A 57,671-nucleotide genomic window follows, 5' to 3' on the forward strand; every position below is an offset into this window, starting at 1 on the left:
CATCAGCCTGACGCAAAAAGCCAATATCGTTTAATTCCAATTCGGGAGATCTCCAAATAAATGACGCATGATATCGCCAGCTTCCAACGCTTGCTTTTCCAATTTCGAATTTACCTCCTGTTCCCGTTAATGATGTTCTTTCAGGATCAACTGAAACATTTTCCGCATCGACTCTTTGAAACAAATGTGTTATACTTCGTTGAGTAATTGTTATTGCTTCTTTACTACCGTTGACTTGGCTCATTACAGCATTTCCTTTAAAATAGTATTTTCTATTCTTCCAATTGTGCATAAAATCAATCCCCGATGTATAGGCTGATTTATGAATAAAATTGAGATTATTTTCATCAACATTTCGATTTGTAGCAGTAAAAATTCCTCCTATATAACTATTCCGATTATTAAAATCCTTTTGTACTCTGGTAACTAAATAATTGGTAAAAGGTTCTACTAATTCCTCCTTTTTATTACCATCTTCTAAAATTTCTGCAAATTCATTTTTAGTTACACTTTCAAGTACACCTATAGACCAGCCACTTTTAGTTTTACCACTAAATTTCGCTGCTCCCAAAATAGTTGTATTATCAGGCATTGAAACAAAAGCTTGATCTGAAACAGTTGGAATACTGTGAGGATTACCCCCAATTCTGCGGGAATAAAATAAATTATCCTGATTATCAGCAAAGATATAGTCGAATATATTTTTGTTCTCTACGAAAAACGGCCGACGTTCCTCATAAAAAATCTGAAAACCATCCAGTGCAATTGCAGCAGGATCGGCTTCTACCTGACCAAAATCAGGATTAATAGTCATATTTAAAGTTAAATCATTGGTTATACCAATCTTTGCATCCAAACCTCCATTTATTTTAAAATCGTTTCCGTCTTTATACGGATTTCCTTCTTGAGGCGGATAGGTTTCTAATTTAGAAAGTAAAAACGGCTGTATTTCAATTTGTCGTTTTGGAGACAAACCAATCAAACCGTGTAATTCTCCAAACTCACTCACCCATCCAGGAGCATCAAGAGGAATACGTTGCCAAACCGAGCGTTCTTCAGTTCTAAAATATCTTCTGGTGGATTCCAATCCCCAAACTTGTTCTGGAGCATCACTAAACTTTAGCTGACTTAACGGAATTTTGATTTCCGCGGTCCAGCCTTCCTCATCTACATTGGTTTTTAAATACCAAATTGGATTCCAGTTTCCTTCCCAAGTTTTTCCGTTATCTGAAATAAAACCATCGCTTTTTACTCCTGCAACAGATCCCGCAAAAGAAAAGGCTGTGAGCTGATCGTTATGACTGCTAATGTTTATTTCAATCCAATCGCCTTCAAAACCGTCTCTTCTCGATAATCTTTTTACAATTCCTTTCGGGTCTTTGTCATAACATCGAAATCCAAAATAAATGAATTCAGAATCATACACCACTTTAAACTTAGTTTGTTCAAGAGGTTCTGTATTCTCATCTGGAAGATTTTCTATAAAATCCCCAGTCCAATCTACAATATCCCAACTCGTATCCGTTAGAAGTCCATCTATAACTGGAGGCGCAAGAGTTCCTAATGCTTTTGTGGTGTAAACTTTTCTGGCAACTTTAGGAGCTTGTTGCCCAAAACTCATTTGAAAGACGAGCGACAATAACAACAGACACTTTTTAGAATGAATTATATTTCTGTCTTTAAGTAAATTAAATTGCATCACAGAAATCCTGAATTATTTATTCAATTCCAATACCCACATTTTCATCGCAGGAATAATTCTCTTATCCAATGATGGTAAAACTTCATCTGTAACTACATTTTTTGCAGATTTGAATCCAGTAGTTCTTTCATCGTATTTCTGAAAATCAATCTCTTTTTCGGAATTACTGGCATTCATAACACACATAATAGTTTGATTTTCGTCATATCTAAAATAAACATACAAACCATCAACAGGAATATACTGCATCATTTTACCTGTTTTAAGAGCCGATGCATTTTTTCTAAAATTTGCCAGTTTACGAACTAATTCCTGAGTTGATTTTTCATCATCAGTCATTCCTTTTCCTGTAAAGGCATTTTTTGTATCTTCTTTCCATCCGCCAGGAAAATCGGCACGAACCAAACCATCGGGTGCTTTAAATCCTTTTACTAAAACTTCAGACCCGTAATACAATTGCGGAACTCCTCTACAAGTCAATAACCATTGAAATCCTATCTTTTGCTTTTCGACATTCTCACCTACCACTGAAAAGAAACGAGGCTCATCATGATTGTCCAACAATAATACTTTCTGCATTGAATTTTTACTTAAAAAATCACTGCTCAAAGTATAATACAATCTGTTGACACCTGTTGTCCAACCAAAAGGTTCTGTCAAAGCAGGAATTATTCCGTAATACAAACTTTGGAAATCTACCACCGATGGCAAATTACTTTTAAAAGTTGCGTCTATATTATTTTGTTCAAAATACGCCTGATTGGCCACACCATGAACCATAACTTCTCCATAAATAGTCATTTTCGGAAACTCATCCATAATCGCTTTATTGCAACGATTTGCAAAATCTAAATCATTATAAGTATACGTATCAAGACGAACACCATCAATTCCAAATTTTTCAATATGCCAAATACAATTCTGAATAATGAAATTGGCCATAAAAAGATTATCCTGATTGATATCTGGCATTATAGTATCAAACCAACCATCACTCATTCTTTTTTTATCCGATTTGGAACCATACGGATCAAACAATGTAATTTCTCTATAATTAGTTTGTGTATAAGCAGGCCAACGATGAACCCAATCATTTGCTGGCGGGTCCAATTCTAAAAAATTATACGAACCCATATGATTGTAAACGGCATCGAAAATAAGCTTCATTCCTCTTGCATGTAATTGATCACTCAACTTTTCGTACAGAGCATCGCCACCATATCGGGCATCAATTTTATAATGATTGGTAATAGCGTATCCGTGTTCGGTTCTCTTAGCCATATCATTTTCCATAACCGGAGTAAGCCACAATGTAGTTAAGCCAAGCCCTTGAATATAATCGAGATTATTAATCACACCTTGTAAGTCTCCTCCATGACGATCGTACATTTCGTTTCGGTTAAGAGATTGATCCCTCATTCCTTTAACTCTGTCATTGGATGGATCTCCGTTGCTGAAACGATCCGGCATAGCTAAATAGATAAAGTCGCTAGAGGTAACACCTTGCGCATATTGTGTTCCATTGCCTACTCTCCTATTATAGATTGGCCATTTTATTTTTTGCTTTCCGCTTTTTTGATTCAATTCTATAATCACATCACCAGCTACTGTTTCGGGCGCAATGACAATATCAACTGCAATGTATTTTTTGTTGGAAAATGAATAGGTTTTAATAATGCTAACCCCTGGATAATTAATTTTGACATTATCTGTAGTAAAAGAATCATCAGTACTTCGAATGAGTAATTGGACTGAATTGGTCTTCATACCCGTCCACCAATTCGTTGGATAAATTTCGGTGTTTTTTGCTTGAATCGTCAAAGAAAAACCAAACAATAGTATTGAAATTAAAATCGTTTTTTTCATAATGGTTACATAAATGGTTAAATAGTCTGCGAAAGATATTTCACTTTTTATCTATCAAAAAGCCACTTATTTAAACAACCTATTTTGTATTGTAAACAACCATTTTAAGTACTTTATGTCATTTGAATACAAAAACATGCTTTCTATACTGATTGATTTTGATTCTAAAACAAAACCATTAGCTTTACAATTCAGAAAACAAATTGAACAACGAATAAACTGTTATGTATTCCAGAAAAACATCTCAAAAAACAAAAATGTATGTATTCTATTGGTTAGGATATATCTTGTTGTTCAGCTTAATTCAAGGTTTACCAACTGCCGATTTTTGGAGAGCATTATCCAATGAATGTTATAGTGTACTACCTAGAATATTATTTGTTTTACTGATTGTCGAAATAGCAATGCCTTTTATATTCTTTAAAAAGAAAAAGACACTCTTCCTTTTCATTTACATTTTTTCAATCCTGTTCTTTGCCTTCATTCAGCGATTAATTGACAATTATATTATCATTGCTTTCAATTTAACCGAATGGAAAGCCGAATCATTATTATATGCACCCGCCTACTTATATAATGTGATCAAATTGCAATTTGTTGTTACTATTCCATTGTCTATAAAATTGGTTTATTATCTTGCTGAAGAGAAAAACAGAGTTCAGTCAATACTGACCGAAAAACTGCAATCCGAATTATTTTCATTACGAAACCAATTTCATCCACATTTTTTGTTCAATGTTCTTAATAGTTTATATTCCAAAATTCTGAGTAAATCAGATGATTCTGCCGACATTGTACTTAAAATCTCAGACTTTCTTAGGTATTCTGTTTATGATGTAAATACTAAATACATTCCTTTAGCAAAAGAAATAGAGTATTTAAAAAACTACATTTCACTACAACAATTGCGATTTGACAACCGACTTGAACTAAGTTTCAGCATTAATGGAAGTATCGAGAATCAGTTTATAGAGCCTTTTTTAATTCTTCCTTTTATTGAAAACAGTTTCAAATACTGCCTAGATGACATCAATTATCAAGCCTGGATTACGATCTCTATTAGTACATCTGATGAATGGTTGGTCTTTAAAATTGAAAATAGTTTACCCCCAGATTTTATCAAAAATAAAAATAGTAACAATCCTTATAGTGGAGTTGGGATAATCAATGTAAAAAGAAGATTGGAATTACTTTACCCCGATCAACATCTTTTAACCATTAAAAACGAAGAAGATTCTTTTTTTGTTTCTTTAAAAATAAAAACAAATGACGCCAACTAGAATCAATTGCATTATTATAGAAGACGAACTCCCCGCATCAATTGTACTTGAAATGCATATTTCTAAATTTGATTTTTTGGATTTAAAAGGAAAATTCATGAGTACAAACACAGCATTGAATGTTTTGAAAACTCAAAAAATAGATTTACTTTTTTTAGATATTAATTTACCTGGAAAATCAGGAATTGAATTTGCAAAATCTTTACCAAAAGATATTGGAATTATTTTCACAACAGCCAATCCACAATACGCAGTAGAAGGATTTGAATTAGAAGCAATTGATTATTTATTGAAACCTATTTCGTTCGAAAGGTTTTCAAAAGCGATTGACAAATATTGTAAAATCCAGAAAACAAATCAGAAAATAGATCAATTAGAACAAACTGAAACTGAACGTCATTTTGTTTTTGTAAAATGCGAAAGAAAAATGCTCAAACTTTATTTGGACGAGATTGTCTATTTTGAATCACAAGGCAACTATTTACTAATCCATACCGAAAAGGATTGTTTCAAAACCCACCAATCAATTACAGAGATGATTGAAAAATTACCCGAAGGATTATTTTGCAGAATTCATCGCTCTTTCTTGATTACTCTGAAAAAAGTAACAAAATTCAATAGCCGTTCTGTAACTATCAAAAATAAAATTTTACCGATTGGTCGATTGTACAGTACCGAAACGATTACTTTATTACAATCGTTTGTAAAAAACTAGACGCTTTTCTTTAATCACTGAAAAACATAAAAAAAGCCATTCCTTAATTTTGAATGGCTTTTCGACTATTATTTAGTAGACTCTCTTTCTTTTAATTTTGTTTTGATAACTACCGTTTCATAAGGTTTGTGTTCGTCTTTTGATTCTAATCTATCGATTAGTAATCTTACCGCTTCTTCACCAATCTCAATTCCATGCTGACTAACTGTTGTTAAACTTGGTGACAATCTTCTGGAAGCGAGAATTCCATCAGCAAAACCTATAATTTTTAAATCTTTAGGGATTTTATATCCTTTCTTTACCCCAACTTTTAAAGCTGCTACCGAATCGTTTTCTTCCAATGCAAAAACTCCATCAATCAAATTATTAGAATATAACTCATTAATCTTCTCTGCTAAATCATGATCTGATTCTGATTCAGTTCGAATAATAATATTTTCATTGATTTCGATATTATTTAGTTCCAAGGCTTTTAAATACCCTTCAGCCCTTAATTTACCAACACTTAAATTATTTGAAGAAGAAATTAAGGCAATGTTTTTACACCCTAAATCAATCAAGTGCTGTGTCGCATTTTGACCTGAATCAAAATCATCAACAATCACTTTATCACATTCAACTTCATCTGTTGTTCTATCAAACATTACTATAGGTGTCCCATCATTTATAATAGAATTAAAATGACTGTAATCATGCAATTTTTGTGCTTCTTCAGAAATAGACAAAACAAAACCATCAATAGTCCCATTACTCAACATCTCCATAGTATGAGCCTCTTTATCTAAAGACTCATTAGATATACACATAATCACATTATAACCCCTTTCGTCTGCCACTTTCTCTATACCACTAAAAACCTTTGCAAAAAAAGAGTTCAATATATTAGGTATAATAACTCCAATCGTCTTAGTTTTTCGGTTTTTAAGATTTAAACCAATAACATTGGGTTTGTAGTTTTTTAATTTGGCGTATTCTTTAATTCTAATTTTAGTTTGTTCACTAATTTCGGGACTATCATTAAGCGCTTTAGAAACAGTAGATACCGAAACATTAAGTTCTTTTGCAATTTGTTTTAATGTTGCTTTTGCTTTCATTTGGAGGGTGGTATTTGAGCTAAATTAATAGTCTTAAAATAAAAAATTATTCGAATTTTGACGATACTTACCCATATTTCTAATAAAAACATAAAAAAAAGTAGGCATTTAATTCGATAAAACGGAAAAGTACAAAAAAATTGCAACATCAAAAAAAAATTATCCTAAATTATTGCAAAAGAATGAAACGCAAACCAAAACAAAATTCCCTTTCAATAAATATATATTTGATAATCAGCGTAAACTCAATAAAAAAATAATCAATTAAGCTATTTGGATTTAAAATAATTAATTGTACTTTTGCAACCCCTTTATTGGGGATGGAATGTTTAATTAAAATATATTATTGTGAACGCATTAAGCTACAAGACAATTTCAGCAACAAAAGCCAATTCTACAAAAGAATGGATTGTTGTAGACGCTGATGGTCATAACTTAGGACGTCTTGCTTCAAAAGTCGCTATGATTTTAAGAGGTAAGTACAAACCAAGTTACACACCACACGTAGACTGTGGAGATAACGTAATTGTTATCAACTCAGAAAAAATCAACCTTACAGGTAACAAACTAGACGAGAAAACTTACATCCGTCACACTGGTTACCCTGGAGGACAAAGAACTTTAACTGCTAAAGTATTGCAAGCAAAAAACCCTGCATTATTAGTAGAAAAAGCGGTAAAAGGTATGTTACCTAAAAATAAATTAGGAGCAGAACTTTTTAGAAATTTAAATGTTGTTGTAGGATCTGAGCACAAACAAGGAGCTCAAAAACCTAGAACTGTTAACCTAAACGATCTTAAGTAATGGGAGTTATTCACAAAATCGGTAGAAGAAAAACCGCTGTTGCACGTGTTTATGTTTCTGAAGGAACAGGAGTTATCGTTGTAAACAAAAAACCATTCGCAACTTATTTCCCAACTGCAACTTTACAATACAAAGTTTTGCAACCTTTGTCTATGACAGAAAATGCATCAAACTTTGACGTAAAAGTAAACGTTTATGGAGGTGGTTCAACTGGTCAAGCAGAAGCTGTAAGAATGGCATTAGCACGTGTTATGTGTGAAGTAAATGCTGAAAACAGAGGTATCTTGAAACCAGAAGGTTTATTAACTAGAGATCCAAGAATGGTTGAACGTAAGAAATTCGGTCAGAAGAAAGCTCGTAAGAGATTCCAATTCTCTAAACGTTAATATTGCCTGTCTTGTTCAAATAGGACAAGACATTCTAGAATGTATTAAAAAATTTAAAACAATGTTGTTGTTGTCTCATCGAGGTGGGGAATTAGTTTAGCATCTAAATGTATATAGCCGATTTATCGCCATTTATACATTGCTAATCAACAGAACGTAAACTAGTACAAAAAATGTCAAACAAAGTAGAAGTAAAAGAATTACTAGAAGCAGGTGTTCATTTTGGACACATGACTAGAAAATGGGATCCAAATATGGCTCCTTACATTTATATGGAGCGTAATGGTATACACATTATCAACCTATATAAAACTGCAGCAAAAATCGAAGAAGCTAATGACGCTTTGAAAAAAATCGCTGCATCAGGTAGAAAAATATTATTTGTTGCTACCAAAAAACAAGCAAAAGACATCGTTGCTGATAAAGCAAAAGCTGCAAACATGCCTTACATCACTGAAAGATGGCCTGGTGGAATGCTAACTAACTTCGTAACTATCCGTAAAGCTGTTAAAAAAATGGCTACTATTGATAAAATGAAGAAAGATGGTACATTCATGACACTTTCTAAAAAAGAGCGTTTACAAGTTGATCGTCTTCGTGCTAAACTAGAGAAAAACTTAGGTTCAATCGCAGATATGTCTAGACTTCCTGCAGCATTGTTCGTAGTAGATATCAAAGCTGAACACATCGCAATAAAAGAAGCTCAAAAATTAAACATTCCAGTTTTTGCAATGGTTGATACTAACTCTGATCCACGTGAAGTAGATTATGTTATCCCTGCAAATGATGATGCTTCTAAATCAATTGATAAAATTTTATCTTTAGTAACTGCTTCAATTATTGATGGTCTTGCAAACAGAACATCTGATAAAGAAACTGATACTACTGAAGTTGTTGCTGACACTGAAGCTCCTGTAGCTGAAGTAGCAGCAGTTGAAGCTCCTGCAGCTCCAGCAACTGAAGAATAAATCAAAACAATTACGAATTATGAATTTAGAATTATGTAAGTTTTGCGTAATTCATAATTTGTAATTCGTAATTTCTTTTAAAAGAATTTTCAATCTTTAAAATAAAAAAATTATGGCAACAATTACTGCTGCAGACGTAAATAAATTAAGACAAACTACAGGTGCCGGAATGATGGACTGTAAAAAAGCTTTAGTTGAAGCTGATGGAGATTTCGATAAAGCTATACAAAACCTTAGAGAAAAAGGACAAAAAGTTGCTGCTAACCGTTCTGACCGTGATTCTTCTGAAGGAGCTGCTGTTTCTTTTATTAATGCTGACAAAACTAAAGGAGCTATCATCACTTTAAACTGCGAAACAGATTTCGTAGGTAAAAATGAGGCTTTCGTAACTTTGGCTAAAGAATTAGTAGAAAAAGCTATCAACTTCTCTTCTAAAGAAGAATTTTTAGCTTCAGATTTCAACGGAATTACTGTTGCTGAAAAATTAATCGAACAAACTGGTGTTATCGGTGAGAAAATCGAAATCGGTGGTTTTGAAATTTTAGAAGGTGCTTTCGTTGGATCTTATGTTCACGTTAACAAAATTGCTGCATTAACTGCAATTTCTGCACCAATTGCTAATGGTGACGTTTTAACTAAAGACATCTCTATGCAAGTTGCTTCTATGGGAGCTGACACCTTATCTTACAAAGATTTTGACCCAGCTTTCGTTGCTTCTGAACTTGCTGCTCGTATTGCTATAATCGAAAAAGAAAATGAAGAAGCAAAACGTTTAGGAAAAACTTTAAAAAATGTTCCTAAATATATTTCTTTCTCTCAATTAACTGAAGAAGTATTAAAACAAGCTGAAGAAGATGCTAAAGCTGAATTAAAAGCTGAAGGTAAACCAGAACAAATTTGGGATAAAATTATTCCAGGAAAAGTTTTACGTTTCATCTCTGACAATACTACTTTAGACCAAGAGAAAGCATTATTAGATCAAAACTTTATCAAAGATGATAGCAAAAAAGTTAGCGATCACGTTAAAGGATTCAACGTTGAAATTACAGGTTTCAAAAGAGTTTCTTTAGGATAATCATCTATTGATTATAACTAAACGAGATCTATTTTAGATTTCGCATACTATATAAATCCCATCTCGTTTTATTATGAGATGGGATTTTTTTTAACCAAAATTCCATTCCAATTAGCAGATAAATACAAAGAAGAAAACAATATTCCCTCTAACCCATATAGGGGCCGAAATCCTCTATTTTCCTTTAAAACAAAAGAAATACTTGACTACACTCATTTTTACAGGTGTCCGATGAATTTTATTTACAAGAACACAGTACTCATTCTTCCAAAAACACACAATTATATTGCTCCTAAACAAACAAATCGAAATACAATATAAACATTATCCTCACAAGTAAAACCTTTATTCTAGAAAAAAATGACCAACAAAAAAGCAGTAAACTTTCGCTTACTGCTTTTTTATTTATTTTAAAATTCTATAGAATTAGAAACTCTTGTGTAAATTAAAAAGAAAATTAAACTTAATCATTAACTTCTACAGTAACCATTGCAGCATTCTTCAATTCTTCTTTTTCAACCATTTTAGAGAGTCTAAAAACAAGTAATGTACCTACCACGCCTAGACCTGTCATAAACAACCAATTGGACTCATAGCCTGAATTCTGAATGATCTCCATACCTGTTTTAGCACTTAAAATATGTGCAAAACTATAACTCATCGTAAAAGCTGCCATATACTTACCTTCCTGCATATGTGATCTATCCATTGCAAACGAATTAGCAAAAGGAAAAGTCAACATTACTCCGCAAGTCATAAAGAACATCATTGGAATCAAAACGGCTTCAAAAGGAAGCAACAACAACAAGAAACTAGTTGCCATTAATAACAGACCTAATGAAATAACTTTATGATTATTGATTTTATTTCTACTTACATAATTCACTATAGGAAGTTCAAAAAGCAAGATAAGCAATCCATTTAAACTCAAAAGCAAACCGCTATCAAATTCAGTCATATTAAATCGCTCTTTGTGATACAAAGGTAATGTAGTAAAAATCTGAAAGAAAAGAATACCGGTAATCAAACAAATAACCAAATGCAACATAAATGGCCTATCTTTCATTACTGAAACTTTTACTTTAGGTTTATTTTCTTTATGCACTTTAACTGGAATTTTTTTCTCTTTAACAAAAAGCACAAAAACAATTATTGCCAATATACAAGTAGCTCCATCAACATAAAATATATACTCATATCCTAATTGCATAATTATCAATCCTCCTAATACAGGACCGAATAGGAATCCTAAATTTATAGCAGCTCGTGTCAATGAATAAGCTCGAGCTCTATCCTCTTTTGCAGTAAATGTTTTTAGACATACTAACATTGCAGGTCTAAACATGTCGGCAACACTAGTCAAAACTAGAATACCCACACATAGTTCTTCAAAACTAGTAGCATATTGCAACAAGATAAATACTATACCACTAGCAAATAAACTAAACACCATGACTTTATAAAAGCCAATTTTGTCAGATAGTTTACCACTCAACCAAGTTCCAATTATAGAACCAATTCCAAAGAAAACCATTACCCAACCAATTTGGCTATAAGTAAATTGTAAATTTTCTTTCATGTACTTCGACAGAAAGGGAATAACCATAGTCCCAGCTCTGTTAATAAATGTAATTAAAGTAAGGATCCAAATCTCTTTTGGAAAATCTTTAAAATTGTCAAGGTATTTTTTTATCATAATTAATTTTTTTTTTGGGGCAAAAAATTTGTTCTTCAAGGCAAAAATAGATTTTTTTTTGAATCAACCAACAATCAAATAGTTAAAAAACAAAACAATTTCCAAACATTTACCAAACATTTTAAAAACATTTAGAAAAATTTTACAAAAACATTTTTTTTTAAAAAAAAACACAAAACAAGTGAATTATTCAATTTTTAATATAGATTTGCAATTATAAGAAACCCCAAAACAATTAAAATATGAAAGAAAAAATCTACTATTTAATAGCTTGCCTTGTTCTTTCCATTTCTACACAAGCACAACTCTACGGAGGAATAGAAATAGGAAGTAAAGGAATCAAGATGACCGTTCTACAGGTGGAAAGCATAAAAAGGAACACCTATGATGTAAAAGAATTTTGGACTGAAAATGTTGGAATTGCAGCTGGAATTGGAATTGAAGGAGCTTTATTAACTGAAGATATCGAAAAAGCTGGTACCGTTGTTTACAACAATTACAAAAAAATGCTTAATGAATACAAAATAGAAGACAAAAACATCTTCATTGTGGCTTCATCTGGGGTAGGTTTAGCGAATAATACAAATGATTTAGTTGTAAAAATCAAAGAACTTACCAATAAAAAAATAGAAATTATCTCATCATCACTTGAGGCAAAATTACTTTTAAGAGGCTGTATCCCTCCTAAAAATTATTTAAATTCTGTGATTATTGACATCGGTGGTGGAAATACCAAAGGTGGTTATGCAAAAGACATCAACGATGCTTCAGTATTTTTTCCAATATCATGCGATTTAGGAACAGTAACTTTAACAGAAATTATCAATAAAAAGTGTAAGCAAAAAACAGTTTTTGAATTCAATGAAAATCTTTTTGACTACTTACCTACAATTAGAGAGAGTTTCAAAAAAATGTATACAAGTAGAGCTGAATCACAAGACAAAAGTAATGTTTACATCTCTGGTGGAGCTGCTTGGGCGTTTTATACTTTATTAACAGGAACTAAAGCTGAAGAAAATTTCACACAAATACAATATGATGACATTTTAGCAATTAGAACTATTGCCGAAAATAACTATCAAAGATTTGTTACAAATGCAGAAAGCAATGCTGACATGAAAAAAGTACTAAATACATACCAACAAAAATACTTGATTGCGGCATTTAATCTTTTGGAAACTTCACTTGAAGTTATACCTAACATCCAAAACAAAAAGATTTATTTTGCGAAACAAGGTCAAATTGCTTGGTTAGTAAGTTATGTATTTGATAATGCTAAAGGAGTTAAACAAATATATTAAAACAGGATTATTCTAGTATTTTTTTACAAAATTTTAGAAAAAACAAATACAAGGCTGTCCTAATAAGGCAGCCTTATTTTATTTAAATTAAGTCTAAAACACATTTTTTAATAAAGCCTTTATTAGATTCAAAAAATAGATTATTTTTGAACAATTGTTCCAGAATCTACAAAAAATTAATCATGAAGAATTTCAAAATAACATTCTCTTTTCTTTTACTTGTTACACTTATTAGCTGCGGTAAAAACGAAAAAATTGAAGAAAGTCCAACTATAAAAAATACGGAACAAAAAAAGGAACAACAGCATACTGTTGCTACTGAAGATAACATCTCCCTACAAAAAGAAGACACTCTACAAACTCCTACCGATAGCATTGATGCAATAAAAGAATCAGTTTTAGGAAATCAAAACTACAAAAAGAAAGAAGAGCCTCTAGTTGTTGACCACACAACCGAAACAAACACAACCGAAACAAATACTATTCCAACTAAAATAACTCCAAAAAAAACGGGGAAACGTTCTTTTGTATACATCAAAAAAATACTAAACGAATGTGAAACCGGAGTAACAATGACGCAGGAAGATTTAGAAAGCAAATTTAAAATACCGAAAGAGGCTATGAAATTAGTCAAAAGCATTACCAAAGTAGCTCCAAACGAACTTGAGATTAAATGGAAGTCCACCTGGCTCGTAGAAAAAGTATCCGATGCTAAATTCAAAGACGGAAGGCTTAAAGTAAGATTTGAAGACAATAAAATGTACACATCAGGTGGTGCAATATCTATAAAATATGAAAAGAAGATGTACTCTGATTTAATTTTAATAGGACGTTCTGCTTATATTCCTACAGTAAAAGGGTATTATTGGCAAATTGGAAAAGACAACAAATAGCTAAAAATACTTAAGAAGATGTTGTTGGCTTTTGTACAACTATTTTATAAAAAATACCACAACAAAAAATTAGAGATTTAGTTAATATTAAAGTAAAAACTATTTAACTTATAAATTACTAATCTTTTAAAATTAACAAAAAAACAGAATTTACAGCCCAACAACCAGAAACAAAACACCTAGAGACCTAAATATCAATTCATTATGTATTAACAAAAAAAAAGGAAGAAAATAAATCTAAAATTCATTTGTAAAGTTTTTATAATTAAAAAAAAATGTTAATTTTGACAGGAAATTTTAACAAAAAACTTAAAACCAATGAAAAAATTAACCGTATTATTTTTGTCTTTAGTAGCATTAGTATCAGTTGTATCTTGTAATAAAGACGATGACAACAATTCTTCAACAGATGCATCAATTGAAGGAAAATGGCAATTAACTCAACAAGGCGATTCAGACAAAACCCTTGCACCGGCAGTAAACGAAGGCGGTTGTGCAACAGAAAGTCTTGAAATTAAAACAGGTGGAACATTTACCGTAACATGGTTTGAGTATTTTGAACAAAAATGTACTCAAGATAATGGAGCAGGAACTTGGGAAAAGAAGGACAACGTTCTTACTATAAAAGAAGATGGTGAAACTACTGTGCTTCAAATTCTAGAAATAAGCAATACTAGCTTAAAATTAAAAGGAAGTGATGAAGATGGAGAATACGTTAATGTTTACACTAGAAAATAATTTTCTTACATAAAAACAACAAAACCTCAAACTAATAGTTTGAGGTTTTTTTATACCTTTAAAACAAAAACATGGAACTCAAAAGATGCGGATGGTGTTTATCCAGCGATTTATACAAAGAATACCACGACAAAGAATGGGGTGTTCCTGTTTATGATGACCAAACATTATTTGAATTCTTGTTACTCGAAACCTTTCAAGCGGGTTTGAGCTGGATTACAATCCTCAACAAAAGAGAAAATTTTCGCAATGCTTTTGACAATTTCGACTATAAAAAAATAGCCAATTATTCCGAAGATAAAATCCAGAAAATACTTTTAGACGCTGGTATTATCAGAAACAAACTCAAAGTTTATTCTGCTGTTTCCAATGCACAAGCTTTTATAAAAATCCAAGAAGAATTTGGTAGTTTTTCCAAATACATCTGGGATTTTGTAGATGGGAAACCAATTGACAACAATCGTAAATCATTAAAAGAAGTTGTTGCCACTACTCCACTTTCAGATACTATCAGCAAAGATTTAAAAAAACGTGGATTCAAATTCGTAGGATCTACAGTAGTTTACGCCCATATGCAAGCCACTGGAATGGTCAATGATCATGTAGAAGATTGCTGGAAAAAACAGTAACTTTTTATAAATCAATCACAAAAAATATCATAAAGTTTTATTTTTTTTCAAAATAAACGAATCTCATATAAAATAATATTCTACATTTGCTCCACACTTTAGGGGTGTCTACAAAATTGTAGGCTGAGATTTTACCCTCGAACCTGATCTAGTTCATACTAGCGTAGGAAAAAGTAAGATGACTTCTTGTCGCACATTTGTGCGTAATTGCAGCCATTCCTAAAGTATAATTACATACTAAATTCTAAAGGAATGGAGCTAAAAATCAACAATCAAACAAAACAATTTGCCACCGACAGCTTAACTGTTCAGACACTTCTTGACTTGGAAATTCCCGATAAACAAAACGGAATCGCCTTAGCTATCAACAATACCGTAATTCCAAAATCTGATTGGAATTCTCATTTCATCAAAGAAACCGACGACATTTTAATTATTTCAGCCACACAAGGAGGATAATTAGGCTGCTCGAGCGGGCTATCCATTTCAAGTCCGCAGTCAAAACCTCAAAAACATAGTCATAGAAAGAGCTTCCTATGGTCGCTTTTCTATTCCATGTTTTTTCACGGTTTTGCCTTTACGGGCTTTCCATTACTATCCCTAGCAGAAAAAGACAAACACTCATCAAAATACAAACTACAGAACTATGAACAACGAAGAAAAAATTTCAAGAACCCCGTTTCCAAACTCTAAGAAAGTATATATCGAAGGTGAAATCCATCCGATAAAAGTAGCAATGCGTGAAATTTCACTCGCAGATACTAAAATGTCAAATGGAAGAATTGAAAAAAACCCATCAATAACTGTTTACGACACTTCAGGTCCATTCACAGATCCAAATATAGAAATCGACATCCGAAAAGGATTGCCTCGTATCCGTGAACAATGGATTTTAGACCGTAATGATGTAGAAGAATTAACCGAAATCTCTTCCGAATACGGAAAAACCCGTTTGAATGACGGTAAACTCGATCACCTACGTTTTGAATATTTACACAAACCAATGCGCGCCAAAAAAGGAGCTAACGTTTCTCAATTGTATTATGCAAAGCAAGGAATTATTACGCCCGAAATGGAATACATTGCGATTCGTGAAAACCAACGTATCGAACAATTAAACGAGCAAACCAATGCAATGCAATGCCAACATAACGGACATAGTTTTGGAGCCAACACACCAAAATCTAAAATCACTCCCGAATTTGTTCGTAGCGAAGTAGCTAGAGGCCGTGCTATTATTCCAAATAACATCAACCATCCTGAAAGCGAACCGATGATTGTTGGTCGTAACTTTTTGGTAAAAATCAACGCTAATATCGGAAATAGCGCCGTGACTTCAAGTATCGAAGAAGAAGTAGAAAAAGCCGTTTGGGCTTGTCGTTGGGGAGCTGACACTATTATGGATTTATCAACAGGTAAAAACATTCACGAAACAAGAGAATGGATTATCCGTAACTCTCCTGTACCAATTGGAACAGTGCCTATATATCAAGCTTTAGAAAAAGTAAATGGTATTGCAGAAGACTTAACTTGGGAAGTTTTCCGTGACACCTTAATCGAACAAGCAGAACAAGGAGTTTCTTATTTTACTATTCACGCTGGAGTATTATTGCGTTACATCCATTTGACAGCTAATCGTGTAACAGGAATTGTATCCCGTGGTGGTTCAATTATGGCAAAATGGTGTTTGTTTCATCACAAAGAAAACTTCTTATACACCCATTTCGAAGATATTTGCGAGATTATGAAGCAGTACGATGTTGCTTTTTCATTAGGAGATGGATTACGTCCGGGTTCTATTGCCGATGCCAATGATGCTGCACAATTTGCCGAATTAGAAACTTTAGGTGAATTAACAAAGATTGCTTGGAGGCACGATGTACAAGTATTCATCGAAGGACCAGGTCACGTGCCAATGCATATGATTAAAGAAAATATGGATAAACAATTGGAACATTGTGATGAAGCTCCATTTTACACTTTAGGACCATTAACTACAGATATTGCTCCAGGTTACGATCACATTACTTCTGCTATTGGCGCAGCAATGATTGGCTGGTACGGTTGCGCAATGTTGTGTTATGTAACACCAAAAGAACACCTTGGATTACCGAATAAAAAAGATGTAAAAGATGGTGTTATCACTTATAAGATTGCCGCACACGCAGCTGATTTAGCCAAAGGTCATCCAGGATCACAATACCGCGACAATGCTTTGAGTAAAGCACGTTTCGAATTCCGTTGGGAAGACCAATTCAACTTGTCGTTAGATCCAGATACTGCAAGAGAATTTCACGATGAAACCTTACCAGCTGATGGTGCTAAAGTTGCACATTTCTGCTCGATGTGTGGGCCTAAATTCTGTTCAATGAAAATCTCTCAGGAAATTCGTGACGTTGCCGAAGCCGAAAGAGGAATGCAGGAGAAATCAGAAGAGTTTATTGAACAAGGAAAAGAGATTTACATATAAATCCAAAGAACATGATAGTAATTACAAGCCCTACTTTAGTTACAAACGAAATTGAAATTATTCATGCTCTTTTTGAAGAGGGCTTGCAATTACTACATATCCGAAAACCTGATTATTCGGAGGAAGAAATGAAAATTTTCTTATCCGAAATAAAGAAAGATTTTAGACAACAATTGGTTTTACATAGTCATCATCAACAAGCTTCTGCATTTGGAATTAATCGTATACATTTTACGGAAAAAGAGAGATACGAAGCAACGGAAGAAAGTTTAAAAAATTGGAAGAAAAATGGATTTAAACTCTCTACTTCTATCCATCAAATGATTGATTTTGAAGAACTATCTAATGAATTTGATTATGCTTTTTTTGGCCCAGTTTTCGAAAGTATTTCAAAACTAAATTACATTTCAAATCTTGACTTTAAAACAGAATTAAAACATAAAAAAAATAGTGTTAAGCTAGTTGCAATTGGAGGAATTACATCTAAAAACATCAAAACTGCATTAGGATATGGCTTTGATAATGTAGCACTTTTAGGCACCATTTGGAACAGTAATCATGCAATAGAAAATTTTAAATTATGTCAGCAAATCGTCCTTACGTATTAACCATTGCAGGCTTTGATCCTTCGGCTGGAGCTGGGGTTTTAGCAGATATTAAAACATTTGAACAGCATGGAGTGTATGGTTTTGCAATCAACACTGCTAATACAATTCAAACCGAAAATGAGTTTTTAGAAATACAATGGACTGACTTATCTTTTGTTTTGGAATCGATAAAAAAATTGTTTGATAATTATACTATCAAAGTGGTAAAAATAGGAATTATACCATCGCTAGAGTATTTGAAAGAAATTGTTTTTATGATAAAAAAACTTTCATCAAAAACAAAAATTGTCTGGGATACGGTTTTAAAATCTTCAACTAATTTCAATTTTACAACTATTGAGAATCGCCTGCAATTGACTGAAATCCTAAACCAGATTGATTTAATTACTCCAAATTATAATGAAATTAAAATCATTTTTCCAAACTTCTCCCCTCTCTCTTGCTTCATCGATTTTTTATCTCCCCTGCAAAAAGAGGTTAGTTGTTCAGTTTTACTAAAAGGTGGTCACAATCCTAATGAAATGGGCGTTGATTATTTATATACTGAAAATGCAGTACATCAACTTTTACCTAAAAAAGTAGAATGCTTTGAAAAACATGGATCTGGTTGCGTATTATCATCAGCGATTACTGCCAACATAGCATTGGAACTAAACTTAAAAACAGCTTGTGAAAAAGCAAAAATATATACCGAAAACTATTTATTATCTAACTCAACTAAACTAGGATTCCATTATGTATAACAAACTACAATATATCTCTCAAGGAGAAAGCGTCGAAGAACAATTGTACAATATTCATCATGCGCTAGATAGCGGTTGCGATTGGATTCAAATGCGATTCAAACATCAAAAACCAAAAAAAACCTTTGCTTTGGCGGAAGCCGTAAAATTTCTATGCGAAGAATATCTCGCTAATTTCATTGTTAATGACGATGTGCATTTAGCCAACGAATTTGCTGCAGATGGAGTTCATTTAGGACTTTCGGATATGGAAATTGTAGAAGCCAGAACTATTCTAGGCAAAACTAAAATCATTGGTGGCACTGCAAATACCTTCGAAGATATTCAAAATCACATTAAAAACGGTTGCGATTATGTTGGTTTGGGGCCTTTTCGATTCACAACAACCAAAAAAAAATTGAGCCCAATTTTAGGAATAGATGGCTATCAATCAATTATCGAAGAATTGAAAAACCAAAATCTTGAGATTCCGATTTATGCGATTGGCGGTGTTACTCTAAACGATATTGAAGATCTAATGCAAACTGGAATTCACGGAATTGCGGTTTCAGGATTGATTACAGAAAGCCCATCCAAAACGGAACTAATTACACAACTTAACGAAAAATTATATGGCAATGTCATTGTTTAATATAGGAGATAAAACACTTCAATCCAGACTGTTTTTGGGAACTGGGAAATTCGGTTCTAACCAGCAGATGGAAGAAGCCATTTTGGCTTCAGGGAGCGAATTAGTTACAGTTGCTTTGAAACGTATTGATTTAGAAACCGAAACCGATGCTATTTTAGCACATCTCAAACATCCACAAATTAATTTGCTTCCGAACACTTCCGGCGCTCGAAATGCTAAAGAAGCCATTTTCGCAGCTCAACTAGCGAGAGAAGCATTAGAAACCAATTGGCTAAAACTGGAAATTCATCCCGATCCAAAATATCTATTACCAGATCCTATCGAAACGTTGAAAGCTACAGAAGAGTTAGCCAAACTAGGCTTTATTGTTTTGCCTTATATTCACGCTGATCCTGTTTTATGCAAACGATTAGAAGATGCTGGAACATCGGCTGTAATGCCTTTGGGTTCGCCTATTGGAACTAACAAAGGATTAAAAACCATTGATTTTTTAGAAATTATTATTGAACAAAGCAAAGTTCCTGTAATAATAGACGCTGGAATTGGCGCTCCATCTGATGCTGCCAAAGCAATGGAATTGGGTGCTGATGCTGTTTTGGTAAACACTGCTATTGCTGTAGCAGGAAATCCAAAATTGATGGCAGAAGCTTTCAAAGAAGCTGTAATTGCGGGTCGAAAAGCTTATGAAGCTAAACTAGGGCAACAATTTGAGCATGCTGTCGCTTCAAGTCCTTTGACAGCTTTTTTATATGACTAAACTTAAATAGCACGCAGATTTTCACAGATTTTAGCAGATAAAATTTCAAATATCCTTAAAGATAATTATTGAAAAGAAATTTACATTTTTATATTGAAAGAAATTAATTACTTTTAATTAACACTAAAATTTCAAAATGACAGAAAACGACATATCCTTCAAAATAAGAGGAGCAATTTTCAAAGTGCACAATACTCTCGGGCCAGGTTTATTTGAATCTGTTTATGAAAGTGCTTTATTTTATGAATTAACAAAACTTGACTTAAAAGTAGAAAGACAACTCACAATTAATATTCCTTATAACGAAATCATTTTAGATGTTGCTTTTAAAATTGATTTATTAGTAGAAGATAAAGTAATTATTGAATTGAAATCTGTAGAAGATTTAGCTCCCATTCATTATAAACAAATTACAAATTATTTAAAGCTTACTAATAAAAAACTAGGAATACTTGTCAACTTCAATACTTTAACCATTTTAAATGATATTAAGCGAATTGCAAATAAAATATAGAAATCTGCACAAATCTGCAAAATCTGCGTGAAAAACAAAACTATGAATACATTCAAATCCGTTTTTGAACAATACGATTGGAATACTATACAATCCAAAATATATGCCAGCAGTGCACAACAAGTGGAGCAGGCATTAGCAAAAAGCAAGCGTAGCCTTGACGATTTTCTGGCTTTGATATCACCAGCTGCGCAACCCTATTTGGAACAAATGGCTCAAATAAGTCATGAATTGACCAAAAAACGTTTTGGAAAAACCATCCAAATGTATGCGCCTTTATATCTAAGTAATGAATGTCAAAACATTTGTACCTACTGCGGTTTTAGTTTAGACAACAAAATCAAACGAAAAACGCTGACTGATAGTGAAATTAAATTAGAAGTCGAAGCCTTAAAAAAAACAGGATTTGATCATGTTTTATTAGTTACTGGCGAAGCAAATTATACAGTAAATATTAATTACTTTTTGAATGCTATTGAGCAGATCAAAAATGATTTTTCGATAATTTCAGTCGAAGTACAGCCTCTTTCACAGGAAGAATATGAAAGCTTACATGATGCTGGCGTATATTCCGTTTTGGTATATCAGGAAACCTATCATCAAGAGGTTTATAAAAAGTATCATACCAAAGGCAAAAAATCAAATTTTGATTTTAGACTGGAAACGCCTGACAGAATTGGTAAAGCAGGTATTCATAAAATAGGTTTGGGAGTTTTATTGGGTCTGGAAGATTGGCGTACTGATAGTTTTTTTAATGCCTTGCATTTAGATTATTTGCAAAAGACCTATTGGCAAACCAAATATTCTGTGTCTTTTCCGAGGTTGCGTCCTGCGGAAGGAATTATTGAGCCTAATTTTATAATGGACGACAAGGATTTAGCACAGCTTATATGTGCTTATCGATTATGGAATGAAGATTTGGAAATCTCCATTTCGACTCGGGAGAATGAAAAATTTAGAAATAACATTATTCCGCTTGGTACCACAAGTATGAGTGCAGGATCGAAAACCAATCCTGGCGGCTATGTAGTTGATCTACAATCACTGGAACAATTTGAAATAAGTGACGAACGTTCATCTGCTGAAATTGCTGAAATGATTACCCAAAAAGGATATGAACCCGTTTGGAAAGATTGGGACAGGACATTTAGTCAAAGGTCGAAGGTCGAAAGTCTTAAAGAAAACACAGTTTTCAATTAAGCAATTTTCTGACTTTAAGACATTTGACTTTACAACTTTAAGAATACAACAATGAGCGTAATACAAGATTTTTTACGATACAACCGCCAAATGATATTACCCGAAATTGGTGATTCGGGACAAGATAAACTAAAGAAATCCAAAGTTCTAGTCATTGGCGCTGGTGGTTTGGGCTGCCCAATTTTACAATATATTGCTACGGCTGGAGTAGGAACAATTGGGATAATTGATTTTGATAAAATCGAAATTCATAATCTGCACCGTCAGATTTTATATACTGAAGACCAAGTTGGATTATCAAAAGCCAATACAGCCAAAGCAACTGTTGAAAAACTAAATCCTCTAATTACTGTTTTAGCTTTTGAAGAAAAATTAACTATTGATAATGCTTCGAAAATTATAGCTGATTTTGATATTGTAGTAGATGGCTCAGATAATTTTACAACTCGCTATTTAGTAAATGACACTTGTGTGGCTTTAGACAAAATTTTGGTTTATGGTAGCATATTAGGTTTTGAAGGTCAGTTGGCTGTTTTTAATCATCAGGGAAGTAAAAATTTACGTGATTTATTTCCAGAACCACCTAATCCTGATGATGTCCCTAATTGTAGTTTTAATGGCGTTTTAGGTACTTTACCAGGTATGATTGGCACAATGATGGCACATGAAACTTTGAAGTTAATTATTGGGCTACCGAGTTTGAGGAATGAATTAATCCTATTTAAAACAACTGAATGGGGGTTTCTTAAGTTAGCTTTTTAATATTTCCATAAAAGTTGCTCTTTCAATTTCGACACAGCCCAAACTTTCGAGATGTTCATTGTATACTTGACAATCTAACAATTGATAATTCTCTATTTTTAATTGATTAACTAAACTAATAAAGGCAACTTTTGAAGCATTTGAAACCAGTGAAAACATACTTTCTCCACAAAAAACATGTCCCAAATCTATACCATACAATCCGCCAACTAATTGGCCATTTTGCCAAACTTCAACAGATTTTGCAATTCCTAATTCATTGAGTTTGCAATAGGCTTCGATCATTTCATTGGTAATCCAAGTTCCAGTCTGTCCGTCGCGTTTTACTTGTTGGCAATTGGAGATAACATCCCTGAAATTTTGATTGAAAGTCACTTTGAAGATATTCCGATTAAGAATATTTCGCATGCTTTTGGAAACAATCAAACCGTCAAGAAACAATACCATTCTGGGATTTGGAGACCACCAAATAATGGGTTCTCCTTCGTTGAACCAAGGAAAAATTCCGCTATTGTACGCGAGCTGCAAGCGCTCTGGAGATAAATCACCGCCAATTGCCAAAATCCCATCGCGATTGGCGTGGGTAACTGGAGGAAAAAATAAATCTGATGATAAGTAATACATTTTCAATGGAAATTTCAAAAAACAAAAAAGTCAGAAATTCAAGTAAACTCAAACTTCTGACTTCTAACTTTTAATTTCTTTATGTCTTAGAATGGCAAATCGTCTGCTTCTTCTTCGTTTAAGTTAGTTGCTGGTGCAAAAGTTGCTGCAGCTGGCATTGGAGGTGCTTGTTGAGTTGGTGCATCAGCAGCTACTCTTTCGATTCTCCAACCTTGAATACTATTAAAATATCTTGTTTCACCTTGTGGGTTAATCCATTCTCTTCCTCTTAAATTGATAGAAACTTTTACCGCTTCACCAATATTATAATTGCTTAACAAATCACATTTATCTTGAGTGAATTCAATTAAAATATGTTGTGGATATTGCTCATCAGTAGTAACAACTAATTCTCTTTTTTTGAATGCCGCACTTACTTGTTGCTCTGGATTAACAACTTTAATTTTTCCTAATACTTCCATCTTCTTTTTGTTTTATTATTGTTACTTTGATTTTATTTTTTTAGCCAAAAGCACTTTCCACGCCGAAACTACATCATTATCTAAAAGATACTTTTTAGCCTCTAGATGCTGTTTTTCAAGGTCATCGGAGCTCAAAACTGCCTTTACAGCAAAATTTTGCTTTACAAATATACTAACTTCTTCAGTAGTAGGCAAGGCTTCTATGTTACCTAACATCCCTAAATCGTTTCCATCGAAAACAGAACTGTTTTTGACAAAATCTGGAATAACATCTACTCCAACTCCTAATGTTGTAAGTGGTTTTGGTACTTCAAACAATCCTTGATTTGATCTGGAATACCAATTGGCTCCCAATCTGGAAACCAAATCAATTTTATGTTGATCGATAGTTCCATTTTCGTTTAGAACCGCATCATCTATATGTATATGAACCACTTCACAAAGAATTAGATTTCCTGCTCCTCCTTCGGAGCCAAGTGGAATTATCTGAGTCACTTTACATTCAAACTGTACTGGTGATTCTTTTACTCTAAAGGGTTTTACAACAACAGATGGTACTGGCGTTAATCCTGATTTTAAAAACTCATCAACTCCTTCTGCATATTCTGTACTAGCCAAAGAAGTTTGTTGCACCATGTCATAATTCACTACATTAATTACGACTTCTCCTGTTGCTTCGGCATTAATTAAGGTATGCTTAATGGTATTATCCCTCACACGCCTTGCAGGCGAAAAAATAAGTATTGGTGGATTCGCACTGAACACATTGAAAAAACTAAAAGGTGACAAATTTGGAATTCCATTTACTCCAATTGTACTAGCAAAAGCAATAGGTCGTGGACCAACTGAACTTTGTAAATACCCTTGTAGTTTTACAATATCAATACTTTTTGGGTCAATACTAATCATAATTTTTTATTTGGACAAAAATAATAAAATAGCGCTAAGATTATTGTTTATTCTGGAATTATATTATCAAAACCAATGCCCTAGCCCTGATGGTAGTGACATCCTTTTTATGTCTTTTTTTTCTAAAGAGACATAAAAAGATATAACGGACAGCAGGATATAACTTCAAAAAAATCATTTTATCAACACAATCCAAGATGCATTATTTCGTTATATTTATACCACAAATTTACTGTTATGAATTTTTCTGAAAACAGCAATCCAATTCGCTGGATTATTATTTTTATTTCTTTTTTGATAATCACTATTATCCTTTGGAACACCTATACCTTTTTTCAAATTTTTAAAAATGAGGAACGGGTAAAAATGAAACTTTGGGCCATTGCTGAAAAAACATTAATTAATGCCAAAGCCGATACTGAAGTTGATTTACCTCTCCAAATTTTCAACAATAATACTACTATTCCATTAATACTAACAGAGAATGACAGCATAATAAACTCAGTAAATATTGATGAAGAAATTATAAAAGACAAAGTAAAAGCCCATAAATATCTGGATCAATTAAAAAGTGAAAATGAACCTATCACTATTATTTATGCCGCAGGAAAATCACAAGAATTATATTATGGAGATTCTTCTTTGATAGGTAAACTCAAATATTATCCAATCGCTTTATGTTTAATTATTGTACTCTGCGGTATTCTTATCTACAATTTTTATCTGAATCATAAAATTGCTACTCAAAACAAATTATGGGCAGGAATGGCAAAAGAAACAGCTCATCAAATTGGGACTCCTCTTTCCTCATTGATAGGCTGGTTGGAGATTCTAAAACTGGATAATATTGACGAATCCATTACTACGGAAATCGAAAAAGACATTGAACGATTGCAAACTATAACGGATCGATTTTCTAAAATTGGTTCCGAACCCAAATTAGAACTAAAAGACGTTGTCGAAGAAACGAAACAATCCTACAATTATTTAATTTCTCGTTTTTCTAATCAAATAGAATTTTCTTTTAAAGGTCCAACAAAGCCAATAAATATCTTGCTAAATCCTATTTTACATAGTTGGACGATAGAAAACCTAGTCAAAAACGCCATCGATGCTATGAAAGGTAGAGGAAAATTATCTATGGTAATTGAAGAAGATAACCGTCATATAAAAATAAACGTAACCGATACTGGCAACGGTATTCCTAAGAAAGAGTATCAACGAATTTTTGAAACTGGTTTTACCACAAAAAAAAGAGGTTGGGGATTAGGACTTTCTTTAACTCGGAGAATTGTTGAGGAATACCACAAAGGCTCAGTCAAAGTACTTCACTCTGAAATTGGAAAAGGAACTACGATGCAAATTGTATTTTTAAAAAGCTGATTCATTACATTTTACCTTATTCTTTTTTAGTACTTTTACTACTTAACCTTAAAACAACAACTTATGGGAATATTGTATTTTCTTTTGATTGGTGCCATTTCCGGATGGTTAGCTGGACAACTTTGGAAAGGGAGCGGCTTTGGTTTATTTGGTAATATTATCATAGGGATAATTGGTGGTTTTTTTGGAGGTTGGCTAACTGGCAAATTCGGTATAGGTGGCGGAACTTTACTTTGGCAAATTATTATTTCGGCTGTTGGCGCTTGGATTTTGTTGTTTATTATTAGCCTACTAAAAAAATAAAACTTTTGAAATAAAACAAAAAGGGATTTCAAACAATTTGAAATCCCTTTTTGTTTTATAAAAATCCATTATTGACTCTTAACGCAATGGAATGCCAAACCATGTTATCTTTGTAAACATCCCTTTTCGAGCTGTTTTACTTTTACTCAAATAATCATTAACAAACTTCTCTTGTTCATCTATTTGTTTTAGAACATCGATTATTGACTTTTTTAATGACTTTACATTTTCTACATTATTATCATTAAACTTCCCAATCTTATAAATACGATTTTGACAATCTAGTATTTTTTGTTTAGGACTTATAATCATTTCTTTAATTGCTTCATCTGATAAAAGTGGTTTGAATTTATTATTTCTATACATTATAAAATCATTAAACTGTGCTATCGCTTGATTATAATCATCACTTATAGACTGCATTTTTGCCATTGCACTATTATTTTGTAAAGCATCCACCTCACTCTTTTTGAACTGAATCATCTCTTGAATCAAAGTGTTTTTTACACCATTATTCTGAATTCGAATCAAAGCTGTCCTCGCTTGTTCTAGTTCAGACATTTGATCATATTCTTCTATTTGAGTTACAAAATCAAATTTTGGTTTGTTATTATTCATTTGAGTTTTACCTTCTATGAATTCTTGATTGGTTACTGTGTAATTCAAAAACTCCCATAAATAATCGAAGGGCATGTGTGTTACAATAAATTGGCTTGGAGCAACCTTAAAATTGAGATTATTTAATTTTTTGAAGAACTTTTTATTCTGAACATAGCCAGCTCCCCAAGTTGGATCAAATAACCACCAAATAGTATCAATCCTTGTGGCACACCAAGCATGCGATAACACATTCACAGTACCATTTTGTTTAGTATATCCGTAAACTATATAGGACTTAATCCCTATTTTTTTTGCAATATCATTAAAAACTTCGGCATAATGAATACAGACCCCCTTCTTGGATAATACTGTGTTTTTTATTTTATCCAAAGAGACTTCCTGATAATTAATAGATGAAATATTTTCAATATCGTATCTGATATTAGATGCAGTCCAATAAAAAACAGCTCGAACTTTATCCTGTTCCGTTTTAAAATTTTCATTTATATATTGAGCAATTCCATCAGTCGAAGCGCTTAAATCTACTGGAATTTTATCCATTTTAGCATCTATAAAAGCATAAGGATTCTTGGTTTGACCAAAGCTGATACTGGTAAATATTAAAAATAAAAAAAAACTTTTCATATCATTTCATTTTTAGGCATAAAAAAACACAAATCCTTTAAATTACACCTTAAAAGATTTGTGTTTTTTATGCATATATATTTTTACAAATTGGCTTGAATACTAATCGCTAAAGCTTCAAACTCTTCTTTTGTCAAAGTTACTTTATGTCTGAAAGTCATTTCGCCCATTTCATTTAAAGGAATCAAGTGAACGTGTGCGTGAGGCACTTCAAGACCTATCACTGCCATACCAATTCTTTTACAAGGAACTGTTTTCTCCAAGGCAATTGCTACTTTCTTAGAAAATGACATTAAACCAAGATACAAAGCATCATCAATTTCAAAAAACTTATCTATTTCTTGCTTAGGTATACATAGTGTGTGTCCTTTAGCATTGGGATTTACATCTAAAAATGCTAAAAAATTTTCATCCTCAGCTACTTTATAACAAGGTATTTCCCCATTTACGATTTTTGTAAATATAGAGCTCATAATTAAATCTTTTAATTTAAAATTACTCTCTTGAAATTTCTAAAATTTCAAATTTTAAAATACCATTAGGCACTGTGATTTCAGCAACTTCACCTACTTTTTTACCTAATAATCCCTTTCCAATAGGAGAAGTAACTGATATTTTTCCAGTTTTTAAATCGGCTTCACTTTCGGCAACTAACGTGTATTTCATCTCCATTCCATTCGTTTGGTTTTTAATCTTAACAATAGACAAAACTAACACTTTAGATAAATCTAAATTAGACTCATCTATCAACCTCGCATTTGCATGTATATCTTCCAATTTTGCGATTCTCATTTCAAGCATTCCTTGGGCTTCTTTGGCAGCATCATATTCTGCATTTTCAGACAAGTCCCCTTTATCTCTTGCATCTGCTATATCTTGTGATGCTTTTGGACGCATCACACTCTTTAAATGATCTAATTCTTCTCTTAATTTTTTTAACCCTTCCGCTGTGTAATACGATATTGCGCTCATAATTTCATCATTTATATAAAATAGAAAAAATCCCATCAGGACGGGATTTCTTTCTACAAAGATAGTGTATTTTTATTTTTAGATTACAATAATATGTTAATCATAATAATTTCAAAGTTAAATAAATTAAATTTGTTTCACTAATACTTTACTTTTAATTTTAAATAATGAAAAAATACATTTTATTACTAATTATCGCTCCATTTTTCTTGGGATGTAGTAACAATGAAAACTCTAGTAAAAATCCATATGTACCCAACTACAGTTTTTCTGTAGATCTCAACATGAATTTACCACTTTATTCAAACCTTAAAAGCGCAGGTAATGCTATCTATTATGCAGATGCTGGCGTTAAAGGATTAATCGTTTTCTATACTGGAACCACATACAATGCTTTTGATGCTGCTTGTCCAAATCAAGATTTAAGCGATTGTTCAACTATGACAATTAAAGGAATCAATGCCATTTGCGCATGCGACAAGATCGAATATAATCTATTTACTGGTCAAGGAAGCGGCACCTACCCGATGAAACAATACCGAGTACAGGTGACAGGAGATGTAATTCGTATCTATAATTAAAAGCCTGGCAGAGCATTACTCACAACATCATTTTAAACCAAAAAAAATCCTGAAAGCTAACACTCTCAGGATTTTTTTATGAACCTAATTTTAAAGCATTAAAATTTCAGTGTCATTCCTGTCAAGAAATTAATTCCTGCCTGAGGGTAATAAAAATTTTCTGTTATAGCATCATCAGTTGAGCCTACTGGCCTATAATAATAACTGTAAGTATATCCGTTTGAAACATATTTCTCATCAAATACATTATTTACCAGTAAATTAAAATCTATTTCTTTAATCCATTTTGGTTTTAATTTATAAGACACCGAAATATTATTTACAAAATAGGCTTTCATACTTCGACTGTCTGTAGAAGTATTATCCAAAAATTGCTTACCTACATATTTTGATATGAATCCAAAATCTAAATTATTAATTGGTGAAAAAGTCAAACTAGCACCAACAATTGTTTCTGGCGAAAAAGCAATATTTGTATTTTTATATTGAGTTACAACAGCTGAATACGAAACATCGTCATAAGTGATTGGATCATACTGTGTATCATAAACTAAATAATCAAAAGCCTTGATTTTATTTTGGCTAAAAGTAGCATTTGCGTCAATTCGCAATTGTTTCGATATTTTATAACCTGCCTGCAACTCTAATCCTGCACGATAACTTTTTGATACATTTTGACGAACCCCATTTCCAACGTCATCTAATTCACCTGTAAGAACCAATTGATCATTATAATCCATGTAATAGAAATTTACAGATCCAACAATTTTTTCAGACCTAATTTTGTATCCTAGTTCATAGTCAATAAGTTGTTCTGGTTTTGGCTCTGTTGGATTTTTGGTCAGATCATCTCCATTAGGCTCGCGATTCCCTACAGCTACTGATGCGTAAACTGTATTTTTGGAATTCAAAAGATAAGTTAGACCTGCTTTTGGATTAAAAAAAGAATATTTTTTGTCTACATTTATTGGAGCTACACTTGATGACAATCCAGAAGATTTAAAACTCACATCTCTAAACTGAATGTCTGCAAAACCAATAAAGCTATCACTAAATTGATATTCTCCTTTTGCATAAATACTAGTATCTTCTTTTAATATACTGCTTTCGTAATATTTAGTAGAATAAGGCAAAGGTGTTTCAAACTGACTCCAAATAATTTCACCAAAATGCGATCCATCATATTTATTATACCCACCTCCAAGATTAAAACTAAACTTATCTTTGTTGTAATTTAACGAATATACCAAAGCATAAAAATCACTTGCTGCCCATTTTCTACGAATTACATCGCTTGTATCATCTCCATTTGGACTTGATGGAAAATATTTTTTGAATTTATCATCAGCTTTGAATTCTTCATAATACCCTTTTCCAGGAGTGAAATTACCTGAAATTGTAGCTGATAAGTTATCATTAAATTTATGCGAAAAATGCAATTGATAATGATATTGTTCATAATTATCAGTTTGATTATCATAAGTATAATAATTATAGGTTCTACCAGAATTTAAAAGATTGTAAGCTTCTGCTTCCGAGCTGTAATTTCGAGCTATAAAAGCATTAATTCCATCAACATCTCCATTTACAACCGCTTCTGGAGTTCCATACCAAGATTGATATGTTTTTTCTTTTCCTCCAAAAACAATTGCTTTTATAGAAGTGTTTTCGCCTATAAAACCTGCTTCGGTATAAAACGATTTTAAATCAGATGAAGCCCTGTCAATATAACCATCGCTCGCAATTTTAGATAATTTCCCTGTAGCATAGAAACCATTTTTTATACCCGAACTGACACTCAAAGTATGTTTTCTAGTACCAAATGATCCGAAAGAATTAGAAATCGTTGCAAATCCTTCTGTAGATGGCTTTAGTGTTTTTAAATTCAAACTTGCGCCAAAAGCTCCAGATCCATTAGTCGAAGTCCCCACACCACGTTGTAATTGAACATCTTCTAATGAAGATGCAAAATCTGGTAAATCTACAAAGTAAGTCCCTTGACTCTCGGCATCATTATATGGAATTCCATTGATAGTAACATTGACACGTGCAGCATCGCTTCCACGCACCCTTATACTTGTATAACCGACGCCTGCACCAGCATCAGAAGTTGTAACTACAGATGGTAATTGATCTAATAAAATCGGTAAATCTTGACCAAGATTATTCTTTTCTAATTCTTTTTTTGTAATGTTTGTAAAAGGAAAAGGAGATTTATCTTTTACTCTGGTAGCATTTAATAATACTTCCTCTAGCTGATTGATTTTTAAAGTGTCTTGTTGTTTTTCTTGTGAAAAAGAGAGAAAAGAAGAAAGAATAAAGAGAAAAGAAAATAATGTCTTTGAAAATCTAAAATTTAATATGTTCAAAGATTTTCGTAATCCGTAATTCGTAATTGGTAATAGTTTAAAATGGTTCATCCGTAAATGATTTACGAATAAAAGGGGGAATTATTCTTTAGTTAAATTAAAAATGATTGGTTTCGATTTTCAGAATGGACATACTCTTTCTGAAATCTTTTCCCTTAACAGCATTACCTGTTCAGGTTCTATGGGTATAATCTCAGCTCGTTATTTAGAGCACCCCTTTGAGACACTGCAAAAGTACTATTAAAAAACACAAAAATCAATAACAATTTCAAAAATCAAACTCCAGTAAGAATATTAGTCTAAGTTCGGTTTTCGACGTGATTGTTTAATCTCTGAAATATTTTTTTTGTCTTTAATTCGTTTTCGAATGACTGCTTTGGGAATTTTAGTAGGCTTACGTTCTTTTGGAACATATAGTCCTTTCTTTAAAATATCCAAAAATCGTTTAGTAACTATCTCTTTATTTTTAAGCTGACTTCTATCTTCATCACAATTCAAAATCAAAACTAAATCTGAAGTTAATCTATTTTGTAAATTAGTTTCCAAAAGCAATTTTTCTTCTTCAGAAAATGCTTGAGAATTACGCAAATCAAAATTCAGCACTACCTTAGACGAAACTTTATTAACGTTTTGTCCTCCAGCACCACTGCTTCTTACCGCTTTATATTTTACTTCTGAAAAAATCGTCTGAATATCCATTTTATAATGGTTGATGAGCTTGCTTTAATAAATCATTTACTGTTTTCACAGGATTAAAAGTAAACAAAGGAACTTCAACAAAAACAGTTAACCAATTTGCCATAGCTCCATTCCACAAACCTGGAAGTTCATAGGCTTTTAAATCAATTCCTGTATGATTTTTATGTACAATAAAACCACTTTCCGGATCTACAAACTGTTTCAAATCAAACTTTTGATTTTTATAATTTTTTAATCCGCAAACTAAATCTACTGGATTAAAATGAGTTGCATTTTCCAGCAATTTCAATTGCTCATTATTCTTCAAATCAATTTGCGAGGTTTCTACAATTTGTAATGTTAATCTGCCATCAATCCCTCTAACCCAAAATGGTCCGCCACCAGGTTCTCCTTCATTTTTCACCATTCCGCAAACACGAATGGGTTTATTCAGTATTTCTTTTAATTTAATGACTTGATTTTTAAGCCTGAATTTATAAAAATCATCATTCAATTCGATATTCAATTGCTCTTTAAGAAAAACCGAAATTTCTTTTATTCTTTCATCTGTTATTTCGTGACTATCCAAAGCTTCCAAAATCTCAAAAATTTGATATTGTAACTCCAACAACACCCCTGCCAAAGCCTTTTTATAAAAAGAAATTTGATGAATATGATTTTGAATAACATTGTCTATATTTTTAACAAAAACAACATCTTCATCTATTCCATTTAGATTCTCTATCAAAGCACCATGCCCTCCAGGTCGAAAAACCAACATTCCTTTTTCATCTCGAAAAGGTTTATTTTTCAAATCTACAGCAATAGTATCTGTTTCTTTTTTTTGAAATGAGTAGCTAACTTCAATATTTGATTTTGATTTTGTCTCAATACTATTTTTTACTTTTTCAATAATTGCTTCGAACAACTCTTCATGATTTTCAGAAACCGTTAAATGTAAACTAGATTGATCATTAGAGGCTGCATAAAAAGCACACTCATGCAAATGTTCTTCAACGGGAGTAGCAATTGAAGCAGGATATTTATGAAACGGCAAAACTCCTTTAGGCTTATTAGCAAAGTTAAAGTAGTCAGGAGACAAAAGTGTTTTTATAAAATAGTAGTTTTTATAATCACGCTCCATTACATTAAAATCGGGATATATTTCCTGTAATTTTTTATCTACTGCTGCAAAAAAAGGAAATTTATCCATCCCAACAATAAACAGCGACAATTCAGTACATTTTTTTCGGTTGATGTAAGCGTTAATCGTTTCATTTCCTAAATCAAATTCATTCAAAAAAGCAGTTAAAAACTTAAACATTCTTGTAGCAGCGCCAGAAGCAGGTACAAATTTCTTCAACTTTAATTTTGATTTATTGGCATCAAAAAAAACGACTTTTTGCTCAAAATCAGCCTCCGATAATCTTAGAATTCCATGATTTAAGGTAGCAGGATTAACTAATACAATTTTCTGAATTCCTTTGCTGAAAATACCAAGTTGTCTTTTTATATTTTCAAGCGGAATACCATGTTGGTAAATCTGTAAAAAATCGACGGAAGTAAATCCCATTTGCAAAGCCATAGTCAAATCTTCTATAATGGCAATAGCCTTTTTCAAACGAGTTTCTTTGTCTCCTGAAATAGTGATAAACGGTTTTTTATTATCAATCAAGGATTGTTTAAACACTTCAAAAACGCTTTCTCTTCCGTCTGGACTATCTCTCAAACCATCATCTTCCCAAGGCACATCAATATCAGTCAGAAAAAACAAATCGTACTGATGCGCACGAGCAGCCTTATCCAATAATGAATCACAGAAATTATAATACAACTCAGAAAACACTTTTGTTACTAACAAATTAGTGTCACAAAAAAGGTATTTATTCGCAATTATTGCACTCTCATTTTCCAGTTTCGTTTGCCCATAAGCAATCGGCAACATATCATCAATATCGCAAATACCACGACCACTATCTAATTTTTCCTGTAGATAATCCCGCGCGAACTCAGGGACCCAAACTGTTTTATAATACTCGGCGAGTTGTGTCGCTAAAGTAGTTTTACCAGTAGACTCTGGGCCAAAGATGGCAATTTTTATTATTGGTGAAGCTCCAGATTTTGCGAGCTGTTCAAGATTTTCTTCCATTCTAAATAACCGTAAACGGCAATAATTGTAAATACTATATATTGAAAACTGGTAAAGGTATATCCTTTTGCCAAATAAAGCGGTATCGAAAGTAAATCTCCTACAATCCAAAAAATCCAGTTTTCGATTTTTCTTTTAGCCATTAACCACATTCCAACGAAAAATATTGCAGTCAATATGGTGTCCAAATACGAATACCAACTGGTAAATTTATCAAAATAAAGATACACAACAACCACAAATACAATAGTTAATATAAAAATAACGACTCCTATTACTTTCTCTTTATTAGTCATTACGGATACTGGAAACTCATCAATATTATCTTTTTTACGTGTCCAATGATACCAACCATAAATACTCATTATAAAATAATATACATTAATCATGGAATCCCCTAATAGGCTCCATTGCCAAAGTAAATAAGCGTATATAAACGTACTTATTAATCCTGTTGGAAAAACCAAAATATTATCTTTCTTAGCATACCAAACACTACAAAGTCCAAAAAAGACAGCAATAAGCTCTAAATAGACTTCATGAATAGGATATCCTTTATACTGTGCAAATAAGTAATCAAACATAATATTTTACATTTTATTATCTGAATTAAAAAATTCAGCATCATTTTCAAACGCTGTTCCTATGACGACTAAATCAGCTCCTGCAGTATAGGCATTTTGAATACCTTGAAAATCTACAATTCCTCCTCCAACTATTAAAGGAATTTCGATATTGTTCGAAATTTTTTTTATCATTTCCAGCGGAACGGCATTTTTTGCTCCACTTCCCGCTTCAAGATAGATCAATTTATTACCTAACATTTCTCCCGCTTGCGCAGTTGCAAGTGCAAAATCAAAATTATTTCTATCTAAAGGCTTGGTTTTACTGATGCGTTCTACAGCAGTTTCTCCTCCGCTTTCTATAAGCATATATCCTGTAGAAATAATTTCGAGTTGGGTTTTCTTCAAAATTGGCGCAGCTTCTACTTGGTGATCTATTAAATAGTCTGGATTTCGACCCGAAATTAAAGAGAGAAATAAAATAGCATCCGCTTCATTCGAAATTTGAGATGGATTTCCAGGAAAAAGAACAATAGGCAAATTTACTTTTTGTTTTAAAGCAATAATCAAATGATCTAAAATGTTATTTTGAACATGGCTTCCACCTATAAAAATATGTGTTGCTGGTGATTGAATAATTTTTTTGATTAAATATTCCAAATTCTCCCAAACGATTTTATCTGGATCTAAAAGAATAGCGAGTAATTTTTGGTTTTCCTTTTTGGATTGAAGAATTTGATTGTAAATTGTTATCATAAATTATTTCACAGAGAGGCACAAAGTTAACGCAAAGATGCGCAAAAAAATATTTTCTATCAAAGACTCAAAGATTTCGGTATTGCTTAATTTGTGTAAACTATTTTTCGAAAGCATAGACTAAAGTGAAATTCTCAACTTCTAAATAATTCACTTCGAACTTTTTTTCCAAAGCATCAAAAAAAAGACAGGCTTGTGTTTTGCTTTCAGTTAAAGAAAAAGGTTTTACTTGGATATGGTCTTTGAAACTAATACCTTTTTCGTTTCTAATTTTAAAGATCGCTTCTTTAGCGCCCCAAATCACAGTTAATTTTTTGATATATTCTTCAATTGGTTCGGATTTCAAATAATCAAATTCGGAATCGATAAATTTATCGGCAATGCGGATTATTTTGTCACGTTGCAATTCCATATCAATTCCTACAGTTTCTTCACTGACAATTATCGCAGCAAAATTATGAGAATGAGTAATTGAAATATAACGATGATCACTTAAATACGGTTTTCCAAATTCATCATAATGCAAATCATAATCATTAATCCCCAATTCTTGAATAAGCATTCGTACACTCAGAAAGGCACGCTGATGTGTTTCGGATTTCATTCCATTTAATCGAAGCTGCGTTTTTTCTTTTAAAACAACTTTTCTTAATAACTCATCAAAGGATTCGGTTACTTTCCAAACTAAGATTTGTGTTGTGGGACTGACGTTTATGGTTTTGTATAAAGGCATTTCGATAACGGATTTTCTAGCCCCGATAGTAGTGGAAATCCTTTTTATCTCATTTTTTTTGAGATAAAAAGATTGAAACGAATAGCGGGAAATAGCTTCTAATAAAAATTATTTCATTAAAATTCAAAAGATTAGGAACTTAAACAAATCATAAATGTCTCCGAATGCTTTTTAAATAATAAGTTATTATGTAAATTTGCAAAAAATTTTACAATTACAAATATACTATAAATGAGTACAACGACTACGCCTTATGTGGCTTTCAAAGTAAAAGACATTTCTCTAGCGGCTTGGGGAAGAAAAGAAATTGAACTAGCTGAAGCTGAAATGCCAGGTTTAATGGCACTTCGTGCAGAATATAAAGACGAACAGCCTCTTGCTGGTGCTCGTATTGCTGGATGTTTGCACATGACTATTCAAACTGCAGTTTTGATTGAGACTTTGATTGCTCTTGGAGCTGAAGTTACTTGGTCTTCTTGTAACATTTTCTCAACTCAGGATCAGGCTGCTGCTGCTATTGCTGCTGCTGGAATTCAAGTTTATGCTTGGAAAGGTCTTGACGAAGAATCTTTTGACTGGTGTATTGAGCAAACTTTATTCTTTGGTGAAGACAGAAAACCATTGAACATGATTCTTGATGATGGTGGAGATTTAACTAATATGGTTATTGACCGTTTCCCAGAATTGGTTCCTGGAATCAAAGGATTGTCTGAAGAAACTACAACTGGTGTTCACAGACTTTACGAAAGAGTAAAAGCTGGAACTTTACCAATGCCAGCAATCAACATTAATGACTCTGTTACTAAATCTAAATTTGATAACAAATACGGTTGTAAAGAATCTGCAGTTGATGCGGTTCGTCGTGCAACTGACTTAATGTTAGCTGGAAAAAGAGTTATCGTTTGTGGATACGGTGATGTTGGAAAAGGAACTGCTGCTTCTTTTAGAGGTGCTGGATCTATTGTAACTGTTACTGAAATTGACCCAATTTGTGCTTTACAAGCTGCAATGGACGGTTATGAAGTTAAAAAATTAAATACTGTTGTTGGAAATGCTGATATCATCATTACTACTACAGGAAATAAAGATATTGTTCTTGGTTCTCACTTTGAGCAAATGAAAGACAAGACTGTCGTTTGTAACATCGGACACTTTGATAACGAAATTGATATGGCTTGGTTGAACAAAACTCACGGAGCTTCTAAAATCGAAATCAAACCACAAGTTGACAAATATACTATCAACGGAAAAGATATCATCATTTTAGCTGAAGGTCGTTTAGTTAACCTTGGTTGTGCTACAGGTCACCCAAGTTTTGTAATGAGTAACTCATTTACAAACCAAACTTTGGCTCAAATTGAATTGTTCAAAAACAGTGCTGCTTACAACAATGAAGTTTATATGTTACCAAAACATTTAGATGAAAAAGTGGCTGCTTTGCACTTAGCTAAATTAGGTGTTGAATTGGAAGTTTTACGTGACGATCAAGCTGCTTATATCGGTGTTGAAGTTCAAGGACCATTTAAACCAGAATATTATAGATACTAGTGTTTTTAATTAAAAATTAAAATTACGACAGAAACCCTTACAGAAATGTGAGGGTTTTTTGTTTTTGGACGTGATCTCATTGTACAACTTTTACCTATTAGAAGAAGCTTAAGTTTGTAATGAGGCGGGCTATTCGTTGCAATCTTTGCTCCACTACGTTTCTCAAAGGATTTCCACTGCTATCCCTCCCTCACGCGCACTTTACAATCCAATACCCACCAACAATAAACCAACAACTATTTCAACATTTCTTACAAAAAAAAATTGCTCGTTTACAAATAACTCCCTATTTTTAAAAAACCAAATAAGACTCTATTTTTCAACTACATAAATACACTATGATCTTAAAAAAAACTACTTCTATTTTTGTTTTATTGTTTTTACTCAGTATTCCATCAATCCTTTTTTCTCAGGAAAAGAAACCCAAAGTCGTATTAGTACTAAGCGGAGGTGGCGCAAAAGGAGTTGCACATATTCCTCTACTACAAAAACTGGATTCGTTGCACATTGTTCCTGATCTTATCGTTGGAAATAGTATGGGGAGCATCATCGGAGGCTTGTATGCTATGGGATATTCTGGAGATAGTATCGAAAAAATAACCAAAAACATCGATTGGGATAAAATACTTGGAGGAGGTCTATCTCTGGAAAAAGTAAGCGTAGAGGAAAAAAGAGAGTTCGAGCGCTATTTAGCTGGAATTGGAATTAAAGATGGAAAATTAAATAGTGTTAGTTCCATATTAAATGACCAAAATTTAAGAGAATATCTTTCTGAATTGACTTTTCCTGTTTACAATATTAAAGATTTTGATAAACTATCAATACCCTTTCGAGCCATGGCAACCGATTTAGTCGAGGGAAAAGAAGTAATATTAAGCAAAGGGAATCTAGCATATGCTATGAGAGCCAGTATGTCCTTACCCGCTGTTTTTAATCCAATGAATTATGAAAAAACAGTATTGGTTGATGGAGGTGTAATGAATAATTTCCCTACAGACATTGCAAAACAAATGGGAGCTGACATTATAATTGGAAGCGATGTAGGTGGAGGAATGGAGCCTATAGAAAAACTAAACAATTTTGCTACGGTTTTAATGCAAACCAGTATGTTTCCGAGCAATATTAAAAATCCTGCAAACCGAGCGCTTTGTGATATTTTAGTGGATCACCTACCTAATTTACGATTTTCGACAGCTGATTTTGCAAAAAGTAACGAAATATACGACGATGGTAAAATTGCAACAGCGCAAAATTTACCTGCTTTGATAGCATTGGCTGAAAAATTAAAAGGCTTTCCACAACGAACTCACGAGTTACCAAAAATGGTCAACGAATTCACCTTTGACACTATTGTTTATAAAAATATAAGCAAAGAAAACATTCCATTGGTAATGGCCCGAACAAACATCAAAACAAATACAAAATACAATACTAAGGATCTAATTGACGGTATAAACAGAGCCATGGGTACAAATCTTTTTGATCAGATCACTTATAGCTATTTTATAAAAGAGGACAACAAATTAGGGCTAACGTTATACGGACATGAACACACCAAGAATCAATTAAATGTCTCGCTTCACTATGATACTTATAGAGGTGTTGGATTGATTCTGAATTACACTGCTAGAAATGTTCTTGCGGAATCATCCCGTCTTCTAATTACAGCAGATATCGCAGAACAACCAAAAGCCAGAATTGATTTTCAGAAAAATTTTGGAAAAAACAAAGACTGGTGGTGGGGATCAGAACTTTATGGTGCCTTCTTAGAACAAGAAATCTTTATAGATGGTAAATCAGCAGATAATATGCGCTACAACACTTTTGAATTTAACAATGAGTTTAACAGAAATTTAAATTCACTTAAAAGTTACGTTGGCTTTGGTTTAAACTACATCTACACAGAATTAAAACCAAAATATAATAGCAATTATAATAGTAATCCAATAGACAATTATAATTTCGATGACATAGAAATAAATGTGCATTACATAAGCAATGACATGGACAAAGTTTTTTTTGCTACCAATGGAACCATTTTAAAAACCAAAATAAGCCGTTCGTTGCTAACAGATGTTAACGTCTCTTTTTCAGATCCAGACTTGATAGGAGTTTCAGGGGTTACAAATGGTTACACAAAATTTGAATTTGGATTTGAAAAGAGAATGATTTTAAGAAAGAAAATAACTGGAATGATTGGATTTGACGCCAATTTCATCTTCCAAGACAAACTAAAAAGTAATCAAAACTCATTTTCAGATTACGGTTTGGCAGCAAATTATTTCTTTGGAGGAATCATTCCAAGTTCTGGTAGTAATCGTTTTTCATTTCCTGGGCTTCATGAAGACGAGCTCAATGTTACACAATTTATGGGAATTAGACTTGGTGCCCAAATAAATCCAACGGGGAAATTATACTTAACCCCGCATTTTAACATTGCTTCGGTTGGCTTTGATAACTTTAACGAATACATCGGTAAATCATTTTCTCCAAAAGGAGATTGGGATCAAAATTTTGAAACTAGTCTTGTAATGTCTGGAGGAGCTGCCATTTCCTATCAATCCATTTTAGGACCTATACACTTTGATACTTCATGGATCAATAATATTGATAAAACGAGATTATTTTTTAGTGTTGGACTCTCTTTAAATCCATAATAAAATTAATTAAAAGAATATTAAAAACACAAAACCCGTTTCGAAAAGAAACGGGTTTTTACCCTATCCATAAAGTTCTTTAAGATTAATAAGAACTACTCTTGCAGCAGCGAAAACTTTATAGCAGTTCCTCCTCCGGATGCTAAATTTAAATCTAGCACCGTTTTACTAGTAACAACTTTATTCTCAATTGTTACTGGATATGGATTTATTTTATAGTTAGCTCCCTTACCATCTGCATATATTTCAGCTTGATATTTTTTCCCTTCTTCTAAAAAAGATAAAGAGACTTTTATTTTTCGAGGTTCTCTGTTGGTAATAGAACCCAAATACCAATTTTTGCCCTCCCAATCTTTTCTCACGATAGTGGTGTATTCTCCAATTTTAGAATCCAATACTTTGGTTTCTGACCAGATACATGGCACATCTTTTACGAATTTAAATTCAGGTTTTCCTTCATAATTTTCAGGCAAATCTGCAGCCATTTGCAAAGGGCTAAACAATATAACATATAAAGCCAATTGACTTGCTAATGTTGTTTGTACCTTTGCATTATTAGGTGTTTTATAATCAAAATTAAAAATACCTGGCGTATAATCAAGAGACCCTGAAAGCATTCTAGTAAACGGTAAAGTAACCGTATGCTCAGGCGAATTACCACCATCTGCAGACCAAGCATTGTATTCTTGTCCTCTAGCTCCTTCTTGAGACATTAAGTTAGGATAGGTGCGTTGCAATCCTGTTCCTTTTACTGGTTCATGATTATCAATCATAATATGGTATTTTGCAGCAGTTTCAACTACTTTTCGGTAATGACGAACACCATATTGACTATCATGCCATTCTTTTTTGTCTAAATACTTATTTACGTAACCCGTTTTTACAGTATTCATTCCCAAACTATTGTAAAGTTTGAATGCATCATCTAACTGATTTTCGTAGTTTTTTGAAGCACCCGCAGTTTCATTATGTCCTATTAAACGAACATTTTTCTCTGCGGCATACTTTGTTATCTCTTTTAAATCAAAGTCAGAATAGGGTTTTGTAAAACTAAATACATTTCCATCGGCGGTCCAATCGCCATCCCAGCCTACATTCCAACCTTCAACAAGAACTCCATCTAAATTATTTTTGGAAGCAAAATCAATGTATTCTTTAACAATTTTAGTAGTTGCTCCGTGTTTTGGGCCTTGACCCCAAGTGTATTTTTCGAGATGCATTCCCCACCAAATACCAATGTATTTTGAAGGTTCTATCCAAGACTCATCTGCAATTTTTGTAGGTTCATTTAGATTTAGCATCAATGTAGAAGTTATCAAATCACCTGGATTATTGCCCACAATAACGGTTCTCCAAGGCGTAACAAAAGGAGTTTGAGCATATACTTTTACACCATCTGCCCAAGGTACTAAATCACTTTTGTACTGATTCCCTTTTTGCTTCAATAATGTCATCGAACCAAAGTCAGTAAGATTGGCTTCGTGGATAGCAACAAATAATTTGTCTTTAGTTTCAAAAGTAGCAGGAGTATTAATTGTATCTGTTTTACTCATGAGTGTTTTTTTATACTCACTTTCGTAATAACTGTTATCCCTGTGAACAGGAATCGACCATACTTCATTATCAAACGGAAATGAAAATTGGGTAATTTCATTTGATATTTTAACTTTATCTAAATGCGGCTGTTTTGGAAAAGAATATCTAAACCCTAAACCATCATCAAAAACGCGAAAGATAATATCAACTAGTCTTTCTTCACCTTTTGATTCTTTTAAATGAACAACTAATTCATTATGATTATCTCTAACTTTTCTGAATTCACCCCATGGCTGCTCCCAAGTGGTGTCGGCCGTATTTTTGTCCACTTTTATTACTTCAAATCCTTCGGTCATTTTTTGAATTTCTTGAAACTCAAAACCTAACAAAGAGGGTTCTATTACTGACTTTCCGTTAGAATAAAAACTATATTGAGGTTGACCACTATTTGTTAAATCAAATTTCAACTCATTATTTTTATTTGGAGAGCTAATAGAATACCCTTTTTTAGCATTACAAGACAAGGATAATGCAAACACAAAACCTACTAGGCAAAATTTATATATTATTTTTTTCATTATTTAATTTGCATTAATTATAACTGCTATTTAATTTCATTTAATAGTTGTTTTGCTTTATCGGGTTGCATTGATCTATAATAATCAAATACTTTGTCGAGCTTTTTTTGTACCTCAACATCCCCTTTCTTTGCTTTTCTCAAATTATAAAGTGTGCTAATTTCAGAGAACATACTGGTGGTATTTTTAACACCCGCAAAGGTTTTAATCTTTTCTAAATAAGTATATCCAAACTCTTTGGTTGGTTCTATCATGGTTCCCTCCCCAAAGTCATTCCAAGTAATGAGTTGAAGATAATTCACATTGGCAGATTTTGCCATTGCTAATGTTTCGTCTAGAGTTGCGCCGTTGTTATGTTCTATAGTCCAGCCTATAGCATCGCCAGCACCTCCTTCTTTATAAAAGTCTTTAAAACCTGGATAAGCACTACCCATACCAACTGAAAGTTTGGGAAATGTATTCGCATAAAAATTACTTAAATTGGTATTGTTTTTATACACCCAAGCATACTCACCCGCAGCGTTTGCACCAGCTTCGGAAGATTCGCCCCATAATGTCAAAAATGTTGGTTTTGTAGTCAACCCACTAAAAGCAGCTGTCCAGTCATCAGGAGTAATCAAAGAAATTGGCCCAAAATTTAGCAACAAAGGTTTATTGTTAATCTTTATATAACTAGCACTCCCAAAATAATTATTCTTCATATAATTCATATCTGTTTTTGCAGCACTTGTCATTGTAGGTGCCAAACCAGCATCTACAATATTTTTTAAAAACCGATCTTCATACACAATGGCATATTCTAAACCTACATCATCAAGCATAGCGATGAGTTGTTCTGTATTTTCTTTGACCATTTTGTAATCATTAAGATCATACGTACCATACCAATCAATTAAAACCCCATCTATTCCTGCATATTTCATCAATAATAAATGATTCTCAATCACTTCCTTATCACCAGAATGGTATGGCCCAATAAGTGGATAATAATAAGAAGCAATTTCTCTACGACCATTGACATCAACATTATTTGGATTTTTGTTTGCCATTGTCCAATGATACCCCCATTTATGATCTGAACTACTTTCATTAGTTTCAAACCAAGCCATATAATGCATGTAGATTTTGGTGTTGTTTGTTTTTTCGATAGGGACAGGTTTAAACGTTTCTGTAACTGGAGGAGCAGTACTTGAACTTTTATCATCACTGCTACAACCCGATACTATTAAAACATTAATAATCCCAACACACAACAAGGTGAAATATCTATTCATAGGTTCGTATTTATTATTATGGTCATGTGTAATTGTTGATTCTTAAAAAATATCAGCCTCCCACGACTAACCAACATGGGAGACTGATAAAAAAAACTAAAACTCATAACCAGGATTTTGTTTTAAATTTTTATTTGTTAATAATACCGTAGTTGGTATTGGAAAAATAGCTTTGTATTGTTCAGTAGCTCCTTTTTCCCACCATGGCAAAAAGAATGTTCCAAAACGGATGTTATCTGTTCTTCTTCTTCCTTCAAATGTAAATTCCTTTAGTAACTCCTTATCAATAAAATTCAGATCAATTATTGCTGGCATTTCTTCTCCAGCACGAGCTGTTATTTGTTGAACAAATGGCATTGCCAAATCTGGAGAGCCTAAGCGTACATAACACTCTGCTTGCATCATCAAAATTTCGGCATAACGAATTAATACGAAATCATGATCACGTTCCCAACTTTCGCCTGCTTTCATTTCATATTTACCTAAACGAACCCCTTGATTATCTTTAGCATCAGCAACACTTGTTACTTCTTCAGTATACGTCAATGGTTCTCCATTATCCATAATAATTACAGTTCCAGTTGCTAGATTGATTTGATCACCTGCTACCATACATTTTTTTCTTTTATCAGTATCTGAAAAACTTGAATAAACACCTGGTTGTGCACACATTCCGTTAGCGCTCCATGGATAATCCCCAGTAGGAGAAAGCGTTAATTTATGCAGATAATGACAAGACATTGAACTCATATAATTCCCAACAGTTCCTGCTTTTGAATCGTAAGGAATTGCAAAAATTATTTCAGGTGACTTTTGATTTTCTGTTGCAAAATTGGCAAAGAAATCTGGCGCCAAAGTATAACCTGAAACTTTTTGACACATATCAATACAATCCTGCCAACGTGCCGTTCCTATAAAAGCTTCAGAATTTAAATACAATCTTGCCAATATAGAATAAGCAACATTTTTTGTCAATTTTGAATAAACTACGTTTGAATTTAAATAAGGAATAGCATCTAACAATTCTTTTTCGACAAAATCGTAAACTTGTTTTCTTGTAGAATTTGATGGCAAACCTACATCCTCAAAATTGGTTACAATTGGCACATTACCAAATAAATCCAAAAGATTATAGTAGTAATAAGCTCTCAATGCTTTTAACTCCGCATAAATTGGCGCTTTTTCGTCTGTTGTCAGGGTTGATTTATCTATTTGATAGATAATCGAGTTGATCTTGGCAATTCCTGTATAATTGTAACGCCAAGCCGAAAGAATCATACGATTATCTGCTTTCCAGGTATGTCTTTGCGCATCCTGATATTGTCCTCCATCATACCAGTTTGTTCCTCTGGTAGGAATAGTAGCTTCGTCTGAAACTGTTTCGTTTAAGAAAAAAACATACTCACAAGTTGGGTATGAGTTTGTAATCGCATCGGCAAACCCTCTTAACGAAGAATAAGCACCACCAACCAGTGCATCAATTTCTTTAGAAGTCTTTCCAAAGTTTCCATCTTCTACTTTATCATATAACTGTTCATCCAAATTGGTACATGAAATAGTAAAAAGCATGCTTATAAGTAATACCGCTATTATTTTGACTTTCATTTTTTATATTTTATAGTTATCAATTCGCTTAGTTATTTAGCGTAAAATTCAATCCAACAGAAACTGTAGTTGGTCTAGGATAATTATTATACTTATCTATTCCAGGTGCTGCCAATCCAGTTTGATCTGATCCATCTTGAGCATTTAAACCGATTTCTGGATCAACACCTTTATATTTTGTAAAGACAGCTAAGTTCTCTCCTAGCATATAAACTCTAAGTTTTGAACCTTTCCAATTTATTGGCAAAGTGTATCCAATCGTAAGGGTTTGAAGTCTAAAGAAAGATGCATCTTCTATCCAATAACTTGAATATTTTGGAGCTGAAGTAATGCCACTTGTCAAGAAATCATCTGGCACATTGTAAGCTGGCAATCTGCTAGGATCATTAAGCATCATGTTTGTTGCATTCAAAGCTTTTTGTCCAAACATCCCGTAACCAGTAATACCAAGATCAAAATTTCCGTAAGTAAAATTCATTCCAATACCTAAAGTCAAATCAGGCTGAATGTTTCCTAAATCTCTTTTATCAGCATCAACAACAGCATCGCCTAAAACTTTTTCTCCAGCTGCATTGTAGTACAACATCGCTCCATTTTCGTCTAAACCTGCACTTTTAAAACCCCAGAAAGTTCCAACAGGATATCCTTCAGCAATAATTTGAGAATATTGTCCTGACATACCAGATAATCCATGTAATGATCCACTGTAAATAACATCCGTGCTGTAAGTTGGATTCGATAATTTTTCAATTTTTTGAATATTATGTGCCAAGGTTACATTAGCATTCCATGAAAATTTATCTCCTTTAATGATATCAGCATTCAACGTAAGTTCAACTCCTTTATTAGACATTTCACCAACGTTAGCTAACATTGTACCTACTAAATAAGGCGGTTGTGGTACTTCGTAGGTGTATAATAAATCATGAGTATTTTTTGAATACCATTCAAAAGATCCTGTAATTCTTTCAAAAAGACTAAAATCTACACCAACATTTATTTGCTCTGTTGTTTCCCATTTTAAATCAGGGTTTGGGTTTTGCTTTGGAGAATAAGCCAAACTCCAAGTTCCAGTAATTGGATCATAATAACTATCGTTTCCAACACCTAAAATAGAAAGTGATTTATACTCACCAATTCCGTCTTGATTACCAGTAACTCCATAACCAACTCTTAATTTTAAACTCCCTAACCAATCTTTTGTAGAACTCATAAAATCCTCATTGGATATTTTCCAAGCTGCAGATGCAGATGGGAAAGTTCCCCATTTGTTGTTTTCACCAAAACGACTTGAACCATCTCGTCTTATCGTTGCTGTTAAAAGATATTTACTATCGTAACCATAATTTGCACGGGCAAAAAATGAAGCCAAATTTGATTTCCCTTTATAAGAATACACATCACCTAAACGGTAATTATATCCAGCACCCAAATTATTATACGTAAATTCATCTGTAACAAAACCACTACGTTGTGCACCAAAACCTTCGTAGATATTCTCAAAATAAGAATAACCAGCCATAGCACTAATGTTATGTTTATCAATTATTTTATTATAATTCAAATAAATTTCACCTTGCCCATTCGTATATTCTGAATAGGTTTTTTGAGCATAGCCATCTTCAGTTCTTCCTTCCATAACAGCATAGGATGGTTTATAAGTATTTGCCTGTACTGCATTATGTTCTAATGAAATATTACCTACAGCTGTAAAGTCTTTGAATAATTTAATTTCTGTTTTAAAATACCCCAAAATTCTATGTCTCTTATTATCAACTGTTCTGTTAGTTAAAATTTCAACAGGATTTTCATAAATAGTACCTGCTACTGAAGTAAATTCTCCATTAGAATCATATACTGGAATAGTTGGATTTAAGTTATAAGAACGTTCAAAAATTCTATAATCTAAAGGATGCCATTTGTCTATATTAGCAAATAAACCCACGTCGAATTTTACATCTTTATTTTCTCCAAGATATTGATAAGCGCTAATGTTTGCACTTAATCTCTCAAGACCAGTCGTTTTTATAACACCCTCATTGTTTAAATATGATAATGATGTTCTAAAACCACTATCAGCTTTACCAGAATTAATACTCAAAGTATGTGATTGAGAAATAGCAGTCTGCTCTAACTCTTTTTGCCAATTTGTATTTGCTCCGTAATCAATAGCATCTTTATTTCCTGTTTGACGAACGTACCCTCTCCATTGATTTGCCGATAAAAGATCCAAATTATCCTGAACAAAACCAACGCTTGATAATCCGCTATACACTACAGAAACACCTTTAGTTCCAGATTTTGTAGTTATGATGATAACTCCATTAGCACCTCTGGATCCGTAAATTGCTGTTGCCGAAGCATCTTTTAAGACATCGACAGATTTAATATCTGAAGGCTGAATTACATTAATATCAACCCCAGCAATACCATCTACAACTATCAATGGGCTGTTACTTGCTGTTAATGAAGTTCCTCCGCGTAGTCGTAATGTAGAACCAGCGCTGGGATCGCCAGAAGGACGAATAACATTCAAACCTGCAACTTTTCCTTGCAAAACCTGCTCTGTAGATGAAATTGTCCCTTTAACTAAATCATCACCTCTAACAGTCGAAATAGCACCAGTTAAATCTCCTTTTCTTACCTTTCCATATCCCACAGAAACCACTTGTACTTCTGCCAACTGATACCCATCATTTTGCAAACGGATATTTAGCTTTGAACTTGATTCGTTTATCTGAACTTTTTGTTTAGCCGAGCCTATAAATGATACTTCTATAGCACCTCCGATAGCAACTTCGATTGTAAAACTTCCGTCAAAATCTGTTGTAGTTGCATTTTTTGTACCAACCTCAATAACTGTAGCTCCCGACAACACACTTCCTGTATTGTCAGAAACGGTTCCCGATACTTTCTTTTTTCCCTGTGCAAACATTCCTGCAGAAAGAAAAAGCATCAGAATCATCAATAACAATGATTTATTTGCCCACATTGGATGTGGTACTCTTTTTATATTTTTACTATTCATTAGAATTGGTGTTTTAATTTGATAGTGAATTATTTGTCTAATATTTTAAGTGGCATAGTCGTATCCGAAATTGTTTTGTCTTTATTGTCTTTTACCAAAACATGGATTTCAGTTAAACCTTGAATTCCATCAAGCTCAGAAACCAAATTGACAAACCCCTTAATCTCGGCTGTGTTTCCACCAAACTCACCAGTAATAACCTTACTTCCAGCAGTAATGGTATAAATAAGTTTATTCACTCCTGATTCATTATTTTTTCTAGACATTCCTAAAAAGTCTTTTTGACTAATTTGCAATGGGAAAAATCCAAACGAGGGTGGCGGCGGTGGTATGAATTCACCAGCATAAATAATCTGATCACCAGAGTTTGTAGTCCAATCCTTTGCTACCATAAGAAAAGTAATGTTTTCCATTACAAAACCTGGTTCAGTATTATAATACTCTTGAGGTATCAAATCCATTCTGTAAAAACCATTACCTAAATCTTTCAATTTTGTTTTTTCAGAAACATCTGGAAGCCATGCTTGATACTCTTGCAAAACAGCCCAATCATTCAAACCACTATGAAAATGAACACTAGGAACTCCTTCAAAACCTTCTTTTAAATTAGAATTGAACAAAATACTTACCGCTTTATCAATTGTTGGTTTTTCAGGATACGATCTAATTAATTCATTTGCTGTATAAAATGATGAAAAATCAGTATAAGCCATATTTGCAACCTCAGATTGTTTAGAACCATCATAGTTTTTTAATCTAAACCAGAACCCTGCACTAGCGGCAATTTCTTCAGGAGTTTTAGAAAAATATACTGTTGGAGTCAAAGTAAAACTCCATACACCATCCTTCACATAAGTTAATTTTGCAAAATCAGAGGAATGTTCCCAATTACCTGCATCTGGTTCAGATGGTGACCAAATCCAGATATAAACATCTTCTGTAGGAGCAAATGTCGTCGCCGAAAGATCAAAATACCATGTAACCTGTTCGTCATATTTATAAACTACAGGATAAGAACTCATACTTCCTATAGATCCAGCCGCCTCTTGTGACTGAACAAGATTAGACATCAAAATCGCTAGTAAAATTGTATATATAATTTTTTTCATATCAACTTATTAATTAATTGCTTTTAATTTAAAAACATAAGACACAAAAGCAGTACCTCCCGAAGTCCTAACCAATTGAATTTCCATTTGGTCATTACTTCCTGGAACTGACGTTAATCGTAGTTCATCTATTTTATGCGTTTTTTGAACATCACTATATAAGTAGATTCTTGCCGCAGTTCCGTTAGTTTCTTGAAAACTGGAACTCAGTTTCCAATATCCTTTTGGGGCAAATAAAGAAGGCACATTCCCAGTAACTTCATAACTAGTAGGTTGATTATTGTCATCAACACTAAAATTAATTTTAAAATCAGGGTAATTAAACAGAGTACTTAAATTCTGTTCATTAGGTTCAATGGCATTAGACTTTGCAAATTCGTCTACCATTTTTAAATTCATTAAACTCCAATTTCCGTTTACTTTTTCATAAACTGTGATCGGTGCTACTGAGCTTCCATCGTCTATTTCATTACACCCAAAGGTTAATAAACATAGCACAACGGCTAGCCCATACATAATTTTACATTTCATAAATTTTGGTTTTGTTAGTTGTTATAATTCGTTTAAAAGAATTAATCGAAATTAGAAGTATAGTAACAGGCAAAAAAAGAATTTATGAAAAATCAAGATAAAAAAACCTGATTACATATTGCAATTAACTAAAATACAGTAAATTGCGTTTTTTTAGAGATAAAAAAAATCAAGATAAAATTTAGATTCAAAAAACCTTTTAAATCACAAAATAATAGGAATATTAAAAATAAAATGACTAATAATTTCACATAGTACATTAATAAACATATATTTTTATCAAATAAAGATTTTTTAAAGTACATTTAACATTCAAAAGTAAAATCAAAAAATCAAGTAGTAAAAAACCTATAATTAAAAGAAAAACATAAATAAACAAGACAAAAACCGTTTTATCTTACCATTACCATAATACACCCTAATACAAAGACCAAAAAATAAACCTTTATTAAAATGCAGAGATTAGTAATTTTATTGTTTTTTATATCTAGCATTGCTCTATCAGCAAAAGACACACCTCCTACATTAGAAAATTTAGACAAAGTATTACTAAAGAAAGATTTCTACATTCACCAAAAATACTCCAAGATAAAAACTCTTAGAATGAATATTCGTAAATTCATTTTAAGCCAAGACAACAAACAACTTTACAACAACTACATGTTGTTATTTGACGAATACAAATCATTCAAATACGATTCAGCTTATTATTATTTAGAAGAAGCAAAAGTAAAAGCGATAACATTAAAAGATCCATCTCTATTAGCAAAAACAAAGATCAAAGAGGGTTTTATACTACTATCTTCCGGCCTTTTCAAAGAAGCTATTGACACCCTAAACAGTATCAAACCAGAACAATTAGATAACAACAGCAGATACGAATATTATTCAATAAAAGCTCGTGTTTACTATGACCTTACAGATTACAACAAAGATCAAAGATATAGCATCCATTATGTTCAAATGGGAAATCAATTTCTCAAAAAGGCTTTAGCTTTAACAAAACCAAACACCAATGACTATTGGGCTGCCGAAAGTCTTGAACGCTTAAAACAACAAGACTGGGAAGGAGCTAAAAATGCTTTTAGCTATTGGATAAACCACTATGATTTACCTCCAAAATACTATGGAATTGCTACTTCCAGCCTTGGATATATTTATTCTGAAGGAGGAAACAGAAAGAAAGCCATAGAATATCTGATTCTTGCTGCAATTGCAGATGTTAAAAACGCCACCAAAGAAACCGTTGCATTGCGCAATTTAGCCAATGAACTTTTCAAAATGGGACAGATCGAAACTGCGAATAGATACGTCAATCTTGCCATGGATGACGCTACTTTTTATGATGCTAAACATAGAAAAATTGAAATATCATTCATTTTACCTATTATTGAAAAAGCACAATTTAGCAAAGTAAAAAGTAAAAATGATTTGCTAGAAAACATCATAATTCTTTTAACTCTTTTTGCTCTGATAATCATCTTTTTTCTAATCATTATTGTCAAACAATTAAAAGAAAAAAATGCTTCTAAAAAAGTGATGGCTGAAGCACTTAGCCAATTACAAGAAATGAATATCAGTCTAAGTGAGACCAACACTATCAAGGAAGAATATATTGCTTATTTTATAAAAGCATCTTCAGATCTTATTAATAAGATTGATCATATACAAAAGAGTACGATCCAAAAAATTATTTCAAAGAAAACTGATGAAGTAATTTCAAGTCTAAAAAGATACAGCGTAAAAGAGGAACGAGAACACTTATTCCACCAATTTGATGAGATTTTCTTAAAACTATTCCCAACTTTTATCACGGAGTTTAATGATTTATTTACTAACGATCACAAATCAATTGTCAAAAAAGGAGAACTCTTAAATACCGAACTTAGAATTTTCGCTTTATACCGATTAGGAATACAAGATGCTAATCAAATGGCCGATTTCTTAGAACTATCAGTGGCAACCATTTATACTTATAAAACCAGAATAAAAAGTAAATCCAAATTAAAGGATACTTTCGAAGAGAAAATCATGGCAATTAAAGCAATTTAATTCTCATACTTAAACTTTGTTTTCTCAGTAAAAAAGGAAGATTGTATAAAATAGTTTATTGCAATAAAAACAAAAACCCGTCTCGTTTTATAAACGAGACGGGTTTTGTATAATGAGAAATCTTTATGATTATGCTTCGAATGGAAGTATAGAAACATAAGATTTGTTATCTCTTTTCTTTTGGAAAAAAACAACTCCATCAACTTTTGCATGTAAAGTATGATCTTTACTAATGTAAACGTTTTCACCTGGATTATGCTTTGAACCTCTTTGTCTTACGATGATGTTCCCAGCAATAGCAGCTTGACCACCAAAAATCTTAACGCCTAAACGTTTTGATTCTGATTCTCTACCATTCTTCGAACTACCGACACCTTTCTTGTGAGCCATGACGTATTAGTTTATTTTGTTATTATTCTTGTGTATCTTCTTTTTTAGCTTTTGGAGCTTTTTTTACTTTAGGAGCTACTTCAGCTTCTTCTGTAGTTGCTTCAACTGCTGCTTTTTTCGGAGCTGCTGCTTTTTTAACTGTTCCACCTGCAGTAATACCTTCAATTACAATTTGAGTAAGATATTGTCTGTGACCGTTTCTTTTCTTGTATCCTTTTCTTCTTTTCTTTTTGAAAACGATAACTTTATCACCTTTTAAGTGTTGTAACACTTTAGCTTCTACTGAAGCACCTTCTATAGCTGGGGCGCCTATTGTGATTGAACCGTTATCATCTACCAAATAAACTTTATCAAAAGAAACTTTTGATCCTTCTTCATTTGCTAAACGGTGAACGTAAACCTTTAGGTCTTTGCTAACTTTAAACTGTTGCCCTGCTATCTCTACGATTGCATACATACTGAATTGTTTTAATAATTTTTAAGGTTGCAAATATACAATTAAATATTTACCCTGCAATTCTTTCTCAAAAAATATTTACAGCCTAGTTTTCAATCACTTCACCCTGTATTTGAAACAGTTATCAAATCAACCAAAATCATGGTTAATATATTGTTAATGCTCAATTTACTAATCACCCGCAAAATAAAAAAACTACTTTTGTCTTAAGAAAACTCAAACTATTAGCAATAGAAAATAAGTTTATTAATCTTTGCAAAAAAACAACATCAATGTTAGGTAACGCAATAACGTTAGGAGGAGTTGCTTCGGCTCAAAAAGTAGCTTTCGAAGAATACGATTTAGATAATGGACTACATGTTATTTTACACCATGATGCTTCGGCTCCTGTTGTAATCACTTCGGTTATGTATCACGTGGGTGCCAAAGACGAAACTCCGGACCGCACTGGTTTTGCTCATTTTTTTGAACATTTATTATTTGAAGGCACACAAAACATAAAAAGAGGTGAATGGTTTAAAATTGTCACTTCAAATGGAGGTTCCAATAATGCCAACACTTCAGACGACAGAACCTATTATTATGAGATATTCCCTTCCAATAACCTGGAATTGGGTCTTTGGATGGAATCCGAGAGATTAATGCACCCAATAATTAACCAAATTGGAGTCGACACTCAAAATGAGGTTGTAAAGGAAGAAAAAAGAACAAGCTACGACAACCGCCCTTACGGCAACATACTAGCTGCAGTAAAACAACATATGTTCAAAAATCACCCTTATCGATGGACAACCATCGGTTCTATGGAACATATAGACGCTGCTACTTTGGAAGAATTTCAAGCCTTCAACAAAAAGTTTTATTTACCTAATAATGCTGTTTTGGTAGTTGCAGGTGATTTTGAAAAAAAACAAGCCAAAGAATGGATTCAAAAATATTTTGAACATATTCCAAAGGGAGAAGTAAGTCCTAAAAAAATATACACAGAAGAACCTATTACACAAACCATCAAAGCAACTTACGAAGACCCAAACATTCAAATACCAATGTTGGTTGCTAGTTATCGAACCCCTTCTATGAAAAGCAGAGATGCAAGAGTATTAGATTTAATTTCTTCTTATCTTAGTGATGGAAAAAGTTCTAAACTCTATAAAAAAGTGGTTGATGATAAAAAAATGGCATTACAAATTGGAGCTGTAGGTTTTAGTCAAGAAGATTATGGCATGTACATTTTATACGGCTTGCCAATGGGAGATTTTACTACTTCTGACTTATTAAAGGAGATCGACGAAGAGATAGTAAAAATTCAAACTGAGTTAATTTCTGAAAATGATTATCAAAAATTACAAAACAAATTTGATAACACCTTTATAAATAGCAATTCCACAATAGAAGGAATCGCTAATAATCTTGCTACCTATTATCTGCTATATAAAGATATAAATCTAATTAATACCGAAATCGAACTGTATCATTCTATAACTCGCGAAGAAATAAGAGAGGTTGCCCAAAAATACCTAAATCCAAATCAACGTTTGCTTTTGGACTATTTACCCACAAAAGCACACAATTAAAGAAATTACAACTTTAAAAAACAAATTTAGTATTCATCCTTTGTTATTAACAGGAATCATGTCAGAACAAGATCGCACGCAACCCAAATCTGGAAAATCACCTATAATTAATATAAAAAAACCGCAAACTTTTATTCTGTCTAACGGAATGAAAGTATTAGTGGTCGAAAATCATAAATTACCTCGAGTTACTTTCAATCTAACTCTGGACAATGCACTATTCGCTGAAGGCAATATAAAAGGAGTCGATGAATTGACCAGTAATTTAATTGGAAATGGGAGCAAAAAAATATCAAAAACTGCTTTCAACGAAGAAATAGATTTTTATGGAGCCGATATTCATTTTAGTTCTCACGGAGCAACAGCAAATTCACTTTCAAAATACAGCGGAAGAATCCTTGAATTATTAGCTGAAGGAGCATTACATCCTAATTTTACTCAAGAAGAATTTGACAAAGAAAAAGCTAAATTAATTGAAGGCATGAAAGCCGAGGAAAAAAGCGTTCCGACGATTGCTAATCGAGTGGTCGATGTTTTGACTTTTGGAAAAAACCACCCTTCTGGTGAGTTTATGACAGAGGCAACATTAAACAACATCACCCTCGCAGATATTGAAACCAATTACCATGATTACTTCGTTCCCGAAAATGCGTATTTAGTAATTGTGGGCGATGTAAAATACAACAATGTAAAAGTAGCTGTAGAAAAATTATTTGGGACTTGGGAAAAACGATCCATCCCAAAAACATCATACAACGCACCTGAAAATGTTTCGAAACTACAAATCAATTTAGTAGATGTTCCGAATGCTGTTCAATCTGAAATCACTTTGGTCAACACCGTGAATTTAAAAATGAATGATCCTGACTTTTTCCCAGTAGTAATTGCCAACCAGATTCTAGGTGGCGATTTCAATAGTTATTTAAACATGAATTTACGTGAAAAAAACGGCTGGACTTATGGTGCCCGTTCTAGTATTGGAGCTGGAAAATACACTACAAAATTCTACGCAAAATCTGCCGTAAGAAACGCAGTTACCCATAGTGCTGTTGTTGAATTCATCAAAGAAATAAAACGAATAAGAACCGAAAAAGTAACTGAAGAAGTATTAAAAACTGTCAAAGCAGGCTATATCGGAAGATTTGTGATGCAGGTAGAAAAACCACAATCCGTAGCCCGATATGCATTAAACACAGAGACCGAAAAACTCCCTATTGATTTTTATGAAAAATACATTCAAACTATCAATGCAGTAACTACAGATGATGTCTTGCGAGTAGCCAACAAATATTTCTTGATAGATAACATCAGAATCGTAGTTGTAGGGAAAGAATCTGAAATTGCATCTGGATTAGAAACATTAGAAATTCCGATGTTTTATTTTGACAAATATGGAACTCCATTGGAGAAACATGTTTAGAAATTATTTTAGCCATTAGCATTTTGCTTTTGGCTAAAAAACTATTTCTTGGCCGATAAATAAACGCCAATTAAGATAATAAAAGCACCAATACACTGAACAGAAGTTAGCACTTCATTATCCAATAATCCCCAAAAAATAGCGACGACAGGAATCAAATACGTAACCGATGTTGCAAAAACTGGTGATGAAATTTGGATGAGTTTAAAGAAAATCACATTCGCAATTCCAGTTCCTACGATTCCTAAAATTAATATGAACCAAAGTGAATGCTGTACTTTTTCGACGTGAACAACTTCAAAAAAATCGGTAAAAAACAAAATCACCAAAGCAGGAAAAAGTAATATTAAAAAATTGCCTGTAGTAATACTCAAGGAAGTCAAATCTGACAAATATCTTTTAATCAGATTAACGTTTATCGCATAACAAATAGAGGCAATCAAAACTAAAATAGCAAAATAATAATTTTGTTCCGGATGATTGACAGCACCATTAAATACTAAAAGCAAACATCCAACAAGCCCTACGATTACTCCCCATATTTGATTTTTATGAAAAGTAATTCCAAAAAAAGTAGCACCAATTATCAGAGCATTTAAAGGCGTTAAAGAATTTAAAATAGCAGTTATAGAACTATCAATTTGAGTTTCGGCAATTGCGAAAAAATAGGCTGGAATAAAAGTCCCAAACAGAGAAGTCAATGCAATAAATTTCCATTGGTGTCTTTGGATTTTAAACAAACTTTTAAAACCAATTAAAAACAGAAAAAGTGCCGCAAAAATAATTCGTAAAGAACCCAATTGAAAAGCGGTTAATCCAACTAATCCTTTTTTTATCAATATAAATGAACTCCCCCAAATTAAAGAAAGAATAAACAAATACATCCACTTCAGCTGCTTTGACACCATAAATCTAATTTTGTACAAAATTGTAATAATTTTAGCAATTACAGCTTCTTTTTTAATTAATTTTGCATCAAATAAGTTTAAATCAATTAAAATCTCATCATAATGAATTTCACAAAATCAATCGCAATTATGGCACTTTCCAGCTTATCGTTAGTGAGTTGCAAAGACAACAAAACTGAAGTAAAAACTGAAACAGCTTCAACAGAAACTACTGCTCCAAAAGTTAAAAAAGAAATTGCAGCTGCAAACCTTCAAACTGCAAGCTTCACTATCGAAGGAATGACTTGCGCCATAGGTTGTGCAGCAACAATTCAAAAAGAATTAACAGCTTTAGACGGAGTACAAACCGCCAAAGTAGATTTTGACAAAAAACTGGCTACTGTAACATTTGACAAAACAATTCAAACTCCAGAAAGTTTAACTAAAATTGTTCAAGCTACAGGAGA

The 57,671-nt window shown here is 32.8% G+C and carries 53 protein-coding genes and 2 riboswitches (2 of these 55 only partly in view); of the genes, 28 read left to right on the top strand and 25 right to left on the bottom strand.

Going from position 1 to position 57,671, the window contains the following annotated elements; translation table 11 throughout:
- Positions 1 to 1,645, bottom strand: partial view of a DUF5916 domain-containing protein gene (locus tag CLU82_RS06435; protein WP_232735226.1) — the 5' portion only. 962 nt of this gene lie to the left of the window's left edge; the window shows 1,645 of its 2,607 coding nt (coding positions 1–1,645); the start codon lies at positions 1,643 to 1,645; its stop codon lies beyond the left edge, outside the window.
- 69 nt (positions 1,646 to 1,714) lie between these two features.
- Entirely contained in the window at positions 1,715 to 3,568 is a 1,854-nt protein-coding gene (locus tag CLU82_RS06440) for an alpha-amylase family glycosyl hydrolase (RefSeq protein ID WP_100842310.1), read from the bottom strand.
- Positions 3,569 to 3,825: 257 nt separating this feature from the next.
- Here CLU82_RS06440 and CLU82_RS06445 point away from each other — a divergent pair, with 257 nt between their 5' ends.
- Together CLU82_RS06445 and CLU82_RS06450 are read left to right on the top strand one after the other, a co-directional pair.
- Entirely contained in the window at positions 3,826 to 4,848 is a 1,023-nt protein-coding gene (locus tag CLU82_RS06445) for a sensor histidine kinase (protein WP_157813332.1), read from the top strand.
- Positions 4,835 to 5,563 (top strand): LytTR family DNA-binding domain-containing protein, encoded by a 729-nt coding sequence (locus CLU82_RS06450; protein WP_100842312.1) that lies wholly within the window; start codon positions 4,835 to 4,837, stop codon positions 5,561 to 5,563. Before CLU82_RS06445 ends, CLU82_RS06450 begins: the two co-directional genes overlap by 14 nt.
- 68 nt (positions 5,564 to 5,631) lie before the next feature.
- Here the strand turns inward: CLU82_RS06450 and CLU82_RS06455 are convergent, their stop codons facing one another.
- Positions 5,632 to 6,657 carry a LacI family DNA-binding transcriptional regulator gene (locus CLU82_RS06455; RefSeq protein WP_100842313.1) on the bottom strand — a complete coding sequence of 342 codons (1,026 nt, stop codon included), beginning with the start codon at positions 6,655 to 6,657 and terminating at the stop codon, positions 5,632 to 5,634.
- 348 nt (positions 6,658 to 7,005) lie between these two features.
- On the opposite strand from CLU82_RS06455, the gene rplM reads away from it, so the two are divergent.
- The 4 genes from rplM (at position 7,006) to tsf (ending at position 9,890) form a co-directional block, all read left to right on the top strand.
- Complete coding sequence (gene rplM / locus CLU82_RS06460; RefSeq protein ID WP_100432187.1) at positions 7,006 to 7,461, top strand: 50S ribosomal protein L13; 456 nt, start codon at positions 7,006 to 7,008, stop codon at positions 7,459 to 7,461.
- Positions 7,461 to 7,847: a 30S ribosomal protein S9 gene (gene rpsI, locus CLU82_RS06465; RefSeq protein WP_100842314.1), complete on the top strand. Its 387-nt coding sequence runs from the start codon at positions 7,461 to 7,463 to the stop codon at positions 7,845 to 7,847. Before rplM ends, rpsI begins: the two co-directional genes overlap by 1 nt.
- Positions 7,848 to 8,020: 173 nt before the next feature.
- Positions 8,021 to 8,815 (top strand): 30S ribosomal protein S2, encoded by a 795-nt coding sequence (gene rpsB, locus CLU82_RS06470; protein WP_100842315.1) that lies wholly within the window; start codon positions 8,021 to 8,023, stop codon positions 8,813 to 8,815.
- A gap of 112 nt (positions 8,816 to 8,927) precedes the next feature.
- Positions 8,928 to 9,890 (top strand): translation elongation factor Ts, encoded by a 963-nt coding sequence (gene tsf / locus CLU82_RS06475; RefSeq protein WP_100842316.1) that lies wholly within the window; start codon positions 8,928 to 8,930, stop codon positions 9,888 to 9,890.
- A 463-nt stretch (positions 9,891 to 10,353) separates the two neighbouring features.
- Here tsf and CLU82_RS06480 read toward each other — a convergent pair whose 3' ends face one another.
- Entirely contained in the window at positions 10,354 to 11,586 is a 1,233-nt protein-coding gene (locus CLU82_RS06480) for an MFS transporter (RefSeq protein WP_100844957.1), read from the bottom strand.
- 242 nt (positions 11,587 to 11,828) lie between these two features.
- On the opposite strand from CLU82_RS06480, the gene CLU82_RS06485 reads away from it, so the two are divergent.
- The 13 genes from CLU82_RS06485 (at position 11,829) to CLU82_RS06545 (ending at position 22,832) form a co-directional block, all read left to right on the top strand.
- On the top strand, positions 11,829 to 12,887 hold the full coding sequence (locus CLU82_RS06485) for an exopolyphosphatase (protein ID WP_100842317.1): 1,059 nt from the start codon (positions 11,829 to 11,831) through the stop codon (positions 12,885 to 12,887).
- A gap of 182 nt (positions 12,888 to 13,069) precedes the next feature.
- Complete coding sequence (locus CLU82_RS06490) at positions 13,070 to 13,780, top strand: hypothetical protein (protein WP_100842318.1); 711 nt, start codon at positions 13,070 to 13,072, stop codon at positions 13,778 to 13,780.
- Positions 13,781 to 14,098: 318 nt separating this feature from the next.
- Positions 14,099 to 14,518, top strand: a complete 420-nt coding sequence (locus tag CLU82_RS06495; RefSeq protein ID WP_100842319.1) for a lipocalin family protein — start codon at positions 14,099 to 14,101, stop codon at positions 14,516 to 14,518.
- Between the two features lie 71 nt (positions 14,519 to 14,589).
- Positions 14,590 to 15,147 carry a DNA-3-methyladenine glycosylase I gene (locus tag CLU82_RS06500; RefSeq protein ID WP_100842320.1) on the top strand — a complete coding sequence of 186 codons (558 nt, stop codon included), beginning with the start codon at positions 14,590 to 14,592 and terminating at the stop codon, positions 15,145 to 15,147.
- Positions 15,148 to 15,237: 90 nt separating this feature from the next.
- Positions 15,238 to 15,334, top strand: a riboswitch (TPP riboswitch).
- Positions 15,335 to 15,399: 65 nt separating this feature from the next.
- A complete protein-coding gene (gene thiS, locus CLU82_RS06505; RefSeq protein ID WP_100842321.1) occupies positions 15,400 to 15,606 on the top strand; it encodes a sulfur carrier protein ThiS in 207 nt (68 codons plus the stop codon).
- A gap of 187 nt (positions 15,607 to 15,793) precedes the next feature.
- Positions 15,794 to 17,617, top strand: a complete 1,824-nt coding sequence (gene thiC, locus CLU82_RS06510; protein WP_100842322.1) for a phosphomethylpyrimidine synthase ThiC — start codon at positions 15,794 to 15,796, stop codon at positions 17,615 to 17,617.
- An 11-nt stretch (positions 17,618 to 17,628) separates the two neighbouring features.
- On the top strand, positions 17,629 to 18,225 hold the full coding sequence (locus CLU82_RS06515) for a thiamine phosphate synthase (RefSeq protein WP_100842323.1): 597 nt from the start codon (positions 17,629 to 17,631) through the stop codon (positions 18,223 to 18,225).
- Positions 18,198 to 18,968, top strand: a complete 771-nt coding sequence (locus CLU82_RS06520; protein ID WP_100842324.1) for a hydroxymethylpyrimidine/phosphomethylpyrimidine kinase — start codon at positions 18,198 to 18,200, stop codon at positions 18,966 to 18,968. Before CLU82_RS06515 ends, CLU82_RS06520 begins: the two co-directional genes overlap by 28 nt.
- The gene (locus CLU82_RS06525) at positions 18,961 to 19,599 is read left to right on the top strand and encodes a thiamine phosphate synthase (RefSeq protein ID WP_100842325.1); all 639 of its coding nucleotides are present in this window, start codon (positions 18,961 to 18,963) and stop codon (positions 19,597 to 19,599) included. Before CLU82_RS06520 ends, CLU82_RS06525 begins: the two co-directional genes overlap by 8 nt.
- Positions 19,580 to 20,356 (top strand): thiazole synthase, encoded by a 777-nt coding sequence (locus tag CLU82_RS06530; RefSeq protein ID WP_100842326.1) that lies wholly within the window; start codon positions 19,580 to 19,582, stop codon positions 20,354 to 20,356. Before CLU82_RS06525 ends, CLU82_RS06530 begins: the two co-directional genes overlap by 20 nt.
- Positions 20,357 to 20,492: 136 nt before the next feature.
- Positions 20,493 to 20,870 carry a GxxExxY protein gene (locus CLU82_RS06535; protein WP_100842327.1) on the top strand — a complete coding sequence of 126 codons (378 nt, stop codon included), beginning with the start codon at positions 20,493 to 20,495 and terminating at the stop codon, positions 20,868 to 20,870.
- A gap of 42 nt (positions 20,871 to 20,912) precedes the next feature.
- On the top strand, positions 20,913 to 22,070 hold the full coding sequence (thiH, locus tag CLU82_RS06540; protein WP_100842328.1) for a 2-iminoacetate synthase ThiH: 1,158 nt from the start codon (positions 20,913 to 20,915) through the stop codon (positions 22,068 to 22,070).
- Between the two features lie 51 nt (positions 22,071 to 22,121).
- On the top strand, positions 22,122 to 22,832 hold the full coding sequence (locus CLU82_RS06545) for a HesA/MoeB/ThiF family protein (protein ID WP_100842329.1): 711 nt from the start codon (positions 22,122 to 22,124) through the stop codon (positions 22,830 to 22,832).
- On the opposite strand, the gene aat is transcribed toward CLU82_RS06545, so the two are convergent.
- The 3 genes from aat to CLU82_RS06560 all read right to left on the bottom strand — a co-directional run bounded on the left by aat (position 22,821) and on the right by CLU82_RS06560 (position 24,826).
- Positions 22,821 to 23,456 (bottom strand): leucyl/phenylalanyl-tRNA--protein transferase, encoded by a 636-nt coding sequence (aat, locus tag CLU82_RS06550; RefSeq protein WP_100842330.1) that lies wholly within the window; start codon positions 23,454 to 23,456, stop codon positions 22,821 to 22,823. The genes CLU82_RS06545 and aat overlap by 12 nt on opposite strands.
- Before the next feature lie 86 nt (positions 23,457 to 23,542).
- Complete coding sequence (locus CLU82_RS06555) at positions 23,543 to 23,917, bottom strand: DUF3127 domain-containing protein (protein ID WP_100842331.1); 375 nt, start codon at positions 23,915 to 23,917, stop codon at positions 23,543 to 23,545.
- A gap of 21 nt (positions 23,918 to 23,938) precedes the next feature.
- Entirely contained in the window at positions 23,939 to 24,826 is an 888-nt protein-coding gene (locus CLU82_RS06560) for a flavin reductase family protein (protein WP_100842332.1), read from the bottom strand.
- A 237-nt stretch (positions 24,827 to 25,063) separates the two neighbouring features.
- On the opposite strand from CLU82_RS06560, the gene CLU82_RS06565 reads away from it, so the two are divergent.
- Both CLU82_RS06565 and CLU82_RS06570 read left to right on the top strand, forming a co-directional pair.
- Positions 25,064 to 26,209, top strand: coding sequence for a PAS domain-containing sensor histidine kinase (locus CLU82_RS06565; RefSeq protein ID WP_100842333.1), 1,146 nt, complete (start codon positions 25,064 to 25,066; stop codon positions 26,207 to 26,209).
- A 63-nt stretch (positions 26,210 to 26,272) separates the two neighbouring features.
- Positions 26,273 to 26,512, top strand: a complete 240-nt coding sequence (locus tag CLU82_RS06570; RefSeq protein WP_100842334.1) for a GlsB/YeaQ/YmgE family stress response membrane protein — start codon at positions 26,273 to 26,275, stop codon at positions 26,510 to 26,512.
- 78 nt (positions 26,513 to 26,590) lie between these two features.
- Here the strand turns inward: CLU82_RS06570 and CLU82_RS06575 are convergent, their stop codons facing one another.
- The 3 genes from CLU82_RS06575 to greA all read right to left on the bottom strand — a co-directional run bounded on the left by CLU82_RS06575 (position 26,591) and on the right by greA (position 28,729).
- Positions 26,591 to 27,757 (bottom strand): transglutaminase domain-containing protein, encoded by a 1,167-nt coding sequence (locus CLU82_RS06575; protein WP_100842335.1) that lies wholly within the window; start codon positions 27,755 to 27,757, stop codon positions 26,591 to 26,593.
- An 83-nt stretch (positions 27,758 to 27,840) separates the two neighbouring features.
- Entirely contained in the window at positions 27,841 to 28,230 is a 390-nt protein-coding gene (locus CLU82_RS06580) for an HIT family protein (protein WP_100842336.1), read from the bottom strand.
- Positions 28,231 to 28,252: 22 nt separating this feature from the next.
- The gene (gene greA / locus CLU82_RS06585; RefSeq protein WP_100844958.1) at positions 28,253 to 28,729 is read right to left on the bottom strand and encodes a transcription elongation factor GreA; all 477 of its coding nucleotides are present in this window, start codon (positions 28,727 to 28,729) and stop codon (positions 28,253 to 28,255) included.
- A gap of 167 nt (positions 28,730 to 28,896) precedes the next feature.
- Between greA and CLU82_RS06590 the strand changes: the two genes are divergently transcribed.
- Entirely contained in the window at positions 28,897 to 29,310 is a 414-nt protein-coding gene (locus tag CLU82_RS06590) for a hypothetical protein (RefSeq protein ID WP_100842337.1), read from the top strand.
- A 98-nt stretch (positions 29,311 to 29,408) separates the two neighbouring features.
- On the opposite strand, the gene CLU82_RS06595 is transcribed toward CLU82_RS06590, so the two are convergent.
- The 6 genes from CLU82_RS06595 to CLU82_RS06620 all read right to left on the bottom strand — a co-directional run bounded on the left by CLU82_RS06595 (position 29,409) and on the right by CLU82_RS06620 (position 36,558).
- The gene (locus CLU82_RS06595; RefSeq protein WP_100842338.1) at positions 29,409 to 31,730 is read right to left on the bottom strand and encodes a TonB-dependent receptor; all 2,322 of its coding nucleotides are present in this window, start codon (positions 31,728 to 31,730) and stop codon (positions 29,409 to 29,411) included.
- A gap of 82 nt (positions 31,731 to 31,812) precedes the next feature.
- Positions 31,813 to 31,907: riboswitch (TPP riboswitch) on the bottom strand.
- Between the two features lie 66 nt (positions 31,908 to 31,973).
- Positions 31,974 to 32,378, bottom strand: coding sequence for an alternative ribosome rescue aminoacyl-tRNA hydrolase ArfB (arfB, locus tag CLU82_RS06600; RefSeq protein ID WP_100842339.1), 405 nt, complete (start codon positions 32,376 to 32,378; stop codon positions 31,974 to 31,976).
- A 1-nt stretch (position 32,379) separates the two neighbouring features.
- On the bottom strand, positions 32,380 to 34,506 hold the full coding sequence (locus CLU82_RS06605) for a DUF4301 family protein (protein ID WP_100842340.1): 2,127 nt from the start codon (positions 34,504 to 34,506) through the stop codon (positions 32,380 to 32,382).
- Positions 34,458 to 35,090, bottom strand: coding sequence for a nicotinamide riboside transporter PnuC (gene pnuC, locus CLU82_RS06610; RefSeq protein WP_100842341.1), 633 nt, complete (start codon positions 35,088 to 35,090; stop codon positions 34,458 to 34,460). The genes CLU82_RS06605 and pnuC overlap by 49 nt, the downstream gene beginning before the upstream one ends.
- 6 nt (positions 35,091 to 35,096) lie before the next feature.
- Positions 35,097 to 35,825: a geranylgeranylglyceryl/heptaprenylglyceryl phosphate synthase gene (locus CLU82_RS06615; RefSeq protein ID WP_100842342.1), complete on the bottom strand. Its 729-nt coding sequence runs from the start codon at positions 35,823 to 35,825 to the stop codon at positions 35,097 to 35,099.
- A gap of 100 nt (positions 35,826 to 35,925) precedes the next feature.
- On the bottom strand, positions 35,926 to 36,558 hold the full coding sequence (locus tag CLU82_RS06620) for a 4'-phosphopantetheinyl transferase superfamily protein (RefSeq protein ID WP_100842343.1): 633 nt from the start codon (positions 36,556 to 36,558) through the stop codon (positions 35,926 to 35,928).
- Positions 36,559 to 36,789: 231 nt separating this feature from the next.
- On the opposite strand from CLU82_RS06620, the gene ahcY reads away from it, so the two are divergent.
- Complete coding sequence (gene ahcY / locus CLU82_RS06625; protein WP_100842344.1) at positions 36,790 to 38,106, top strand: adenosylhomocysteinase; 1,317 nt, start codon at positions 36,790 to 36,792, stop codon at positions 38,104 to 38,106.
- 338 nt (positions 38,107 to 38,444) lie between these two features.
- Positions 38,445 to 40,763 carry a patatin-like phospholipase family protein gene (locus tag CLU82_RS06630; protein WP_100842345.1) on the top strand — a complete coding sequence of 773 codons (2,319 nt, stop codon included), beginning with the start codon at positions 38,445 to 38,447 and terminating at the stop codon, positions 40,761 to 40,763.
- Between the two features lie 95 nt (positions 40,764 to 40,858).
- On the opposite strand, the gene CLU82_RS06635 is transcribed toward CLU82_RS06630, so the two are convergent.
- From CLU82_RS06635 to CLU82_RS06660, 6 genes are all read right to left on the bottom strand, one after another.
- Positions 40,859 to 42,877 (bottom strand): glycoside hydrolase family 97 protein, encoded by a 2,019-nt coding sequence (locus CLU82_RS06635; protein WP_100842346.1) that lies wholly within the window; start codon positions 42,875 to 42,877, stop codon positions 40,859 to 40,861.
- Between the two features lie 26 nt (positions 42,878 to 42,903).
- The gene (locus tag CLU82_RS06640; protein ID WP_100842347.1) at positions 42,904 to 44,151 is read right to left on the bottom strand and encodes a glycoside hydrolase family 71/99-like protein; all 1,248 of its coding nucleotides are present in this window, start codon (positions 44,149 to 44,151) and stop codon (positions 42,904 to 42,906) included.
- A 96-nt stretch (positions 44,152 to 44,247) separates the two neighbouring features.
- Positions 44,248 to 45,756, bottom strand: coding sequence for a RagB/SusD family nutrient uptake outer membrane protein (locus CLU82_RS06645; RefSeq protein ID WP_100842348.1), 1,509 nt, complete (start codon positions 45,754 to 45,756; stop codon positions 44,248 to 44,250).
- Between the two features lie 28 nt (positions 45,757 to 45,784).
- Complete coding sequence (locus CLU82_RS06650) at positions 45,785 to 48,784, bottom strand: TonB-dependent receptor (protein WP_100842349.1); 3,000 nt, start codon at positions 48,782 to 48,784, stop codon at positions 45,785 to 45,787.
- A gap of 29 nt (positions 48,785 to 48,813) precedes the next feature.
- The gene (locus CLU82_RS06655; RefSeq protein ID WP_100842350.1) at positions 48,814 to 49,893 is read right to left on the bottom strand and encodes a hypothetical protein; all 1,080 of its coding nucleotides are present in this window, start codon (positions 49,891 to 49,893) and stop codon (positions 48,814 to 48,816) included.
- Between the two features lie 9 nt (positions 49,894 to 49,902).
- Positions 49,903 to 50,424 carry a DUF5004 domain-containing protein gene (locus CLU82_RS06660; protein ID WP_100842351.1) on the bottom strand — a complete coding sequence of 174 codons (522 nt, stop codon included), beginning with the start codon at positions 50,422 to 50,424 and terminating at the stop codon, positions 49,903 to 49,905.
- A gap of 453 nt (positions 50,425 to 50,877) precedes the next feature.
- Between CLU82_RS06660 and CLU82_RS06665 the strand changes: the two genes are divergently transcribed.
- On the top strand, positions 50,878 to 52,476 hold the full coding sequence (locus tag CLU82_RS06665; RefSeq protein ID WP_100842352.1) for a DUF6377 domain-containing protein: 1,599 nt from the start codon (positions 50,878 to 50,880) through the stop codon (positions 52,474 to 52,476).
- 129 nt (positions 52,477 to 52,605) lie between these two features.
- On the opposite strand, the gene rpmA is transcribed toward CLU82_RS06665, so the two are convergent.
- Complete coding sequence (gene rpmA, locus CLU82_RS06670; RefSeq protein WP_100842353.1) at positions 52,606 to 52,866, bottom strand: 50S ribosomal protein L27; 261 nt, start codon at positions 52,864 to 52,866, stop codon at positions 52,606 to 52,608.
- Positions 52,867 to 52,888: 22 nt separating this feature from the next.
- Positions 52,889 to 53,323: a 50S ribosomal protein L21 gene (rplU, locus tag CLU82_RS06675; protein WP_100842354.1), complete on the bottom strand. Its 435-nt coding sequence runs from the start codon at positions 53,321 to 53,323 to the stop codon at positions 52,889 to 52,891.
- A 272-nt stretch (positions 53,324 to 53,595) separates the two neighbouring features.
- On the opposite strand from rplU, the gene CLU82_RS06680 reads away from it, so the two are divergent.
- Complete coding sequence (locus CLU82_RS06680; protein WP_100842355.1) at positions 53,596 to 54,897, top strand: pitrilysin family protein; 1,302 nt, start codon at positions 53,596 to 53,598, stop codon at positions 54,895 to 54,897.
- A gap of 58 nt (positions 54,898 to 54,955) precedes the next feature.
- Entirely contained in the window at positions 54,956 to 56,317 is a 1,362-nt protein-coding gene (locus tag CLU82_RS06685; RefSeq protein WP_100842356.1) for a pitrilysin family protein, read from the top strand.
- Positions 56,318 to 56,358: 41 nt separating this feature from the next.
- On the opposite strand, the gene CLU82_RS06690 is transcribed toward CLU82_RS06685, so the two are convergent.
- Complete coding sequence (locus CLU82_RS06690) at positions 56,359 to 57,225, bottom strand: DMT family transporter (protein WP_100842357.1); 867 nt, start codon at positions 57,223 to 57,225, stop codon at positions 56,359 to 56,361.
- Positions 57,226 to 57,327: 102 nt separating this feature from the next.
- Between CLU82_RS06690 and CLU82_RS06695 the strand changes: the two genes are divergently transcribed.
- On the top strand, positions 57,328 to 57,671 hold the 5' portion of the coding sequence (locus CLU82_RS06695) for a heavy-metal-associated domain-containing protein (protein ID WP_100842358.1). The gene runs 37 nt beyond the window's last position; only the first 344 of its 381 coding nucleotides appear in the window; its start codon is at positions 57,328 to 57,330; its stop codon lies off the right edge, out of view.

This window comes from Flavobacterium sp. 5 (assembly GCF_002813295.1).
Classification (GTDB): Bacteria; Bacteroidota; Bacteroidia; order Flavobacteriales; family Flavobacteriaceae; genus Flavobacterium.

Coding starts and splice junctions, on each gene's coding strand:
- CLU82_RS06590 (WP_100842337.1), top strand. CDS start 28,897: ATGAAAAAATACATTTTATTACTAATTATCGCTCCATTTTTCTTGGGA.
- CLU82_RS06525 (WP_100842325.1), top strand. CDS start 18,961: ATGTATAACAAACTACAATATATCTCTCAAGGAGAAAGCGTCGAAGAA.
- CLU82_RS06480 (WP_100844957.1), bottom strand. CDS start 11,586: ATGATAAAAAAATACCTTGACAATTTTAAAGATTTTCCAAAAGAGATT.
- CLU82_RS06615 (WP_100842342.1), bottom strand. CDS start 35,825: ATGATAACAATTTACAATCAAATTCTTCAATCCAAAAAGGAAAACCAA.
- CLU82_RS06690 (WP_100842357.1), bottom strand. CDS start 57,225: ATGGTGTCAAAGCAGCTGAAGTGGATGTATTTGTTTATTCTTTCTTTA.
- CLU82_RS06565 (WP_100842333.1), top strand. CDS start 25,064: ATGAATTTTTCTGAAAACAGCAATCCAATTCGCTGGATTATTATTTTT.
- CLU82_RS06530 (WP_100842326.1), top strand. CDS start 19,580: ATGGCAATGTCATTGTTTAATATAGGAGATAAAACACTTCAATCCAGA.
- CLU82_RS06620 (WP_100842343.1), bottom strand. CDS start 36,558: ATGCCTTTATACAAAACCATAAACGTCAGTCCCACAACACAAATCTTA.
- aat (WP_100842330.1), bottom strand. CDS start 23,456: ATGTATTACTTATCATCAGATTTATTTTTTCCTCCAGTTACCCACGCC.
- CLU82_RS06545 (WP_100842329.1), top strand. CDS start 22,122: ATGAGCGTAATACAAGATTTTTTACGATACAACCGCCAAATGATATTA.
- CLU82_RS06515 (WP_100842323.1), top strand. CDS start 17,629: ATGATAGTAATTACAAGCCCTACTTTAGTTACAAACGAAATTGAAATT.
- CLU82_RS06580 (WP_100842336.1), bottom strand. CDS start 28,230: ATGAGCTCTATATTTACAAAAATCGTAAATGGGGAAATACCTTGTTAT.
- CLU82_RS06680 (WP_100842355.1), top strand. CDS start 53,596: ATGTTAGGTAACGCAATAACGTTAGGAGGAGTTGCTTCGGCTCAAAAA.
- thiH (WP_100842328.1), top strand. CDS start 20,913: ATGAATACATTCAAATCCGTTTTTGAACAATACGATTGGAATACTATA.
- CLU82_RS06495 (WP_100842319.1), top strand. CDS start 14,099: ATGAAAAAATTAACCGTATTATTTTTGTCTTTAGTAGCATTAGTATCA.
- CLU82_RS06520 (WP_100842324.1), top strand. CDS start 18,198: ATGTCAGCAAATCGTCCTTACGTATTAACCATTGCAGGCTTTGATCCT.
- CLU82_RS06685 (WP_100842356.1), top strand. CDS start 54,956: ATGTCAGAACAAGATCGCACGCAACCCAAATCTGGAAAATCACCTATA.
- rpsB (WP_100842315.1), top strand. CDS start 8,021: ATGTCAAACAAAGTAGAAGTAAAAGAATTACTAGAAGCAGGTGTTCAT.
- thiS (WP_100842321.1), top strand. CDS start 15,400: ATGGAGCTAAAAATCAACAATCAAACAAAACAATTTGCCACCGACAGC.
- CLU82_RS06450 (WP_100842312.1), top strand. CDS start 4,835: ATGACGCCAACTAGAATCAATTGCATTATTATAGAAGACGAACTCCCC.
- CLU82_RS06645 (WP_100842348.1), bottom strand. CDS start 45,756: ATGAAAGTCAAAATAATAGCGGTATTACTTATAAGCATGCTTTTTACT.
- CLU82_RS06660 (WP_100842351.1), bottom strand. CDS start 50,424: ATGAAATGTAAAATTATGTATGGGCTAGCCGTTGTGCTATGTTTATTA.
- arfB (WP_100842339.1), bottom strand. CDS start 32,378: ATGGATATTCAGACGATTTTTTCAGAAGTAAAATATAAAGCGGTAAGA.
- CLU82_RS06560 (WP_100842332.1), bottom strand. CDS start 24,826: ATGATTAGTATTGACCCAAAAAGTATTGATATTGTAAAACTACAAGGG.
- pnuC (WP_100842341.1), bottom strand. CDS start 35,090: ATGTTTGATTACTTATTTGCACAGTATAAAGGATATCCTATTCATGAA.
- CLU82_RS06485 (WP_100842317.1), top strand. CDS start 11,829: ATGAAAGAAAAAATCTACTATTTAATAGCTTGCCTTGTTCTTTCCATT.
- CLU82_RS06650 (WP_100842349.1), bottom strand. CDS start 48,784: ATGAATAGTAAAAATATAAAAAGAGTACCACATCCAATGTGGGCAAAT.
- rpmA (WP_100842353.1), bottom strand. CDS start 52,866: ATGGCTCACAAGAAAGGTGTCGGTAGTTCGAAGAATGGTAGAGAATCA.
- CLU82_RS06655 (WP_100842350.1), bottom strand. CDS start 49,893: ATGAAAAAAATTATATATACAATTTTACTAGCGATTTTGATGTCTAAT.
- CLU82_RS06440 (WP_100842310.1), bottom strand. CDS start 3,568: ATGAAAAAAACGATTTTAATTTCAATACTATTGTTTGGTTTTTCTTTG.
- CLU82_RS06595 (WP_100842338.1), bottom strand. CDS start 31,730: ATGAACCATTTTAAACTATTACCAATTACGAATTACGGATTACGAAAA.
- rplU (WP_100842354.1), bottom strand. CDS start 53,323: ATGTATGCAATCGTAGAGATAGCAGGGCAACAGTTTAAAGTTAGCAAA.
- CLU82_RS06535 (WP_100842327.1), top strand. CDS start 20,493: ATGACAGAAAACGACATATCCTTCAAAATAAGAGGAGCAATTTTCAAA.
- CLU82_RS06445 (WP_157813332.1), top strand. CDS start 3,826: ATGTATGTATTCTATTGGTTAGGATATATCTTGTTGTTCAGCTTAATT.
- CLU82_RS06630 (WP_100842345.1), top strand. CDS start 38,445: ATGATCTTAAAAAAAACTACTTCTATTTTTGTTTTATTGTTTTTACTC.
- CLU82_RS06455 (WP_100842313.1), bottom strand. CDS start 6,657: ATGAAAGCAAAAGCAACATTAAAACAAATTGCAAAAGAACTTAATGTT.
- ahcY (WP_100842344.1), top strand. CDS start 36,790: ATGAGTACAACGACTACGCCTTATGTGGCTTTCAAAGTAAAAGACATT.
- thiC (WP_100842322.1), top strand. CDS start 15,794: ATGAACAACGAAGAAAAAATTTCAAGAACCCCGTTTCCAAACTCTAAG.
- tsf (WP_100842316.1), top strand. CDS start 8,928: ATGGCAACAATTACTGCTGCAGACGTAAATAAATTAAGACAAACTACA.
- CLU82_RS06490 (WP_100842318.1), top strand. CDS start 13,070: ATGAAGAATTTCAAAATAACATTCTCTTTTCTTTTACTTGTTACACTT.
- CLU82_RS06665 (WP_100842352.1), top strand. CDS start 50,878: ATGCAGAGATTAGTAATTTTATTGTTTTTTATATCTAGCATTGCTCTA.
- CLU82_RS06500 (WP_100842320.1), top strand. CDS start 14,590: ATGGAACTCAAAAGATGCGGATGGTGTTTATCCAGCGATTTATACAAA.
- CLU82_RS06575 (WP_100842335.1), bottom strand. CDS start 27,757: ATGAAAAGTTTTTTTTTATTTTTAATATTTACCAGTATCAGCTTTGGT.
- rpsI (WP_100842314.1), top strand. CDS start 7,461: ATGGGAGTTATTCACAAAATCGGTAGAAGAAAAACCGCTGTTGCACGT.
- greA (WP_100844958.1), bottom strand. CDS start 28,729: ATGAGCGCAATATCGTATTACACAGCGGAAGGGTTAAAAAAATTAAGA.
- CLU82_RS06640 (WP_100842347.1), bottom strand. CDS start 44,151: ATGAATAGATATTTCACCTTGTTGTGTGTTGGGATTATTAATGTTTTA.
- CLU82_RS06635 (WP_100842346.1), bottom strand. CDS start 42,877: ATGAAAAAAATAATATATAAATTTTGCCTAGTAGGTTTTGTGTTTGCA.
- CLU82_RS06605 (WP_100842340.1), bottom strand. CDS start 34,506: ATGGAAGAAAATCTTGAACAGCTCGCAAAATCTGGAGCTTCACCAATA.
- CLU82_RS06570 (WP_100842334.1), top strand. CDS start 26,273: ATGGGAATATTGTATTTTCTTTTGATTGGTGCCATTTCCGGATGGTTA.
- CLU82_RS06555 (WP_100842331.1), bottom strand. CDS start 23,917: ATGGAAGTATTAGGAAAAATTAAAGTTGTTAATCCAGAGCAACAAGTA.